The sequence below is a fragment of the Streptomyces sp. NPDC050806 genome, from assembly GCF_055586425.1.
Genome location: NZ_JBVJIF010000002.1, coordinates 1 through 56,744, shown reverse-complemented (window position 1 = coordinate 56,744; position 56,744 = coordinate 1). Strand labels below are relative to the sequence as shown.

The window sequence follows — 56,744 nt, the reverse complement described above, 5'->3', positions numbered from 1 at the left end:
CGCGACCGCCATCGGCACCAACGAGATGTGGCTCGGCGGCGATATATTTCCGAGCGGTCACACCGCGAATGCCGTGGTCACCTGGGGCGTCCTGGCGTACCTGGCGACCACCCCGCTGCGTCGCAGGATCCTTTCGGTCATCGCCGCGCTCGGCGCGCTCGGCGTCGGCATGACCACCGTCTACCTGGGCACCCACTGGGTCAGCGACGTGCTGCTGGGCTGGGCCGCCGGCCTCCTGGTGCTGCTCGCCCTCCCCTGGTGCGAGCCGGGCATGGCCTGGGCCGAGGCCCGGCTGATGGCGGTGGTCTGGCGGCTGCGTGCCCAGCTGGGCGGCGCGCCGCGGCCCGTCCCGGTGCCCGCGAGCCCGGCGGGCGTCACCTCCGGTGTCGCCGGGCGGCGTGCCGTCGGCGAGGACGGCGTCCTGGTCCGCGAGGCCGCGGTGGCCGGCGGCCGGCAGGCCCGCTCGCCGGAGGCCTGGCCGCACCACCCCGCACGGCCGCACACGGCGCGCTCGGAGCGCACTCCGGTCACCCCCTCGGGCAGCCGAAGACCGCCGCACGCCGACCGTGCCCCGCGCACCGCGCCGGTCACCACGACCGCCCGCGGCCGCTCGCAGGGCAGCTGACACGACAGACGTGCGGGGCCGGTACGCACACACCCCCGCACCCCGACGGCCCCGGCGGCTCCTTCACGGAGCCGGCCGGGGCCGTCGTCGTAGGGGGCGTGCCGGGCCGCCGGGCCCGCCGGTCAGCCCTTCCAGGAGCGGTGCACGGTGCCGTCCTTCACTTCGAAGTTCAGCCGGCCCGCGAGGTACTCCATGGTGATGATCGCGCCCGGGGGCAGCGACCTGACGGTGCTCCAGCCGTGCTCGCGGGCCCGGTCCTCGGCCCGCTGCCGGTCCAGGCCGACATAGGTCTCCACGTCGTCGTCCGGTTCTTTCGGAAGGTTCGGTACAGGCGCCATGACGCCACCGTATGCCTCATCCGGCGACCCGCGGAAGGCCGGTACTGACACACCCGGGTGTTCCCGGTGTCCGGCATTGGTCACACTTCTGTCACAGCCCGCCGGGACCGGTTTAACGCCACTTCCCGCACCCTGACGAGCGGCTCCGGTATCACTTCGGCCACGCGAAAACCCGGCCCGATTTCTTCTTGATCGTATTCTTCGAACGGGCCCGCACAACTGCCGTCGCGGGCCGGAAATCAATCGCCGCGAGGCGCCCGATTCCCCTTACCCGATACGCGTTATCGGACGTCCCGTAATCTTCCGACGGCTCACACTCCGCTCACATTTCCCGCACAACACCCCGGCCCGCGGGAGGCGTACGACGGGCCTTCGGGGGTACGCGGCAGCACTCGTGAGCACGGTGGCGGGAACGCCCGACGCACCCTCGCGCAAAGGGTGTTGCGGCGCGCATGATGAGGCGAGCCCCCGTACGTCCCGCCGTGGTGGCGGGCCCTGGTACGTCCTGACGACGAACGAGGTGGCACGAATGGGAACAGTGGCACCGGAGGCGACTGCCGGGAGGGCGGCGGCCCGTCGGCCGGGCAAGGTGGTCGTCAGCTGGCTGACGACCACGGACCACAAGAGGATCGGCCATCTCTACCTGATCACCTCGTTCGGCTTCTTCCTGGCCGGCGGGGTGCTGGCCCTGCTGATGCGGGCCGAGCTGGCCAGACCGGGGCTCCAGATCGTCGGCAACGAGGGCTTCAACCAGGCCTTCACCCTGCACGGCACGATCATGCTGCTGCTGTTCGCCACCCCGGCCTTCGCGGGCTTCGCCAACGAGATCATGCCGCTGCAGATCGGCTCGCCCGACGTGGCGTTCCCCCGGCTGAACATGCTCTCGTACTGGCTGTTCCTCTTCGGCGGCCTGATCGTGCTGGGCTCGCTGCTCACCCCGACCGGCGGCGCGGCCTTCGGCTGGACCGCCTACGCGCCGCTGAACTCCATGGTCCGCTCCCCCGGTATCGGGGCCGACATGTGGATCATGGGGCTGGCGCTGTCCGGCTTCGGCACGATCCTGGGCGCGGTGAACTTCCTGACCACGATCATCGGGATGCGGGCGCCGGGCATGACGATGTTCCGGATGCCGGTCTTCACCTGGAACGTGCTCTTCACCTCGATCCTCGTCCTGCTCGCCTTCCCCGTGCTCGCGGCGTCCCTGCTGGTGCTGGAGGCGGACCGGCGGTTCGGCTCGGTGGTGTTCGAGGCGGAGTGGGGCGGAACGCTGCTGTGGCAGCACCTCTTCTGGTTCTTCGGGCACCCCGAGGTCTACATCATCGCGCTGCCGTTCTTCGGCATCGTCACCGAGATCATCCCGGTCTTCGCACGGAAGCCGATCTTCGGCTACACGATGCTGGTCGCCGCCACCATGGCGATCACGGCGCTGTCGCTGATGGTCTGGGCGCACCACATGTTCGCCACCGGCGCGGTGCTGCTGCCGTTCTTCTCGCTGCTGTCCTTCCTGATCGCGGTGCCCACGGGCGTGAAGTTCTTCAACTGGATCGGCACGATGTGGCGGGGCTCGCTCTCCTTCGAGACGCCGATGCTGTGGGCGGTCGGCTTCCTGGTGAGCTTCCTGTTCGGCGGGCTGACCGGCGTCATCCTGGCCTCCCCGCCGCTGGACTTCCACGTCACCGACACCTACTTCGTGGTGGCCCACTTCCACTACGTCGTCTTCGGCACGGTGGTCTTCGCGACGTTCGCCGGCTTCTACTTCTGGTGGCCCAAGTTCACCGGCAGGATGCTCGACGAGCGGCTGGGGAAGATCCATTTCTGGACGCTGTTCGTCGGCTTCCACACCACGTTCCTCGTCCAGCACTGGCTGGGCGTGGAAGGCATGCCGCGCCGGTACGCCGACTACCTCGCGGCCGACGGCTTCACCGCCCTCAACACCGTCTCCTCGATCGGCGCCTTCCTGCTGGGCCTGTCGACGCTGCCGTTCCTCTACAACGTCTGGAAGACCAGCAAGTACGCGCCCAAGGTGGACCTGGACGACCCCTGGGGGTACGGCCGTTCGCTGGAGTGGGCCACCTCCTCGCCCCCGCCGCGCCACAACTTCCTCACGATGCCCCGCATCCGCTCCGAGTCCCCGGCCTTCGACCTGCACCACCCGGCGACCGTACGCAGCGCCCTCGCCGAGGAGGACGCCCGGCTCAGGCCGACGCCCGGGACAGACGCGCACTGATCTCGCGCACCCGGTCCGCGAGTTCGGCGGGCTCGCGGACCGCGAACTCGAAACCGGTCATCGCCAGGAGCACCACCAGCGCGTCCAGACTCTGCGCCCCGGTCCGCAGCAGGCAGCTGCGCGCGTCCACCTCCTCCAGGGTGCCGACCGTGGGCGATATGCGCTGTGCGGCCTCCGCGCGCGGCGCGTGCAGCAGGACGGTCGCGGACACCGCGTACGCGGCCGTGGAGACGCCCTCGGAGACATAGGCCGCCAGGTCCTCGGCGGGCGGCTCGCGGGGCGCCACCCGCGGGCCGTGCGGCGGGGTCGGGGTGATCCGGTCGGCGCGGAAGGTGCGCCAGTCCGCCCGGCCGGTGTCCCAGGCGACGAGGTACCAGCGGCGCTGGGCGCTGACCAGGCGGTGGGGTTCGACGGTGCGGCGGCTGACCGTGCCGTCGTGCGCGGCGTACGCGAAGCGCAGCTGCTGTCCGTCGCGGCAGGCGGCGGCCAGTTCGGTGAGCACGGCGGCGTCCACCCGGGGTCCTGCGCTGCTCACCAGCGGGACGGTGAAGGCGTTCAGGGCGCCGACGCGGCGCCGCAGCCGGGCCGGGAGCACCTGCTCCAGCTTGGCCAGCGCCCGGACGGAGGTCTCCTCGATGCCGGCGACGCCGCCGGCGGCCGCGGTGCGCAGTCCGACCGCGACCGCGACGGCCTCCTCGTCGTCCAGCAGCAGCGGCGGGAGCTCGGCGCCCGCACCCAGTTGGTAGCCCCCGGCGGTGCCGGGGGCCGAGTGCACGGGGTAGCCGAGCTCCCGCAGCCGTTCTATGTCACGCCGGACCGTGCGGGGCGTCACGCCCAGCCGGTCGGCGAGGTCCGCACCGGACCACTCACGGTGGGCCTGCAACAGGGACAGCAGGCGGAGCAGTCGTGCCGAGGTCTCCAACATGCGGCAGAGTCTGACAGCGGTTGCGGACAACTGTCGTCCGCAACCGCTGTCTCAGTGCTCCGCCGTCGGCGGTGTCCACGCCGCTACCAGCGGTACCAACGCGACCGACCGCCTCCCGCACTCGTCGTACGGAACAGGAAGCCGAGCAGCCACACGACGAGCACCGCAACTGCGATCCACCACAGTGCCTTGAGTGCGAAACCGGCACCGAACAGGATCAATGCGAGCAGCAGGACCAACAGGACAGGAACCATGTTTTTGCACCTCCGCCCTCCGAGTGCCCCGTTCGTCGCGGGTCAATCGGGGGCGCGTGAGGTACTCGGGGCGCAGTCGTCACGGGAGGGGTCAGGACGGCTCCTGGTCCCCCGCGACCTGGACGGAGAGATCGTTGTCGACCGTGAAGTACGGGCCGACGCGGACCTGTCCGCCCGGAGCGCCGATCGGCATCGCCGGGTACGTGAAGATCTGCTTCTTGTCCGGTACGTCGTCCAGGATCCGCGAGATGCGGACCGGCTCGGCTCCCTCACCGGTCCGCACCCACAGATCCCACCGCTCGGTACCGGACCGCCAGTGACCGGCCAGCGGACCGTGCGGCAGGACGAACGCGAAGTCCGGCCCCTCGCCCCGCAGCGGGATCGTGACCGTGTGCTCGTCGTGCCGGGCCCGGGCCTCGGCGGTCGCGCCGGCGGCCAGCGCGGCGCCGTAGAGCCGGCCCTCGACGGTGATGCCGTCGGGGGCGACCTGGATCTCGCCGGCCTCCGCGTGCGGGCCGCGCAGCCAGCTGCGCAGGGCGAGGTTGCCGTACTTGGTGGCGTACGGGATCCGGACGCCGAGCCGGCCGATGGCGGCCAGCGGGCGCCGGTCCACCAGCGACCGCAGGTCGTTGAGGCCGGGCAGCAGGCGCTGCGGGTCCTCGGCGTCCCCGAGGTCGGCGTAGACGTTCCAGCGGCCTTCGGGCAGGGCGACCGTGCTGGGCAGCACGGCGCGCAGCCGGCCCGAGCCGGTCGGCCCGAGCGGCAGCCGGATCTCGTCCGCCGGGCTGTCGCCGCCGCGCAGCCGGAGCACCAGCGCCGCGCTCCAGACCGTGCCGGCCTCCTCGCCGGCCGACTCGGGAACGGCGATGTCGAAGGTGAGACCGCCCGCGGAGTCCGCGATGCAGTCGGCGCGCAGGGCGGTCCGCCGCGGCTGCCGGGTGCCGGACCCGGTGCCGGTGGCGGGCAGTTGCATCGACGCGCTCATGCCGTCCGCACTCCTCTCAGTGCGGCGTGCGCCGCGTCCTTGGTGGCGTAGGCGCCGCTCAACAAAGCTCCTCTGGTGCGGTGGACCGTGGCGCGCAGCGCGCCCCGGCCGCCGCCGGTGGTCAGGTCGCCGAAGAGCGATTCGTACCGGCCCGCGATCCGTGCGGGATCGAAGCGGGCGGATCGCTCCAGCGCGGCCCGGCCCATGCGCTGCCGGCGCTCGTCGTCGTTGATCAGCTCCAGCAGCGCGCCCGCGACGGCGCTCTTCCTCCCGACCGGTACCAGCCGGCCGTCCACGCCGTCCTCGATGATCTCGCCGGGACCGTGCGGACAGTCGGTGGAGACCACCGGCAGCCCGCACCGCATCGCCTCCACAATCGTCATCCCGAAGGACTCCAGGCTGGAAGTGACCGCCGCGATGGACCCCTTGGCCCATTCCGGGTCGAGCGGGTTGGCCGGGCCCATCAGGTAGACGTGGTTGTACAGGCCCAGGTCGTCGATCAGGGCGCGCAGCGCGGCCTTCTCGACGCCGCCGCCGTAGATCCGCAGCCGCCAGTCCGGGCGCCGCTCGACCACCGTGGCGAAGGCCCGGATCAGCAGGTCGTACCGCTTGACCCTGGCCAGCCGACCGGCCGCGACGACCCATTTGCCGGTGCCGTCGGCGGGCTGGATGCCGGGCGCCGGGACGCTGTTGGGCACGGCCTCGATGCGCACGCCGGGCAGCCGCAGCCGCTTGCGGTAGGACCGGGCGTCCGCCTCGGTCACCGTGGTCACCGCGTCCAGCCGCGGATAGACCGCGCGCAACTGGCGGGTGAGCGCCCGGCCGTGCGTGTCGAGGGTGAGGTGCTCCTGCCCGACGCGTGCCACGCCCCGCTTGGCCTGCCGGGCGATGTGGACGTTCAGTCCGGGCCGCGTCCCCACCACGACGTCGGCCTCCAGGGACCGCAGATGGGCGGCGATACGCCGGTCGGTGAGCTCGCTGTACTGCCGGAAGCGGCCCTCGGACGACGGGAAGACCCGGGCCTCCCGCAGGAACGCCGGGTCCTCCCCGTCGTACCCGGGGCTGTCCTTGCGGAGGTCGACGAGATGCCGCAGCCTGACCCGCGCACCGGGCTCGAAGACCGGCACATCACGGTGGCGGAAGACAGACACGACCTCGACGTCGTGCTGCTCCGACAGCGTGCGGGCGAGGTTGTACGTCGTCCGGATCGTGCCGCCGATGCCGTATGCGTTGTGAATCAGGAATGAAATATGCATCCGTCCCCGTACCCCATGGTTTTCGCGCGAACGTAGCCAAGCGTCCGCCTACCAAACGGTTAGACCGAGGCTGGAGGTTTCGGGTTGACTCCTATCGCTATTTTGTTCCGGAAACGTGAGCAAATCGGTAGCTACGGACGGGAACCCCGGAGCGTTGGTTCGCATCCAGGGTGGCGAGTGCCCCCGCCCGCAGTCCGTAGCGCCGCGCGCAGGCCGGCCAGGCACCCCAGCCCTGCTGCTCCTGCACCCGCTCGGCGACCTGGATCTGCTCCTCGCGGGTGGCCAGGTCCGGCCGCGAGGCGAAGGAGAGGCCGCCGGCCGCCTCCCACGTCGACTGCGTGAACTGCAGCCCGCCGTACAGGCCGTTGCCGGTACGGGCGTTCCAGTCGCCGCCGCTCTCGCACTCGGCCAGGCACCCCCAGGGCCAGTCCTCGCGGGAGCATTCGGCGGTGCCCGGCACCCCCTGCGGCACGGTGCGCGGGGCGGCCGCCGGCGGGCCGGCCCCGGCCCCCGCCGGACCCTCGGCGGCGGCCGCCCCGGCGCCGCCGGAGAGCAGGGCCGCGAGCACCGCCAGGGTGAAGGCGGGCCGGCGGACGGCGCGGACAGCGGTGCGCGCACAGCGCGCCGTACGGGCCGGCCACGGGCGGGCCGTCGTACGAAGACTCGGGAAGAACTCCGTCGGTTCGAGCACCGCCGCAGGCTAGCGGCGGTGCGGCGGAGCGGCCGCGCGGCGCGCGCCCGGACGCGCGTGCCCCACCCGGTCGGGTGACCGGGTGGGGCACGCCGCCACCGCCGCGCCGCGGGAAGCGGGGGGACGCACGGACGGTGGCGGCGGGGTCGGATCAGACCGAGAGGTGCTGGCCGGGCATGATCGTGTGCGGATCGCCGCCGATGGCGGACCTGTTGGCCGCGTACAGCGTCCGCCAGCTCACGCCGCGGGCCGCGGCGATCGAGGCGAGCGTGTCGCCCTGCCGGACCGTGTACGAGCCGTCCTGGCCGCCCCGGGAGCGGCCCCGGTCGGCGCGGCTGTCGCGCACCGCCCGCTGCTCGCTCTGCCGGGAGGCGGAGACGTCGCCGCCGGCCGATGGCGCGCTGCCGGAGGCGTTCGCGCGGGCCGAGCACACCGGCCAGGCGCCCCACCCCTGGACCGCCTGCACCTTGGACGCGACCGCGATCTGCTGGGCGCGGCCCGCCTGGTGGGCGCTGGGGGCGTACTTGTGGCCGCCGAAGGCGCGCCAGGTGGAGGCGGTGAACTGCAGCCCGCCGGAGAAGCCGTTGCCGGTGTTGATCTGCCAGTTCCCGCCGCTTTCGCAGGCCGCGATGCGATCCCAGACGCCGCCGTCCGCGGCGCTCGCCCCAGGGGCTGCGGCCAGCAGGGCGAGCGGTGCCACCAGCGCCGCCCCGGCGAGGGCGACGGTTTCGCGACGCATGGAGCCCATTCGAAAAGGCATGGATGTCCTTTCGGAGAGCCCGGGACTCCCCCGGGCGGTGCGCCGCCGGGCACTCAGGACGCCCGTCCGCCGCTCCGCCCCGCCCGCCGAGGGTCCTGCGCGGCGCCGCTCCGCGCGTCTCGTGGGGCGCGGCGCTGCGCTGGTTCGTGCTGCCTTGCTGCGGTACTGCCGGGCTGCCGGCTTGCGGACGGCGGGCGTCCCCGGGCGGTGCTCGGTGCACACGGCCGGAGAATTTAGGGAGCCGCCGGGCACGGCCACAACCAAAGTGCTGTCGGGGCAGGCCAGTCGTGCGTTACTAAAGGTACCGACGAGTTCCGGCCACCCCCTAGATTCCCTGATTTCAGGATTTGTCGACCCGACGATCTCCGGCCCTGTGAGCCACCTCACCCCGTTCGGCTGCATGGCCCGCACACGCGATGGCGGTGAGTGACGGCTTCCGGGGCCCTGTTCACGCTGTGCGCCGATCGGTTCGATTCCGTTCACGCCCGCGCGTGACTCCTGCCACAGATCGCCCGTTGTCTTTTTACACGCCGGGATCCACCCGGCAGCCGCACACAGATCGAGGAGTCAGCCGTGCCCCGCATGCTCGACGTCAGTGACGACGTTCGCGCCGAGATCGGCGACGAGGAGGCCGACCGCCTGCTGGCCGGCGACAACGCCCCCGGCGCTTACGACTGCACCTCCTGCCGCACCCCGGGCGACAGCGAACAGGAGCGCACCAGCACCGTCCTGTTCATCGGCGAGGAGACCGCCGTGCTGGCGTTCGCCCACGCCACCTGCATCCCCTCCCAGGTGGTGTCGGTGGCCGAGGAGCAGCTCAAGGGCGCCGTACGCTCCATCACCGGCGAGCCCGGCCCCGAGGCGCAGGCCACCGTGCCGGCACCGGCGTCCCCGGCAGCCCCGGCCGCTCCCGCCGCTCCCGCCGCCGCGCGGCAGGCGACCCTGGGTGTGACCTGCGGCCTGGTCCTGGTCGAGGACGACCTGCGCCCCGCCCTGGTGGTGGAGCCCAACAGCCCGATCGCCCGGCCCGGTTCGGCCGGCCTGGACGACGACTTCCTGCCGCTGCTGATGGAGCAGGGCTTCCACCAGGTCACCGACATGGCGGCGCTGCCCGCCGGCGGCGTCGGCTGGTCCGTGCTGGTCGCCATGGGCCAGCTGCACGCGGTGCTCCAGGACAGCGGCGAGACCGGCAGCCAGAACGCCTGGTGGAAGGCGCACCAGCCGCTCCCGGTCTCCGACGGCTGGCGTGCCGCGGTCAACAAGTCGCAGACGGTGCTGGTGTATGCCGCGCCGCACGGCTCGATCGGCCAGCAGCCGCGCGAGGACCTGATGCGCGAGGCGCTGGAGAAGGCGGCGGCGCACGGCCGGCTGGTCGCCATGGCGATGCCGCTGGCCGGCACCTGAGCGGACGGCCCGGCCTCCGGGTGGCCGCCTCCCGCGCGGGGCGGCCGTCCGTCCGGCCACGTACGGATGTCCAGGGCGTCACGCGCAGGTGGTGGAAACGGTGCGCCAATGGCTCCCCCGTGCCCTCCACACTTCCGCGTATGCCCCACGATCAGCCAATTCGCCCGCAAAGCCGCATCCCGCGGGCCTTCGGGTCGTTGGCACAGACGTGCACCCATACGACCCGTCCCCCCGCGCCCCGTTCCACTCCATCCCCGGCATGCGCCCGTCGTACGAGCCCGCCGCGCACCACCTGGACCGTGGGTCGGCGACACCGATCTACGACGCGCTCTACGCCGAGTACCGCCGCTCCTTCCGGGCTCTTCCCGGGGACCGTACGGGCGAGGACGAGCTGAGCCCGGAGGTGTTGCGGCGGATCTGGCGGCGCAGCACCCCATCGGCGACCGGCCGCCGCGAGGTGCCGCTGCCGCCGCAGCACTCCCGGAGCCACACCCCGGCGGCGCTGCCCCCCGCGCCCCGCGACCACCGGCCGTACCACCACTGAGCCGCTGCCGCACCGCCCGCCCGGCCCGCCTCGCGGCGCCGTGCGAAGGAGCCCCGCCCCGGACCCCGGCGGGGGTCCTGGGCGGGGCTCCGGAAGCGGTGGCGCCTGTGGTTACTTCTTCTTGCTGCGCTTCTCGCGGACCCGCACCGAGATGTGGATCGGGGTGCCCTCGAAGCCGAACTCCTCGCGCAGCCGGCGCTCGATGAAGCGGCGGTACCCGGCCTCCAGGAAGCCGGAGGCGAAGAGCACGAAGCGCGGCGGCTTGGTGCCCGCCTGGGTGCCGAAGAGGATGCGCGGCTGCTTGCCGCCGCGCACCGGGTGCGGGTGGGAGGCCACGATCTCGCCGAGGAAGGCGTTCAGCCGCCCGGTGGGCACGCGGGTCTCCCAGCCGTCGAGCGCCGTCTCGATGGCCGGTACGAGCTTCTCCATGTGCCGGCCCGTACGCGCCGAGACGTTGACCCGCATCGCCCACGGGATCTGCACCAGGTCGCGCTCGATCTCCCGCTCCAGGTAGAAGCGGCGCTCCTCGTCGAGGTTGTCCCACTTGTTGTACGCGATGACCAGCGCGCGGCCCGCCTCGACGGCCATGGTGATGATCCGCTGGTCCTGCACGCTGATCGACTCGCTCGCGTCGATCAGCACGACCGCGACCTCGGCCTTCTCCACGGCGGCCGCCGTGCGCAGCGAGGCGTAGTAGTCGGCGCCCTCCTGGAGGTGGACGCGCTTGCGGATGCCCGCGGTGTCCACGAACTTCCAGGTCTTGCCGCCCAGCTGGATCAGCTCGTCGACCGGGTCGCGGGTGGTGCCGGCCAGCTCGTTGACGACCACCCGCTCCTCGCCGGCGACCTTGTTCAGCAGGGAGGACTTGCCGACGTTGGGGCGGCCGATGAGGGCGATGCGGCGGGGGCCGCCGACGGTGGCCCCGAAGGTCTGCTGCGGCGCCTCGGGCAGCGCCTCCAGCGCGGCGTCCAGCAGGTCGCCCGTGCCGCGGCCGTGCAGGGCCGAGACCGGGTGCGGCTCGCCGAGCCCGAGCGACCACAGCATGGCCGCGTCCGCCTCGCCGGACGGCCCGTCGACCTTGTTGGCGCACAGCACGACCGGCTTGCCGGCCCGGCGCAGCAGCTTGACGACGGCCTCGTCGGTGTCGGTGGCGCCGACCTTGGCGTCCACGACGAAGACCACGGCGTCGGCGGCCTCGATCGCGAACTCGGCCTGGGCGGCCACGGACGCGTCGATGCCGAGCACGTCCTGCTCCCAGCCGCCGGTGTCGACGACCTTGAAGCGGCGGCCGTTCCACTCCGCCTCGTAGGTGACGCGGTCGCGGGTGACGCCCGGCTTGTCCTCGACGACGGCCTCACGGCGGCCGATGAACCGGTTGACGAGGGTCGACTTGCCGACATTGGGGCGGCCGACGACGGCGAGGCGGGGCAGCGGGCCGTGTCCGGCCGCCGCGATGTCGCCCTCGACCTCGTCCAGGTCGAAGCCCTCCTGCGCGGCGAGCTCCATGAACTCCGTGTACTCGGCGTCGCCCAGCGCGCCGTGCTCGACGTGCTCGTCGCCGGTGGGGGTCTGGTCGTTCATGAAGTCCGTTCCTCGTTCTGCGTGGTCGGTGGGCCGCCGTCCCGGCGCCCACTGCTCAAGTGTCAGGGGGGATCCAGGGATTCCCCCGGCGAAACGCGCCGCCGGCCGGTCAGCGGCCGGTGAGCCGTCGTGCCCCGGTCAGGTGGGCGGTCAGGTGCTCCTGGATGCGTACGGTCGCCTCGTCCAGCGCCTTGCGCGTCCGCCGCCCGCTCCCGTCCCCTGCCTGGAAGGCGTCGCCGAAGACGACGTCGACCCGGCCCCGCAGCGGCGGCAGGGCCGGTATCACCCGGCTGCTGCGCTCCGCGCTGCCCAGGACCGCGACCGGCACGATCGGCGCCCCCGAGCGTACGGCGAAGTACGCGAGGCCGGCGCGCAGCGACGCGAAGTCGCCCTCGCCGCGGGTGCCCTCCGGGAAGATCCCGAGGACCCCGCCGCGCTCCAGGATGCCCAGCGCGTGCGTGACCGCGGTCCGGTCGGTGCTCGTCCGGTCGACCTTCACCTGCCCGATGCCGCGCAGGAAGGGGTCCAGCGGCCCGGCGAAGGCCTCCTTCTTGATCAGGAAGTGCACCGGCCGCGGCGCCGTGCCCATGAGCATGGGCCCGTCGACGTTGTGCGAGTGGTTCACCGCGAAGATCACCGGACCGGCCGCCGGAACCCGCCAGGCGCCCAGCACCCGCGGCTTCCACAGGCCGTACATCAGGCCGATCCCGATCCGCCGCCCGACCGCGGCGCCGCCGGCGCTCGGCAGGCCGCCGTCCTCGGTCACGGGGCGACCTGCCCCGCCTCCGCGGTCTCCGCCGGGCCGGCCTTCTCCGCGATCTTCGCCTCGATGAGGGTGACCACGCACTCGATGACCTGCTCCAGCGTCAGCTCGGTGGTGTCCACCTCGACCGCGTCGTCGGCCTTGGCCAGCGGCGAGGTCTTGCGGGAGGAGTCGGCGGCGTCCCGCTTGATCAGCGCCTCACGGGTGGCGGCCAGGTCCCCGGCCTCCTTGCCCTTCAGCTCGCCGCTGCGCCGGGCGGCACGCGCCTCGGGCGAAGCGGTGAGGAAGATCTTCAGGTCGGCGTCGGGCAGGACGGTCGTGCCGATGTCCCGGCCCTCGACGACGATGCCGCGCTCGGCGGAGGCGGCGATGGTCCGCTGGAGGTCCGTGATCAGGGTGCGCACCTCGGGGACGGCGCTGACGGCGCTGACCGCGGAGGTGACCTCCTTCGTACGGATCGGGCCCGCGGCGTCCTGGCCGTCGACCGTGATGGTCGGCGCGGCCGGGTCGGTACCGGAGACGATCGCGGGCTTGGCGGCAGCCGTGGCGATGGCGGTCGGGTCCTGGATGTCGACACCGTTGGACAGCATCCACCAGGTGATCGCGCGGTACTGGGCACCGGTGTCCAGGTAGCTGAGCGCCAGCTTGGCGGCGACCGCCTTGGACGTGCTGGACTTGCCCGTGCCGGAGGGGCCGTCGATGGCGACGATCACTGCTGCCGGGGCGGCGGTTTCCACGGTGACGAACACCTTTCCTTGTGCACGGGGCGGGGATGCTGGGGCCCGATGGGCCTCCGTCAAGGTTACCGGGTACACGCAGGCGCGTTTTCCCCGCACGGGCGTGGGGGGTTTGTGACGCTTCCGGGACGCCTCCCCGGGCGCCTACTGACGGATGGACCAGCCGCGCTCGCGGAGCGCCGCGGTCAGCACCGGTACCGCCGGAGGCTCGACCGTGAGCTGGATGAAGCCCGCCTGCTGGCCGGTGGCGTGCTCGATGCGGACGTCCTCGATGTTGACGCCCGCCTGCCCGGCGTCCGCGAAGATCCGCGCCAGCTCGCCCGGCTGGTCGCCGATGTGCACGGCGACGATCTCGTACGCGGCCGGCGCCGCGCCGTGCTTGCCCGGCACCCGCTCGCGGCCCGCGTTGCCGCGCCGCAGCACGTCCTCGATGCCGCCGGCGCCCGCGCCGCGCTTGGCCTCGTCGGCGGACTGCAGTGCGCGCAGCGCCTGCACCGTCTCGTCCAGGTCGGCCGCGATCTCCGACAGGACGTCCGCGACCGGTCCCGGGTTGGCGGAGAGGATGTCGATCCACATGGCGGGGTCGGAGGCGGCGATCCGGGTCACGTCCCGGATGCCCTGGCCGCACAGCCGTACGGCGGTCTCGTCGGCGCCCCGGAGGCGCGCCGCGACCAGGCTGGAGACCAGCTGGGGGGTGTGGCTGACCAGGGCCACCGCGCGGTCGTGCGCGTCGGCGTCCATGACGACCGGGACCGCCCGGCACAGCGCCACCAGCTCCAGCGCGAGGTTGAGCACCTCGGTGTCGCCGTCCCGGGTCGGCGTGAGCACCCACGGCCGGCCCTCGAAGAGGTCGGCGGTCGCGGCGAGCGGTCCGGACCGCTCCTTGCCGGCCATCGGATGCGTACCGATGTACGGCGTGAGGTCCAGCCCCAGCTCCGCCAGCTCGCGCCGCGGGCCGCCCTTGACGCTCGCCACGTCCAGGTAGGCGCGGGCCGTCCCGCGCCGCATCGCGTCCGCCAGCGCCGCCGCGACGTGCGCCGGCGGCACGGCGACGATCGCCAGGTCGACGGGGCCCTCGGGCTCCTCCACGGTGCCCGCGCCGAGCGCAGCGGCCGTACGGGCCTGCGCCTCGTCGTGGTCGGCGAGGTGCACCCGGACGCCGCGGGCGCTCAGCGCCAGCGCGGCGGACGTGCCGATCAGGCCCGTGCCGATGACGATCGCGGTCCTCACTGGGCGATGTCCTTCCGCAGCGCGCCCGCCGCGCCGAGGTAGACGTGCGCCATCTCCGTCTTGGCCAGATGGCTCTCGACGTGCGCCAGGATGCGCACCACGCGCGGCATGGCCCCGGCGATGTCCAGCTCCTGCGCGCAGATCAGCGGTACGTCGGTGATGCCGAGCTTGCGCGCGGCGACGGCGGGGAAGTCGCTGTGCAGGTCGGGCGTGGCCGTGAACCAGACGCTGATCAGGTCGTCCGGCACGAGGCTGTTCCGCTCCAGGATGGCGGTCAGCAGCTCGGCGACCTGCTCATGCATGTGCTCCGCTTCGTCCCGCTCCAGCTGGACGGCCCCTCGGACCGCACGTACCGCCACGTCCTGCTCCTCGTGTCCTCTCGTACGCGCCGCTCCCGGGCGTACGTGTCTGCCTGCCCGATCAGCGTATCGACCCCCGGGCCCGGCCGCCGAGCGCGCCCGTCCTGCGAGACGGGCGTCCCGGCGGCCGGACGGCGGTCAGCCCCGCCCGTCCCAGAGCGCGCCGAGCGCCAGCAGCTCCTCGCGGTACTCGATGCGCTCGGTCCAGGCCGCCGGCCAGGCGTCCGCGCCGAGGTGGGCGCCGGCGAAGGCGCCGGCCAGGCAGGCGAGGGAGTCGGAGTCGCCGGCGGAGCAGGCGCCGCGGCGCAGCGCCGCCACCGGGTCCTCGGGGAAGAGCAGGAAGCAGAGCAGCCCGGCGGCCAGGGCCTCCTCCGCGATCCAGCCCTCGCCGACGAGGAGGCAGGGGTCGGTCTCCGGGTCGGGGGCGCGCAGGGCGGCGTCCAGCCGGTCCAGGACGCCGCGGCACTCGTCCCAGCCGTGTGCCATGAACGCCTCGGGCGACGCGGCACCGGCGTGCTGCCACAGGTCGCCGAGCCAGTCGCCGTGGTAGGTGGTGCGGTTGCCGTGGATGTAGATCCGGAGCTTCGTGGGCAGCTCGGCGGGGTCCTCGCCCCGGGCCAGGAGCCGCACCGCCCATGCCGTGAGGTCGCTGGCCGCCAGGGCGGTGGGGTGGCCGTGGGTGAGGGCCGACTGGAGCTGGGCGGCGCCGGCCCGCTGCTGATCGGTCAGGCCGGGGGCCAGGCCGATGGGGGCGACGCGCATGTTGGCGCCGCAGCCCTTGGAGCCGGTCCGACTGGCCTCGGCCCAGGGGCGGCCGGCCTCGCTCAGCAGCCGGCAGGCGCTGAGGCAGGTGTTGCCGGGGGCGCGGTTGTTGTCCGGGGAGCGCCACCAGTCGATGTACTCCTGGCGCACCGGGGGCTCCAGCGTGGCCGCGTCGAGCGGGCCGCGCTCCATCGCCGTACGCAGGCCGCGCCCGAGGGCGAGCGTCATCTGGGTGTCGTCGGTGACGAGGGCCGGCCGGGGCAGTTCCAGCTGCCGCCAGGGCCCGTACGCGGCCTCGATCGAGCGGACGCTCTTGAACTCGGTCGGGTATCCGAGCGCGTCGCCGAGGGCGAGCCCGAGCATCGAACCGGTCGCGGGATCCTTCGCGGACATGAAAAAACCACCCCTTAGTCGTCATAGTGACGATAAGGGGTGGTCAGTGGCCGCCGCAACTGCCGGCGGCGGCCGGACGGCCGGGTGCGGCCTACAGGTCGACCTCGCGCATCAGCATGCCGACCTCGGTGTTGGTCAGCCGGCGCAGCCAGCCGGACTTCTGGTCGCCCAGCGAGATGGGCCCGAAGGAGGTCCGTACGAGCTTGTCCACCGGGAAGCCGGCCTCGGAGAGCATCCGGCGCACGATGTGCTTGCGGCCCTCGTGCAGCGTCACCTCGACGAGGTAGTTCTTGCCGGTCTGCTGCACGACCCGGAAGTGGTCGGCGCGGGCGTACCCGTCCTCCAGCTCGATGCCGTCCTTCAGCATCTTGCCGATCTCGCGCGGCAGCGGGCCCTGGATGGCGGCGAGGTAGGTCTTCTGCACGCCGTACCGCGGGTGGGTCAGGCGGTGCGCCAGCTCCCCGTGGTTGGTGAGCAGGATGATGCCCTCGGTCTCGGTGTCCAGCCGGCCGACGTGGAAGAGCCGGGTCTCCCGGTTGGTGACGTAGTCGCCCAGGCACTGGCGGCCGTCGGGGTCCTCCATGGTGGAGACGACGCCGGCCGGCTTGTTCAGCGCGAAGAAGAGGTAGGACTGGGTGGCGACGGTCAGGCCGTCCACCTTGATCTCGTCCTTCTGCGGGTCGACACGGACGCCCTGCTCCGTGACGATCTGCCCGTTCACCTCGACACGGGCCTCGTCGATCAGGTCCTCGCAGGCGCGCCGCGAGCCCATGCCCGCGCGGGCCAGCACCTTCTGGAGCCGCTCGCCCTCCTGGTCGCCGAAGGTCTTGGGAGTCTTGATCTCCGGCTTGTCGTACCGGGCGCGGTTGCGCTCCTCGATCTTCGCGTCGTACTCGCGGGGGCGGGCCGGCGTGGAACCGCGGCCGCGGGAGCCCTTGGCGCCCTTGCCCTCCTGGCTGCGGGGGCTGTTCTTCGGACCGCCCTTGGCGCCACCGCGGGCCGCCGCGCCGCGCCCCTTGCGGGGTCCGTCGCCCGGGCCGCCCGAGCCGGATCCACCGACGTCGTAGCGGCGCTCCTCGGGACGAGGCTTGCCCGCGCGCTTCTGCTTGTCGTCGCGCTGGTTGCCGGCGCCCCGGTAGTTGCCCCTACCGCCGCCGCTGCTGTTCCTGCCGCTGCTTCGCATCAATGATCCGTCTGAGAGTCGCCGCTGTCGTCTACGTCGAACGACGGCACACCTTCCCGGGAGTCGCCCTCGACCGCGTCCGCCTCGGGGAGGAACGGGGCGAGCTCGGGGAGCTCGTCCAAGCCCCGCAGGCCCATCCGCTCCAGAAAGTAGTTCGTCGTCCTGTACAGGATCGCACCTGTTTCGCCTTCCGTGCCCGCCTCCTCGACCAGACCGCGCTGGAGAAGGGTGCGCATCACGCCGTCGCAGTTGACACCGCGCACGGCCGAGACCCGGGACCGGCTGACCGGTTGACGGTACGCGACCACGGCCAGAGTCTCCAATGCGGCCTGCGTCAGCCGGGCCTGCTGGCCGTCCAGGACGAAGGCCTCCACGGCGTCGGCGTACTCCGGGCGGGTGTAGAACCGCCAGCCGCCCGCGACCAGCCGCAGGTCGAAACCGCGGCCCTGCCGGGCGTAGTCGTCCGACAGCTCACGCAGCGCGATCGTCACGTCCCGGCGGCGGCGCTGCAGCACCTTGGCGAGGTGCTCCTCGGTGGCGGGCTCGTCGACGACCATCAGGACGGCCTCCAGCGCGGGCTTCAGGTCGAGCGCCGCGACCCCGAGGGCGCCGGGCGGCGCTCCGGGGGTCTCGGGGGCCTGCCCCTCGGGGAGGTCGTACGTCTCTTCGGGGGCCTCGGGGGCCTGTGCCTCGGGGAGGGCGTACGTCTCTTCGGTGGTACCGGGGCCGCTCATGCCGTCTCCGTCTCCTTCTGGGTCTTCTCGTCGGCCGGCTGCTCCGCCGGGCGGTCGAACTCGTCCGTGACGACGGGCTCGGCGCCGTCCTCCGTACCCGCCCAGCGGACCATCAGCTCGCCCAGCGCCTCGGGCTGGTCCAGGACCACCGCGCGCTCCCGGTACAGCTCCAGGAGCGCCAGGAAGCGGGCGACCACGGTGAGGGTGTCCGGCGCGTCCTCGGTGAGCTCCTGAAAGGACGCCTCGCCGGCCGCGCGCAGCCGCGCCACCACCACCTCGGCCTGCTCGCGCACGCTGACCAGCGGGGCGTGGATGTGGTCGATGTACACCTGCGGCTTCGCCTTGGGCTGCATCGCCTTCACGGCCAGCTTGGCGAACCCCTCGGCCCCGATGCTGATGACGACCTCGGGGAGCAGCTCGGCGTGGTGCGGTTCGAGACCGACGGTACGGGGGTAGCGGCGCGCCTCGTCCGCCAGGCGGCGGCTGAAGACGTCGGCGACCTCCTTGTACGCGCGGTACTGGAGCAGCCGGGCGAAGAGCAGGTCGCGCGCCTCCAGGAGGGCGAGGTCCGCCTCGTCCTCGACCTCGGCGGCGGGCAGCAGCCGGGCGGCCTTCAGGTCCAGCAGGGTCGCCGCGACGACCAGGAACTCCGTCGTCTGGTCCAGGTCCCAGTCCGGTCCCATGGCCCGGATGTGGGCCATGAACTCGTCGGTGACCTGCGAGAGAGCGATCTCGGTGACGTCCAGCTTGTGCTTGGAGATCAGCTGCAGCAGGAGGTCGAACGGCCCCTCGAAGTTCTCCAGGTGAAGGGTGAACTTCCCGTCCCCGGCCACGGTGGCGTCCGAGGGCGCGGCGGGCCCGTCCCCTTCGGAGCCGGCGGGCCCGTCCCCCTCGGAGGCGGCGGGCTCATCCCCCTCGGGCACGCCGGGCTCATCCCCCTCGGAGGCGGCGGGCCCGCCCTCCTCGGGCACGGCGGGCCCGTCCGTTCCGGGCTCGTCCTCGGGCTCGGCCTCAGGGGCCTCGGCCGTGACCGGCTCCGGCTCGGCCTCAGGGGCCGCGGCCGCAACCGGCTCCGGCTCGGGAGCCTCGACCGTGGTGGTGGCCGCGGCCGGCTCGGCCTCGGGAGGACCGGCCGGGGCCGGCTCCGGGGGTGGGGGCGTGCCCGGGCCGTGGCCCAGGGAGCGGCGCGGGGTGCGCGGGGCGGGCGCTGAGGGGTCGTCGTGGCTCGTCGGCATCGTGGTCCATACGCTGCGGTCCCGTGCCGCGCACGGCGCCGGGCTGGTCACCGGCGGGCGGCACCCGCCGGTGCCGGAAGGCTAACCCGCCGGGGCCCGGCGGGCGCGGACCCGGCCGCCCGGGCGGCCGGAGTTCCACAGCATGGCCCTCAGGAGCCGCTCAGCGGCCCCTCAGGCGCCGCACGAGGATGCTGGCGTCCCCGCGGGACTCCAGGTCCGCCAGGACGACCGCGACGGCCTCCCGGACGATCCGGCCGCGGTCCACCGCGAGCCCGTGTTCGCCGCGCAGGACCAGGCGCGCGTGCTCCAGGTCCATCAGCTCCTCGGCGGAGACGTACACGGTGATCTTCTCGTCGTGCCGTTCCCGGCCGCTGGGACGGCGGTTCGCGCCCCGGCCGCGTCGCCGGGCGGGGCTCCCCGAGGCCGGCGCCCCCGCGGCAGCGGCCTCCTGCCGGCGGCGCTCCTTGGCGGCCTCGTCGGCCGTGTCGCGACCGCTGTGCTGCTCCGCGGGCGCCGCGGCCCCGGACGCCGCGGCAGCGGGTTCGCCCTCCGGACGGCGCTGCGCGGCGCCGCCCTGCTGCGGCGCGGCCGGGTCGGCCTCGCCGCCCGGCGCGGGCACCCGGGGCACCTCGCCGTTCGCGGGGGTACCGTTCGCCGGCCGGCGGGGCGAGGAGGACTGCAGCGCCGTCCCCCCGGTGGTGCGGAACAGCTCATCGGCGCCGGGCAGACTCACTCGGCGTGACACCGGGCGAGCACCTCCCTGGCGAGCTGACGGTAGGCGGCGGCACCCACGGAGTTGGAGGCGTACGTGGTGATCGGCTCGCCCGCGACCGTGGTCTCGGGGAAGCGGACCGTCCGGCCGATCACGGTGTGGTACACGTGATCGTCGAAGGCCTCCACCACGCGCGCCAGGACCTCGCGGCTGTGCACGGTGCGCGAGTCGTACATCGTGGCGAGGATGCCGTCCAGCTCCAGGTCGGGGTTGAGCCGCTCCTGGACCTTCTCGATCGTCTCGGTCAGCAGCGCCACACCGCGCAGCGCGAAGAACTCGCACTCCAGCGGGACGATGACCTTGTGAGCCGCCGTCAGCGCGTTGACGGTCAGCAGACCGAGCGAGGGCTGGCAGTCGATGACGATGTAGTCGTAGTCGGCCAGCAGCGGCTTCAGGGCGCGCTGGAGGGTCGACTCACGGGCCACCTCGCTGACGAGCTGCACCTCAGCGGCTGACAAATCGATATTGCTGGGGAGCAGGTCCATGTTGGGGACCGCGGTCTTCAGCAGTACCTCGTCGGCCGACATGCCCCGCTCCATGAGCAGGTTGTAGACCGTCAGGTCCAGCTCCATGGGGTTGACGCCGAGGCCGACCGAGAGGGCGCCCTGCGGGTCGAAGTCGACCAGCAGCACCCGGCGGCCGTACTCGGCCAGCGCGGCACCCAGGTTGATGGTCGAGGTCGTCTTGCCGACCCCGCCCTTCTGGTTGCACATCGCGATGATCTTCGCCGGGCCGTGCTCGGAAAGCGGCCCGGGGATCGGGAAGTAGGGAAGGGGCCGGCCGGTCGGGCCGATGCGCTCGCGGCGCTGGCGCGCGGCGTCCGGCGCGAGCGTCGCCGCGTACTCGGGGTCCGGCTCGTACTCCGCGTCCGGATCGTAGAAGTGCCCCTCGGGCAGGTCGTCGTAGTCGGCGAAACGGGCCGGGTCTGTGCCGCCCTGGTCGCCGGCCATGGCGTTCACTTGATGGCCGTCCATGCTCTGGTGGGCTGTCGTCGTCATGCTCTTCTGGGCTGCGAAGGTGTGGACAGCGACGGAGCCGACAGCCTCGTGCCCCGAGGGACCCTGGCCCCGTGCAACCGCTCCTGGTCGACCACCTCCGGGAGTAAATGTCGACTCATTCACAAGTCGTCTTACCTCCTTGGATGTGACCAGGAAACTTATCGATAGGTCAGCGTGACACCATGCCGACGGTTGGCGACTCTATGGCGTGTCGGGCGTCCGCAGCAACACAATCCACCGGACCCGGCACGATGTGTCGGCAATGGAACACCCCGATGTCAAGGGCGCGCGGCACACATCCGTGAGGTTTCGGGGGTGTGCGAAAGGGTCGAAGAGAGACGTTCGTTACGAGTTGCGGAGGGCTCGGCGGAGGCCCGCCACGGACGGTCGGGGAAATCTGTCGCAAACGCGACCGGCCGGGCCCGAAAGTCTCAAGGCCCGGCCGTGCGCGTGGTGTTGACGCGCCGTGTTGACGAATCAGCCCAGCAGCGTGCTCAGCTCGACGGACTCCAGGCCGTGCGCCTCGGCGACCTCGGCGTAGACGACCTTGCCGTCGTGGGTGTTGAGGCCCTTGGCCAGCGCGGCGTCCCGGCGGAGCGCCTCGACCCAGCCGCGGTTGGCCAGCTCGACGATGTAGGGCAGCGTCGCGTTGGTGAGCGCGTGGGTGGAGGTGTTCGGCACCGCGCCCGGCATGTTGGCGACGCAGTAGAAGACCGAGTTGTGGACCTGGAAGGTCGGCTCGGCGTGCGTGGTCGGACGCGAGTCCTCGAAGCAGCCGCCCTGGTCGATCGCGATGTCGACAAGGACACTTCCGGGCTTCATCTTGGCGACGAGCTCGTTGGTGACCAGCTTCGGGGCCTTGGCGCCCGGGATGAGGACGGCACCCACGACGAGGTCGGCCTCGACGACGGCCTTCTCCAGCTCGAAGGCGTTGGAGACGATCGTCTGCACCTTGGTGCCGAAGATCTTGTCGGCCTCGCGGAGCTTGTTGATGTCCTTGTCGAGCAGCGTGACGTGGAAGCCCAGGCCCACGGCGATCTGCACGGCGTTCCAGCCGGAGACGCCACCGCCGATGACGACGGCCTTGCCCGCGTGGACGCCGGGGACGCCGCCGGGCAGCACGCCGCGGCCGCCGGCCTGGCGCATCAGGTGGTACGCGCCGACCTGCGGGGCGATGCGGCCCGCGACCTCGGACATCGGGGCCAGCAGCGGCAGCGCGCGGTTGGCGGTCTCGACGGTCTCGTAGGCGATCGCGGTGGTGCCGGACTCCAGGAGGGCGTCCGTGCACTCGCGGGAGGCCGCCAGGTGCAGGTAGGTGAAGAGCGTCTGGTCCTTGCGGAGCCGGTGGTACTCCTCGGCGATGGGCTCCTTGACCTTCAGCAGCAGGTCGGCGGTGGCCCACACCTCGTCGGCGGTGCCGAGGATGTTCGCGCCGGCGCCGACGTACTCCTCGTTGGTGATGGAGGAGCCGAGCCCGGCGTCCTTCTCGACGAAGACCTGGTGGCCGTTGCGGACGAGCTCGTGGACACCGGCAGGCGTGATAGCCACCCGGAACTCGTTGTTCTTGACCTCGCGGGGGATGCCGACCTTCACGTCGATCACGGTCCTTGAATGAGAGCTTGCAGAGAAATATCCGCTCATACAGACGCATGACGGATGTGACCGCGAGAGCCGCGGCTCTGCCAGTCTATTGAAGGAGCTCTTGTTGTCTAGCCTTGCAAAGCAATTAGTTTTCCGTGAACCGCCACCGATTTCGTAGGTCAGGCCGGGTGATCTGCGAGGAGTCCCTCTCCCAGGCCCCTGTGCAGCCTTGCCGCCGCGGGATCGCCGAGCCGTTCGAAGGTGTCCGCAATCCGCAGCTGGAGCGCCGCCTCCAGCCGCCCGTCCGCCGCCTTCCTGGCCAGCTCCAGCGCCTCGAAGCAGGTCCGCAGCGCCTGCTCGGGCCGCCCGGCGTACTCCTGCACCCGCGCCGTCTCCCCCATCGCGCGCGCCAGCCCCACGGCGTCACCGGCCCTGCGGTACGCACCGTGTGCGGCCCGCCACTCACGCAGCGCCTCGGCCCAGCGGCCCGCCTGCGTGTGCACCGCGCCCAGCCGGCCGTGCAGCCGGGCCGCCTCGGCCGTGTGGCCGCGGGAGAGCCGCAGCTCCAGCGCCCGCCCGTACCAGTCGGCGGCCCGCTGCCAGTCCGCCAGCTCGGCGTACGTGGCGCCCAGCGACTCCAGCGCGCGGCCGGTCGCCACCGCGTCCTTCACCGCGCGGGCCGACTCCAGGGCGCCCCGGTACCGGCTCAGCGCCTTCTCCGACCGGCCGGACTGGGCGTCCAGGTCGCCGAGGTTCAGCAGCGCCGCGGCCTTCTCGCGGGCCAGGGCGCGCCGCTCGGCGACCTGCAGGACCAGGAGGTGCAGCCCGTACAGATCGGGAGCCGCCGACTCGGCGCTCTCGTGGGCGAGCAGCGCCCGTACCAGCGCGGCCATCAGCCGCCGGTCCAGGGTGTCCAGCTCACCGTCGGCGACGGCGATCCGGGCCGAGTCCAGCAGGGCCGGGCGGCGGGTGCGCAGCCAGGCCGCGGCCTCGGGGACGGACCCGAAGCGCAGCGACCGCGGCAGCCCGGAGGTCCGTTCGCGGGCCGGGGATCCGGCGGGCTCCCCCATCGCCCGGCAGGACAGCAGCTGCCGTACGGTCCGCTCCAGCATGCGGGCGCGGGAGAGCTGGATCTCGGCGGGGCGCTCGTGGGCCTGGAGCCGGGCGCGCAGCAGCGGCGCGAGGCAGCCGGGCACCCGGTACTGCGGCGGGAGGGCCGCCATCGGGTCGGGCCCGTCGGCCGAGGTGTCCTCGCCCCCGGCGGCGCCCTCCGGCGCCACGGGTCGGAGCGCTCCCATGGCCGCGAAGTCCCGCAGGGTCGATTCGGCGGCCTCCACCGAGCAGCCGGCCAGCGCGGACGCCGTGTGCGCGTCGACGAGGCCCGCCGGGGCGAGCGAGAGCAGTCGCAGTATGCGCGCTGCGGGTGCCGGCAGCCCTTCGTACGCCATCCGGAAGGCGCGGGACAGCGACCGGGGCACCGGTACCGCGTCCTCCTCGCCGGGCGGCAGCAGGAACAGCGTCCGCCGCAGGTCGGAGAGGGAGGATTTGGGGTGGGTCGCGAGCCAGCCGCCGGCCAGCACCAGGGCGGCGGGCTGGCCGCCGCAGTCCTGGACGACCTGCTCGGCGGTGCGCGGGTCGACGGTGATGCGGACGCTGCCCGCGTACCGGGTCAGGATCTCCACCCCGGCCGCGGTGTCCAGGCCCCCGAGGGTGCAGGGCCGGACGTCCGTGATGCCGGTCAGCGGTCCCTCGGAGACGCCGAGGACCAGGCAGCCCGGGGCGTCCGGCAGCAGCGGGTCGACCTGCTCGGCGCCGGCCGCGTCGTCCAGCAGGAGCAGGGCGCGCCGGTCGGCCAGCGCGCCGCGCAGCGCCTCGGTCAGCTCGTCCTCCTCCGCGCCCGCCGGCACCCGCTCGCCGAGCTGGGTGAGCAGGTCACGGGCGACGGACGCGGTGGGCACGGGCCGGCCGTCGATGGTGCTCAGCCGGCAGCGCAGCACGCCGTCCGGGTAGTCGCCGGCCAGCTGCCGGGCGAGTTCGGCGGCCAGGGCGCTGCGGCCCGAACCGGGCCGGCCGGCGATCAGCAGCACCCGGCTGCGGGCGCCCTTGCGGCCGGAGAGGGTGTCCAGTCCGGCGCGTTCGATGTCGCTGCGCAGGGCGGCCAGTTCGCGGCTGCGGCCGGCGAAGAAGGGCGCCGGCGGGGCGGCCGCCGGGGCGCCGGTCCGGCCCGCTCCTCTTCGTCCGGCCCCCGACGCCGTCACCGACCGTCCGGTGTCCACCGCCTGCTCCGCCACGGGCCACGCTCCCGTTCACTTGCGCGCGTACGAGCCGGCCGCCTGTACGGCCGGGATTTGTCGAGCGTAGTTCACGAGAGGCGTGGATCACGGCGGACATACCGCGTAAATCTGACAAAAATGGGAGACAAGATTCCGGTAAGGTCCCGGGGTGCTCCCCGGGACCTTCCGTCACTCCGGGAACGGGCCCGGCGTCACGCCTGGAACGGCCGGGCCGGCCAGGGCGCCTCGGCCGGGCGCAGCGCGTCCGGGCCGTCACCCGACTGCGCGGCCAGCAGCGACAGCACGCCGACGACCAGGCAGTTGTTGTGCAGCTCGCCCGCCAGCACGCCGCGCGCGAGGTCGGCGACCGGCACCCGCGCCAGCTCCATGTCGGCCTCTTCCTCCTCGACCTCGAAGCGCTCGCCCTCCGCCTCGGACAGGTCGCGGGCCAGGAAGATCCGCACGGCCTCGTCGCAGCCGCCGGGCGTGGTGTAGACGTCGGTCAGCACCCGCCAGTCCTCGGCCTTGACGTGCGCCTCCTCGTACAGCTCGCGCTGGGCGGCGTGCAGCGGGTTCTCGCCCGGGATGTCCAGCAGGCCGGCCGGGATCTCCCAGAGCTTGTGCCGTACCGGGTGCCGGTACTGGCGCAGCACCAGGACCCTGCCCTCGCCGTCCAGGGCCAGAACGGCCACCGAGCCGGGGTGGACCTGGTAGTCCCGCTTCACGGTGGACCCGTCCGGCATCACGACCTCGTCCGTGCGGACGCTGGTCTTGTTGCCGGTGAAGGGGGTCGCCGTCGCGGTGATCCGCCACTCCTCGGGGGTGTCCTTGATGGCCATGCGCATCCTCCCAAACAAGCAGAAACCGGGGTACGGGCCGCAAAGCCCGCACCCCGGTAACCGTATCGGTCGGCCGGTTCCCTACTTACCGGCGGCCTTGCCGGCGCTCTGACCGGTCTTGCGCTCGACGGCCGCCTTCACCAGGCCCGCGAAGAGCGGGTGCGGGCGGGTCGGGCGGGAGCGCAGCTCCGGGTGCGCCTGGGTGGCGACCAGGTAGGGGTGCACCTCGCGCGGGTACTCGACGTACTCCACCAGCTTGTTGTCCGGGGAGACGCCGGAGAACAGCAGGCCCGCCTTCTTCTCCAGCTCACCGCGGTAGGAGTTGTTGACCTCGTAGCGGTGGCGGTGGCGCTCCTCGACGTACTGCTCGTCGCCGTAGACCTCGCGGACGATGGAGCCCTCGGCGAGCTTGGCCGGGTACATGCCGAGCCGCATCGTGCCGCCCATGTCGCCCTCGCCGGCGACGATGTCCAGCTGCTCGGCCATGGTCGAGATGACCGGGTCGGCCGCCGCCGGGTCGAACTCGGTGGAGTTCGCGCCCTTGACGCCCGCCAGGCTGCGCGCCGCCTCGATGACGACGCACTGCAGGCCCAGGCAGATGCCCAGCAGCGGGACCTTGTTCTCGCGGGCGTAGGTGATGGCCTCCAGCTTGCCCTCCACGCCGCGCTCGCCGAAGCCGCCGGGGATCAGGACGGCGTCGCAGTCGCCGAGCTGCGCCTGGGCGCCGGCCGGGGTGCGGCAGTCGTCGGAGGTGACCCACTTGATCTTCACGCGGGCGCGGTTGGCGAAGCCGCCGGCCCGCATCGCCTCGGAGACCGACAGGTAGGCGTCGGGCAGGTCGATGTACTTGCCGACCAGCGCGACCTTGACCTCGTGGTCCGGGTTGTGGACGCGGTCCAGCAGGTCCTCCCACTGGGCCCAGGCCACGTCACGGAACGGCAGGTCCAGCTTGCGGACGACGTAGGCGTCCAGCCCCTCGGTGTGCAGCACCTTGGGGATGTCGTAGATCGACGGCGCGTCCTTGCAGGCCACGACGGCGGCCTCGTCCACGTCGCACATCAGCGAGATCTTGCGCTTGATGGAGACGGGCACCTCGCGGTCGGCGCGCAGCACGATCGCGTCGGGCTGGATGCCGATGTTGCGCAGCGCGGCGACGGAGTGCTGGGTCGGCTTGGTCTTCAGCTCACCGGAGGGGCCGATGTACGGAAGCAGCGAGATGTGCACGACGAAGACGTTGTCCCGGCCGACCTCGTGGCGGACCTGGCGCACGGTCTCCAGGAACGGCAGCGACTCGATGTCGCCGACCGTGCCGCCGACCTCGGTGATGACGACGTCGACGTCGTCGGTCGCCATCCGCCGGATGCGGTGCTTGATCTCGTTGGTGATGTGCGGGATGACCTGCACGGTGTCGCCCAGGTACTCGCCGCGCCGCTCCTTGGCGATCACGGTGGAGTAGACCTGGCCGGTGGTGACGTTCGCGGAGCCGTCGAGGTCGACGTCCAGGAAGCGCTCGTAGTGGCCGATGTCCAGGTCGGTCTCGGCGCCGTCGTTGGTGACGAACACCTCGCCGTGCTGGAAGGGGTTCATCGTGCCGGGGTCGACGTTGAGGTACGGGTCCAGCTTCTGCATCGTGACCCGCAGGCCCCGCGCCTTGAGGAGCGCACCCAGGCTGGAGGCGGTGAGCCCCTTGCCGAGCGAGGACGCAACGCCCCCGGTGACGAAGATGTGCTTGGTCGTCGAGCCGGCGTTGTTTACAAATGCGGTGGGCGGCATGGCCAAGAGGAAGCTCCCGTGGGTCGCGAGGTGAAAAGCGGAGCGGCGCGATCCCGGATTCCACGGGGTGCCGTCGCTGCGGTCGGGGGGTTCCGGGTCTTTCTTCCGGCCCACCGGTCCACGGGGTACCAGGCTATCAGCGACGGAGCGTGGTCGCTCCCGCCCGCGCGGGGCGGAATGGATCGCTCCCTGTATCCGGGGCCCGACGTGACGGAGGCCACCCGTTCGGCCCAGCCCCGGAAAGCGGAGGGCCGAGCGGATCTTCCGTACGCGTCGTATCCTGCTCGGGCACTCGCGCAGAGCCGTCCGGCACGGCACCGTCCCGACCCGCACACCGGACCAGCAGCTCGGCGGGGTTTTCAACGGATCAGGACGGAAGACCGACACGTCCCACGGGGGGCGTCACCCCAGTTCGAACGGGAGTTGTACGTGGCCGGGCGCATCGAGGACTACGCACTCATCGGCGACATGCAGACCGCCGCACTCGTCTGCCGGGACGGCACGGTCGACTGGCTGTGCCTCCCCCGGTTCGACTCGCCCGCGGTCTTCGCGGGCCTCCTCGGCACCGAGGAGCACGGCTTCTGGCGGCTGGGTCCGGCCGCGGAAGCGGAAGGCGATCCGGCGCCCTCCGACCGCCGCCGGTACCGCGGCGACTCGCTGATCCTGGAGTCGGAGTGGGAAACCCCCGACGGCACGGTGCGCGTGATCGACTTCATGCCGCCGCGCGAGGGCGCCCCGCAGCTGATCCGCATCGTGGAAGGCGTCAGCGGCCGGGTGCCGATGCGCTCCTCGCTGCGGATGCGCTTCTCCTACGGCTGGGTGGTGCCGTGGGTGCACCAGGTCGACGGCCGCACGGCCGCGGTCGCGGGCCCGGACTCGGTGTGGTTCGACACCACGGCCGAGACCCACGGCGAAGACCTCACGACATACTCCGACTTCGCGGTCGAGGCCGGGCAGCGGATCACGTTCACCATGAGCTGGCAGCCCTCGCACCACGAGCAGCCGCCGCTGCCCGAGCCGGAGAACGCGCTCGCCGCCACCGAGGACTTCTGGCGCGAGTGGGTCGCGCAGTGCACGTACCACGGCCCCTACCGGGACGCGGTGATCCGCTCGCTGATCACGCTGAAGGCGCTGACGTACGCGCCGACCGGCGGCATCGTCGCGGCCCCCACCACCTCCCTCCCCGAGGACATCGGCGGCTCCCGCAACTGGGACTACCGCTTCACCTGGCTCCGGGACGCCGCGATCACGCTCTCCTCGCTGCTGCGCACCGGCTACCGCGACGAGGCACGCGCCTGGCGCGAGTGGCTGCTCCGCGCGGTGGCGGGCGACCCGGAGAACCTCCAGATCATGTACGGCATCGCCGGCGAGCGGGAGCTGGGCGAGAACGAGCTGACCTGGCTGCCGGGGTACGAGGGTTCGCAGCCGGTCCGGGTCGGCAACGGCGCCGCCGGCCAGCTCCAGCTGGACGTGTACGGCGAGGTCATCGAGGCGCTGCACCTCGCCCACATGACGGGCCTGGCCCGCAACGACTACGCCTCGCTGCTCCAGCTGAAGCTGATCCGCTGGGTGGAACAGCACTGGGACGAGCCGGACGAGGGCATCTGGGAGGTGCGCGGGCCGCGCCGGCACTTCGTGCACTCCAAGGTCATGACCTGGGTCGCGGTGGACCGCACCATCAAGCTCATGGAGTCCGGGGACGTCGAGGGCCCGCTGGAGCGCTGGAAGGACCTGCGCGACACGATCCACCGGGACGTGTGCGAGAACGGCTACGACCCGGAGCGCAACACCTTCACCCAGTCCTACGGCTCCAAGGAGCTGGACGCCTCGCTGCTGCTCATCCCGCAGATGGGCTTCCTGCCGCCGGACGACAAGCGCGTCATCGGCACGATCGAGGCGATCCAGCGGGAGTTGGCCACGCCCGACGGCTTCATCATGCGCTATCCCACCTCCGCCGACGCCGGCGAGGAGAACGTGGACGGCCTGGAGGGCGACGAGGGCGCGTTCCTGGCCTGCTCGTTCTGGCTCGCCGACGACCTGGCGATGATCGGCCGGGTCGAGGAGGCCCGCAAGCTCTTCGAGAAGCTGCTCTCGCTCCGCAACGACCTGGGACTGCTGGCCGAGGAGTGGGACTCCGAGTCCGGCCGCCAGGTGGGCAACTTCCCGCAGGCGTTCAGCCACGTCCCGCTGATCGACACGGCCCTGCGCCTGACGGCCAGCGGGGCGTACGGGGGCTGAGCCCACCGCGCACGACGAACAGGGCTCCGGCCGTGTGCCGCTGCGGCACGGCCGGAGCCCTGGCCTATGGGGCCGCGCCGGTCAGAACGGCGTCAGCGTCAGGGTGAACTTGCTGGGCGCGCCGTCCTCGATGTACGAGGCGAAGCCGGCGACGTCGTCGAAGGCGAAGCCGTACGCCTTGCCGTCCTGCGTCGCTTCGTGCATCACCCTTGCGTAGTGGTTGGCGAGCTTCTGCTGGTAGAAGGCGGCGGGGTCGGTGGTGGGCTGCTCGGCGTGCGAGGTGAGGGTGGCCCGGTTGAGCGCGGCGCCGAGGATCGCGGCGACCGGGCCCGTCGTACCGTCGTTCGGCGCGGCGAGGGCGCCGTCGCAGAAGAGCACGTCCTTGGTGCTCGGCTTGTCGAAGGAGACGGAAGCGGGGCCGGTGAAGGAGAGCTTCCCGCCGGCGGTGCGCCCGGTGAACGTCCCGGCATTGGTGGTGATCTTGAGGTCCTTGGACTCGTAGGCGGCCCATGCCTCGTCGATGGCGGCGGCGAGGTAGTTCTCGTCGAACCGACCGGCACCCAGGCCGTGTCCGGGGGCGATGACCCGCTTGTCGTCGACCACGAGCCTGTCGAAGCCCTCGACGCCCGCCAGGCCGGAAAAGATCTTGTCCCGGGCGCCGTCCTTCAGCAGCCCCGCCGTCTGGTCCTTGGCGCCGGTCAGCTTGATCGCCAGCGGCACGCTGAACATGTCCACCATCGTGGTGTTGCAGTACATTCCGCCGTCGTTGTAGGTGAACTCCGCGCAGTCGTGCAGCACCCCGAAGTTGGGGTCGGAATCCACCCAGCCCGCCGGATAGGCGAGCGCGGCCTTGCCGTTGCCGTCCTCGACGGCCTTGAACTTCAGCTTGCCGCCCAGCGAGGTGTAGATCCGGCCGGACATCTTCGGCAGCGTGAGGGTGGTGGTACCGCTCCCGGCGAGCGGTATCGCGTAGTCGGTGAACCCGTCCGAGCCATTGTCGGAGACCGCGACCGGCTTCAGTTCGCCCTCGGGCGTGACACGGACCTGCTGGGTGCCGTCGTTGCCGACGATGTAGACGTATACCGATGAATTGCCGAACTCACCGGAGTTGTTGACGATCTCCAGGGGGAGGCCGGCGGCCTTGGAGCGGACCGGCGCGGGTGCTCCGATGGCCCGGCCGGCCAGGGTGAGACCGGTGCCGGCGGCGGCGCTCGCGGCGAGACCGCCGAGCAGGGCACGACGAGAAATCATGAGACGGCTCCTTGTGGGGGGAGGGGTGAGAGCGCTCTCAAATGAAGTAGGGTCACCCTGCCCACTTCTGGCGGTACCGTCAACCCACCGCGAGACGAGAGGAGTTCGAGATGCCCGTGTCCGGCGGCCGGCGGCCGACCCTGGAGGCGGTGGCCGCGCTGGCCGGCGTCTCCCGCGCCACCGTCTCCCGCGTCGTCAACGGCGGCCCCGGCGTCCGCACCGAGATCCGCGAAAAGGTCCGGCAGGCCGTCGCCGAGCTGGGGTACGTCCCCAACAGCGCGGCGCGCTCGCTCGTCACCCGGCGTACCGGAGCCGTCGCCGTGGTCATCGCCGAGCCCGAGACCCGGGTCTTCTCCGACCCGTTCTTCGCCCAGCAACTGCGCGGCATCGGCCGTGAACTGGCCGCCGCCGACACCCAGTTGCTGCTGCTGATGGTGGAGAGCGACCGGGACCACGAACGCATCGGCCGCTATCTGTCGGGCGGGCACGTCGACGGCGCGCTGATGTTCTCGCTGCACAGCGCAGACCCGCTGCCCGCGATGGCCGACGCCTCGGGGCTGCCCACGGTCTTCGGCGGCCGCCCGGACTGGACGGACGACGGCCCCGCAAGTGCCCCGCCGCTGTACGTCGACACCGACAACCGCGACGGCGGGCGGCAGGCCGTGCGCCACCTCCTCTCCCGGGGCCGGCGCCGCATCGCCGTCATCACCGGCCCGCTGGACCAGACCTCGGCCCAGGACCGGCTGGACGGCTACCGCGAGGCGCTCGGCGGACCGGACGCGCCGGACGTGGACGAGCGGCTGATCGCCGACGGCGGCTTCACCGCGGAGGGCGGCGAGCGGGCCATGGCCACGCTGCTGGACGCCGCGCCGGACCTCGACGCCGTCTTCGCCTGCTCGGACCTGATGGCCACCGGCGCCCTGCGCACGCTGCGCGCCCGCGGCCTGCGGGTCCCCGAGGACGTCGCGGTCGTCGGCTACGACGACCTCGCCCCGGCGGCCTGGGCGGACCCGCCGCTGACCACGGTCCGGCAGGACGTCCAGGAGATGGGGCGCCTGATGGCCCGCCTCCTCCTGCGCCGGCTGGCCTCCGGCGGCGAGGACCTCTCCCCCGTCGTCACCCCGGCCGAGCTGGTGGTCCGCGAATCGGGCTGACCGGCCCGGCCGCACCGCTCCGACCAGGGCTCCCGTGGCGGCGGGGACCGGCAGCTCCGGGTAGCGTTCGACGCCATGGGGTCGGAAGTGATGAGCGAAGCCGAGATCACGGTACGCAGGGCGCTGGAGCTGCCCACGCTGCGGCGCGGGCTGCCCGAGGTGATCACGGGTGAGGACGGGCTGGACCGCGCGGTGCGCTGGGTGCACGCCGGCGAGGTCCCCAACATCGCCTCGCTGCTCAAGGGCGGCGAGCTGCTGCTGACCACCGGCCTCGGCCTGGGCGCCCGCCCCTCCGAGCAGCGGGCCTTCGTCCGCAAGCTCGCGGACCGCGGGATCGCCGCGCTCGTGGTGGAGCTGGGCGCCCGTTTCGAGTCGCTGCCCACCGCACTGGTCGAGAGCGCCCGCGCCTGCGGCCTGCCGCTGATCCAGCTGCACCGCGAGGTGCCGTACGTCTCGGTCACCGAGGAGATCCACACCGAGATCGTCAACAGCCACTACACGCTGATGCGCCGCGCCGACGAGGTGCTGCGCCGCTGTACGGACGTCCTGCTGCGCGGCGGCGGTGCCTCCGAGGTACTGCGTCTGCTGGCCGCCTTCACCGGCAACCCGCTCTGCCTGGAGGCCCCGGACGGCAGCCCGCTGTACGCCGCCGGCCCCGACGACGGCGGCGCTGCCGACGCCGACCCGCTCCAGGCGTGGGAGGGGCTGCGCGAGAAGGGCCTGCGGGTGGACGTGCCCGGCGGCGGCCACGGCCCCGACGCCGTACGGGCCCGGCTCGTCCTGCTGCCCGTCAACGCGGCCCTCGCGCCCGTCCACCGCATCGCCGCCGAACGCGCCGCCGACCTGCTCGCCGTCGTCATGCTCCAGTCCCGCCAGGAGGAGGGGCTGGCGGCGCGGGGCCGCGGCGACTTCCTCGCCGACCTCGCCGAAGGCCGGATCTCCGCGGCCGAAGCGCCGGGCCAGGCCCGGCTGCTGGGCTTCCGGCCGGGGGAAGCGGCACTGCTCCCCGTGGTCATGCGGCTGCCGTCCGGGCTGCCCACGGCGGCCGGCTGGGCGCTCCTCGCCCAGGCGCTGCGCGAGGAGCTGGCCGCGCTCGGCGCGCCCGTCCTGCTCGGCGTGCGGCCCGTGGACGGGCGGGTGCCGCTGGTGGCCGGGGTGCGCGAGGGGCAGGACCGGGACGGCGTGGCCGACCGGATCGCGGACGCCCTGCGGGCCGGCGTCGTACGGGCCGGCCTGGACCGGCCCGCGGCACAGCGCCCCGTCGTCGTGGTCGGCGTGCCCGGCGACTGGGCCGCGACCGGGCCCGGCCTGCGACACGCCGCCGAGGCCGCCGCCGCGGCCCAGGGGCTGCCGCCGCGGGCCTGGTACGACGCCCGCCGCCTGGACATCGAGCTGCTGCTGTGGCGGATGCGCGAGCACGGCGAGGAGGGCATGCTCACCGACTTCGTGGAGCGGGCGATCGGCCCGCTGCTGGCCCACGACCGCACCGCCCGCCAGCCGCTGCTGCCGACGCTGGAGGCGTACCTCGCCAGCGCGGGCCGAAAGGCCGAGACCTCCCGCGACCTGAACGTCAACCGGCAGACCCTCTACGACCGGCTCGCCCGGATCTCCCAGCTGCTCGGCACCGACCTGGACGACCCGCAGACGGTACTGGGACTGCGGCTGGCCCTGCACGCCCGGCGCCACACGGAACGCGGTTAGCGGGACGCGGGCGGCGGCCGGGTCCCGAGAGCTGCCCCGCGGCCGGCCCCTGGGGGCCGACCCCCAGCCGGACCCCGGCGGCTGCCCCGCGGCCGGTCCCCCGCGCCCGTCAGTCCCGGCTCTGGTGCAGTTCGTCGTAGACGCTCAGGACCTGCGCGACCGTGTCGTCCTCGGTCGGCCAGTCGGCGGCCTGGACTCGGCCCGCGGCGGCGAGGGCCGCCCGGCGGACCGGGTCGTCGAGCAGTTCCACGACCGTGCGGGAGAGCGTCGGGGCGTCGCCGTACGGGACCAGTTCGGCGGCCCGGCCGACCAGTTCGCGGGTGCCGCCGGCGTCCGTGGCGACCAGCGGGACACCGGCGCGCAGCGCCTCCTGGGCCAGTACCGAGCGGGCCTCCCAGCGCGCCGTGGCCAGCACCAGGTCGGCAGCGGCCAGCAGCCCCGGTACGTCCTCGCGGCGCCCGAGCAGCAGCACCGGCAGCTGCTCCGCGTCGATCCGCTGCTGGAGCGCGGGCCGGAGCGGCCCCTCGCCCGCGACGACGACCAGCGGCTGCGGGTCCGGCCCGCACCAGCCGTGCGCGGCGTCCAGCAGCATCTCGTGGCCCTGGTGCGCGTCCAGCCGGCCGACGGTGACCAGCAGGGGCCGCCCCAGCGCGCCCAGTTCAGCGCGCCGCTTCTCGCGCCTGCCCAGCTCCCGCGCGTACTCCTCGTCGGTGCGCGGGCGGGGGCCGGCCGGCGGTGCCAGCCGCGCGTCCCGGGCGCCCCGCTCGCGGGCCCGGCCGACCAGTTCGGCGCAGGAGCCCAGCACCACCGCCGAGGCCCGCGCCACCCGGCGTTCCAGCAGGCGCGTCACCCGGGCCCTGGCGCCCTCGCTGTGCACCTTGGTGTGCCAGGTGACCACGAGGGGGACGCGCCGGCCGCGCAGCGCGAGGGAGGCCCGCAGCCCGGCGTGCAGGCCGTGCGCGTGCACCACGTCGGCGTCCGCGCAGGCGGCACGGAGCGCGGCGATGCTCCCGGGGTCCGTGCGTGGCGGGATCCGTTCGAAGCGGGCGCCCACTCCGGAGAAGTCGTACGTGTCCTCGGCGTCGGGCGCGGCACAGACCGTCACCCGCACCCCGCGCGCGACGAGCCCCGCCGACAGCGTGTGCACATGGGCGGCGCTGCCGGCGCTGCCGCGGCCCAGCACCTGGACGGTGCGCAGCGAGGGCGCGGGCGGCGGGGCGGATGTGCTGCTCACGAGTGCGGGGGCTCCTGGGTCGGCGTGCGGTGGTGGGGCGGGCGGGAGCGCCGCGCCCAGAATGCCAGTCCGTGCCGTCCGTGCGGCACTGATGACAAGCCGTTGTGGTGCGACGGCGCGTACGCGGTCCGCCCGGACCACCCACATGGGGGACAAACCCCACTGCGTACGGTCGTTCCGGACGGGGCGCGCCGGCCGGGTCTGCGGACTCGCTCCGGCTATCCGGCGAGGACGCCCGCCGCTGCGGCGCGGCTGACGGCGTCGCCCGAGGCCGCGGCGGCGGTCAGCGCGGCGGCGTGGACGAGCAGGCCCGTCCGGCCGTTGGCCGCCACGATCGCGAGGCCGAGCGCGGCGCCCAGGGCGTGCGCCCCCGTGTCGCCGAGCATGGTGCGTTCGCCGAGATCGGCGGAGAGCAGCGCCGCCGCCGCGCCCACCGGGGCGGTGGCGAGCACGCCGCCGGTCCCGTGGCGCACCAGTCCGGGGGCGCCGATCGCGAGGACCGCGCCGGCGGCCCGGCCGGGGCGCACGTCCACCAGGTTCACCAGGTGGGCCGAGCCCGCGATCACCACGCCGGCCAGGAACCCGTCGCCCGGGCGGTCCTTGAGGAGCGCGCCCGCCGCGAGGCCGGCGGCGCCGATGCCGAACAGCTTGACCGCCCCACTGGTGACCTCGCCCCGCCGCAGTGCGGACAGGTGCGCGCGGAAGCCGCGCCGGGGGTCGCCCGCGCCGGCCACGTCGTCGTACGCGCCGCAGCCGCCGGCCGCCAGGACGGCCAGCGTGCCCGCCGTACGGGTCCGGCCGGACAGCCCCGGTGCGGCGGCGAAGGCGGCCGCCGTGCCCAGGGCGGCAGCCGGCCCGCCGAACAGGTCGACGGCGCGGCCCGCGTGGTTCTTGCGCTGCCACCGCGTGCTGCCGCCCGGCGGCCGTCGCCGCAGCCCTTCGTACGCGGCGCGGGCCGCCCCGGCCGCCGCCAGCAGTCCCGCGACGCGGGCCACCGCGCCGCTCCGGCTCACCGGCCGGACCTCGCCGTCTCCAGCAGTTCCTCGGCGTGCGCGCGGGCCGTCTCGGAGTCCTCCTGGCCGGCCAGCATGCGGGAGAGTTCGCGGATGCGGTCCTCGCCCTCCAGGACGGTGACGCCGCTTCGGGTGACCGAGCCGTCGTTGGTCTTCTCGACCAGCAGCTGGCGGTCGGCGAACGCGGCGACCTGCGGGAGGTGGGTGACGACCACGACCTGCGCGGAGCGGGCGAGCCTGGCCAGCCGGCGGCCGACCTCGACCGCCGCCTTGCCGCCGACCCCCGCGTCCACCTCGTCGAAGAGGTAGGTCGGTACGGGGTCGGAGCCGGCGAAGACCACCTCGATGCCGAGCATCACCCGGGAGAGCTCACCGCCGGAGGCGCCCTTGGCGATGGGGCGGGGCTGGGCGCCGGGGTGCGGGGCGAGGAACAGCTCCACCTCGTCGGCGCCGGCCGGCCCGTAGGCGACGTTCCGCCCGCCGACCTCCACGCCGTCCGCGTCCTCGGCGACCTCGGTCTGCCGGATCTCCACGCTCACCCGGGCGTGCGGCATGGCCAGTTCGGCCAGCTCGGTGGTGACGGCCGCGGCGAACCGCTCGGCCGACGCGGTGCGGGCATCGGTCAGCGCCTGTGCCAGCTCGCCCAGTTCGGCGCGGAGCGCGTCGCGTTCGGCGGTCAGCTCGCCGATCCGGTCGTCGTCGCCCTCCAGCTCGGCGAGGCGCCCGGCGCTCTCCTCCGACCAGGCGAGCACGGCCGCGATGTCCTCGCCGTACTTGCGGGTGAGGCCGGTCAGCGCGGCCCTGCGCTCCTCGACGGCGGCCAGCCGCAGCGGATCGGCGTCCAGCCCGTCGGCGTAACTGGCCAGCTCGCCCGCCACGTCGGAGAGCAGGATGCCGATCTCGCCGAGCCGGTCGGTGAGCCCGGCCAGCGCCTGGTCGTGGCTGCGGACCGCCTCCAGCGCGCGGTGCGCCCCGGCGACCAGGGTGGTGGCGTCGACGCCCTCGGGGTCCGCCGGGTCGCCCGCGAGCGCCCCGTGCGCCGCGCTCGCGGCGGCGGCCAGGGCCTCGGCGTGGCCGAGCCGCTCGGCCTCGGCTCCCAGTTCGGTGTCCTCGCCCGCCTGGGGCTCGACGGCGGCGATCTCCTCCAGGCCGAAGCGGAGCAGGTCCGCCTCCTGGGCACGGTCGCGTGCCCGGGTGGTCAGCTCGTCCAGCTCGGCGGCCACGTCGCGGAGCCTGCGGTAGGCGGCGGTGTACTTCTCCAGGGGGACGGAGACGGCGTCCCCGGCGTAACGGTCCAGCGCCTGGCGCTGCCGGGCCGGCCGCAGCAGGCCCTGCTGGTCGGTCTGGCCGTGCACGGCGACGAGGTCGTCCGCCAGCTCACCGAGCAGCCCGACCGGTACGGAGCGTCCCCCGACGTGTGCCCGTGATCGGCCCTCGGCGGAGACGGTACGGCTGATGAGCAGCGCCCCGTCGTCCAGCTCCGCGCCGGCCTCCTCGGCACGGACCGCCGCCGGCGCGTCCGGGGCGACCGTGATCCGACCCTCCACGACGGCCGATTTGGCGCCGACACGTACCAGGGCGGGGTCGGCGCGCCCGCCGAGCAGCAGGCCGAGACTGGTCACGACCATGGTCTTGCCCGCGCCCGTCTCGCCCGTCACCGCCGTGAAGCCCGGGGACAGCTCGATGACGGCATCGTCGATGACGCCCAGGGACCGGATCCGCATCTCCTCCAACACGGGTACGACCATACGAGGTCCGGGGGCCGCCCCGCGACGGCCTCCCCCGCGTCATCGCTGCGCACAGGGCCGGAACCGGCGCAGAACGGTCGGGAAAACCCACCCCGGACATGGGTGCGCACGCCATCGCCCGGGCCGGACGGCAACGCCAGGCTGACGGGAGCAGGCATACGGGGCACATGAGTACGACCGCTTCCCCGTAGGCGTGCACCGGGTGCACGGGAACGCGCCCACGACCGTACGGAGCGGTTTTCGGAGGGCGGGGAGAGGAACGACGGCGGCCGGCGGGGACGGCGTGTCGCGCGCGGACCGGCGGGCGGTCGAGGAGAGCGGCATCGACGCGGCGCTTCCGTACCTGCCCGGCCACCGCGGCCGCCTGAGGAAGGGGAGAGCGGCGCCCGGCACCGGAACCGGCCGCTCCGTCGCCGGGCAGGGGGCCTGGGGCGGAGCGGCCGGGAAGTGATCAGTGCGGCGCGCCGCGCCAGCCCGCCACCGGGAGGGCGAACTTGGCGACCAGCCGGTCGGTGAAGGAGGCGTGGTGGAGGCGGGCCAGGCGGACCGGGACCGCGCCACGGCGGACCTCGACGCGGGCGCCCGCGGGGAGTTCGACCGAGCGGCTGCCGTCGCACCACAGGACGCCGTGCGGGGTCTTGGGCTGGACCTCCACCGCCAGTACGGACTCCGGGGAGGTGACGAGCGGCTTGGCGAACAGGGCGTGCGCGCTGATCGGCACCATCAGCAGCGCCTCGACCTCCGGCCAGACCACCGGGCCGCCCGCCGAGAACGCATAGGCGGTCGAACCGGTCGGGGTCGCGCAGACCACGCCGTCGCAGCCGAAGCGGGACACCGGGCGGCCGTCGACCTCGGTGACGACCTCCAGCATCCGTTCCCGCGCGGCCTTCTCCACCGACGCCTCGTTCAGCGCCCAGTCGGTGTGCACCACGGTGCCGTTGTTGCGGACCAGCACGTCGAGGGTCATCCGCTCCTCGACCTCGTAGGAGCGGGTCACCACCCGGTCCACGACCTTGTCCAGGTCGTCCCGCTCGGCCTCGGCGAGGAAACCGACCCGGCCGAGGTTGACGCCGAGCATCGGGACGCCGGACGTCCGGGCGAAGTCGGCGCCGCGCAGCAGCGTCCCGTCCCCGCCCAGCACCACCAGCAGTTCGCAGCCCTCGGCCGCGCACTGTTCGGTGGCCACCTGCTCGACGGAGTCCGGCAGCGGCAGGTCGGCGGCCTCGGCCGCCAGCACCCGCACGCCGATGCCGCAGCGCAGCAGCCCCTGGACGACCAGTTCGGCGCTGCGTACGGCGGCGGCCCGGCCGGTGTGGGCGAGCAGGAAGACGGTACGGGTCCCGCCGGCGAGCGGCACGGGAGCGGGCACGGAGACCGTGCCGGTCCGCGGGTCCTGCGGTGCTTCGGATGTTCCAGATGTGGTCAACTCGGCCCCTCCGCCACTGCACGGTCGACATCCGCCGGGTCCAGGGCAGGCGCACCGGCGCGCAGCCACAGAAAGTACTCGACATTGCCGGAAGGTCCAGGCAGGGGGCTCGCGGTGACGCCCAGCACACCGAGTCCGAGCTCCGCAGCGCGCTCCCCCACCGCGCGTACCGCCTCGGCCCGCAGCGCCGCGCTGCGCACCACGCCGCCGCTGCCCAGCCGCTCCTTGCCGACCTCGAACTGCGGCTTGACCATCAGCACCAGGTCGGCGTCGGGCGCCGAGCAGCGGACGAGGGCCGGCAGCACCAGGCCCAGCGGGATGAAGGAGAGGTCGCCCACGACGATGTCGGCGGGCACGTCGTCGATCTGCTCCGGCGTCAGCTCGCGGACGTTGGTGCGGTCCTTGACGGTGACCCGCTCGTCGCTCTGCAGCGACCAGGCGAGCTGTCCGTACCCGACGTCCACGGCGACGACGTGGCCCGCGCCCGCGCGCAGCAGGACGTCGGTGAAGCCGCCGGTGGAGGCGCCCGCGTCCAGCGCCCGGCGGCCCTCGACCCGCAGCCCCCTGGGCATGAAGGCCGCCAGCGCGCCGGCGAGTTTGTGGCCGCCGCGCGAGACGTAGTCCGGGTCGCTCTCGTCCGCGCGGACGACCAGCGCGGCGCTGGTCTCCACCTGGGTGGCGGCCTTGCTCGCCGGCTGCCCGCCGACCGTCACCCGGCCAGCGGCGATCAGCTGGCTCGCGTGCTCGCGGGAGCGGGCCATCTTGCGGCGCACCAGCTCCGCGTCGAGTCGGCGTCGTGCCACACCTGCCACCTGGGGTTCAGCTCCTGTTGTCGTTCCGTGCCGCGGGGCGGGGCCCCGGCTGCTGGTCCAAGGAGGCCAGCGTGTCGCGGAGCCCCCGGTGGACATCCTCGTACACCGGGAGGTGGCCGCCGACGGCGAGGTGGTCGACGTCTCCCAGCCGGGTCAGCCGGTCGTCCACCTCGGCGTGCCCGGTCGGCGTGACCGGTACACCCAGCGGCTGCGGCCCCGCGGCCCGCTCCGGCGGCGAACCGGCTCCGCCGGGCTCGTCGGAGTGACCGATGGCATTGGTGTCGGAGGGGGCACCCTCGTCGGCGGCGCCGGGCTCGTCGGGGTGGTCGTGCTCGGCGGAGAGGTCGTACTCGTCGGAGAGGTCACCCTCGTCGGCGTGACCGGACTCACCGGAGAAGTCCGGCTCGGCGGAGAGATCCGGCTCGGCGGAGTGGCCGGGGCCGGGCGGCTCGGCAGGATCCGGCCCGTCGGGAACCGGCGCGGCTTCGGGGTGCGGTTCCGGCCGGTCGGCGCCGGAAGTCGGCTCGTGCATGCCCCCGACGCTACCGCGAACCGGCCGGCCACCGGCGGACGAGCCTGCCCGAACCGGCGTATCGTCCCTGTCGATGGCTTCCCTCGAACAGTGCCGCGCCGCCCTGGACCGGCTGGCACACAACATGTCGACGACGGCGGACGGCTCGGTACGCGGTGCCGCCGCGCTGGACCGCTCGCTGAGCTGCCGCATCACCGACCTCGACGTCACCTTCGTGGGACGGCTCGCGGACGGCACCCTCCGGGACGTCACCGCCGTACCGGGCACGCCGCGGGAGAAGGCGCAGATCAGACTCACCATGACCGGCGACGACCTGGTCGCCCTGGTCGACGGCGAGCTGCACTTCGCGCGGGCCTGGGGCAGCGGCCGGGTGAAGCTGGAGGCCGGCGTCCGCGACCTGCTGCGCCTCCGGACGCTGCTGTAGCGCGCGAGCACGCGCCGACGGGCCACCGCCGCGGGACGCCACCTCAGGACGCCCCCGCTGCGGGAGGCCCTCGCCTCAGGAGGCCGCCGACGCCTTCTCGCCGGTCTGCGCCCGCTCCGCCGCCCGCGCCTTACGGGGCGTACGCGCCGCCGGGACGATCAGCGGGGTGCCGGTCTCCGGGTCGTCGATGATCTGGCACTTGAGCCGGAAGACCCGCTCGATCAGGTCGGCGGTGACCACCTCGGCCGGTGCGCCCTCCGCGACGACCTCGCCGTCGCGCATGGCGATGATGTGGCTGGCGTAGCGCGCCGCGTGGTTGAGGTCGTGCAGGACGGCGACGAGCGTGCGGCCCTGCTCCTCGTGCAGCTGGGCGCAGAGGTCCAGCACCTCGATCTGGTGCTGGATGTCGAGGTAGGTGGTGGGCTCGTCCAGGAGCAGCAGCGGGGTCTGCTGGGCGAGGGCCATGGCGATCCAGACGCGCTGGCGCTGGCCGCCGGACAGCTCGTCGACGTACCGCTCCCCCAGCTCGCCGACGCCGGTGGCGTCCATGGACTCCTGGACGATCCGCTCGTCCTCCTCGGACCACTGGCGCAGCAGTCCCTGGTGCGGGTAGCGGCCGCGGGAGACCAGGTCGGCGACGGTGATGCCGTCGGGGGCTATCGAGGACTGCGGCAGCAGGCCGAGGGTGCGGGCGACCTTCTTGGCGGGCTGCGAGGAGATCGCCGAGCCGTCCAGCAGGACCGACCCGGCCTGCGGCTTGAGCATCCGGGACAGCGCGCGCAGCAGGGTGGACTTGCCGCAGGCGTTGGGGCCGACGATGACCGTGAAGGAATTGTCCGGGATGTCGACCGAGAGGTTCTCGGCGATGACCCGCTGGTCGTAGGCGAGGGTGACGTTCTGCGCCGCGAGACGGCTCACTTCGGCTCTCCTGGGGGTGGTACGGCCGGTCGGATGCGGGGTGGTGGCGGTCGGGCGGGTCATACCCGGCCCGCCTTGCGCTCGTTGGCCAGCAGCCACAGCAGGTAGCCGCCGCCGAGCACGCCGGTGACGACGCCGACCGGGACCTGGTCGGCACCGAAGACCCGCTGCGAGGCGAGGTCGGCGAGGACCAGCAGCAGGGAGCCCATGAGCGCGGCGGGCAGCAGGTTGGGGCCGGTGGTGCGGGTGAGCCGGCGGGCGAGCTGGGGCGCGGTGAGCGCGACGAAGGCGATGGGTCCGGCGGCGGCGGTGGCGGACGCGGTCAGGACGACGGCGGCCAGCAGCGCGAGGATGCGAACCCGGCCGGTGCTGACGCCGAGCGCGGCGGCCGAGTCGTCGCCCATCTCCAGCATGGCCAGCGGCCGGGCGCAGAGCAGGATCACGGGGATCAGGATCACGCAGACCGCGGCCAGCGGCCAGACCTGGTCCCAGTCGCGGCCGCTGAGGGAGCCGGTCATCCAGGTGGTGGCGCGGGTCGCCTCGACGATGTTCGCCTTGGTCATCAGGTACAGGACGACGGCGTAGAGCATGGCGGCGGCGCCGATGCCGACGAGGACGAAGCGGTAGCCGTGCACGCCGCGCTTCCAGGCGAGCAGGAAGATCGCGATGCCGGTGACGACACCGCCGGCCACCGCGCCCATCGCGATGGCGACGGTGGAGCCCTGGACGTACACGATGACGAGCAGGGCGCCGACGGAGGAGCCCTGCGCGAAGCCGAGCACGTCGGGGCTGCCGAGCGGGTTGCGGGTGACGGTCTGGAAGACCGCGCCGGACAGTCCGAAGGACGCGCCGACCAGCAGCGCGACCAGGACCCTGGGCAGCCGCAGGTCGTTGACGATCAGCTCCTGCCCCGGATTGCCCCCGCCCCCGAGGGTGGTGAGGACGTCGCCGAAGGACATCGGGAAGTCGCCGGTGCCGATGAGGAGCACACCGGCGGCGAGCGCCACGGCGAGCAGCAGCACGCCCGTGAGTACCGCCCTGAAGTGCAGCCGCACCGACAGCCCGCCTGCGGTGCGCAGCGCCTTCACGGCCGGGCGCGCGGAGGTCTTGGTGGTGGGAGTGCTCACAGCTGTGCCATCTTCCGTCGCCGTACGAGATGGATGAAGACCGGGCCGCCGATGACGGCCGTGACGATGCCGACCTGGATTTCGCCGGGGCGGGCCGCGATCCGGCCGAGGATGTCGGCGCCGAGCAGCAGCACCGGCGAGAGGACCGCGGAGTACGGCAGGATCCAGCGCATGTCGGGCCCTGTGATGGCGCGTACGGCGTGCGGGACCATCAGGCCGACGTAGACGATCGGGCCGCAGGCCGCGGTGGCCGCGCCGCACAGCAGGGTCACGGCGGCCATGGCGGCGACGCGGGTGCGGGTGAGCTTGGCACCGAGGGCGCGGGCCTGGTCGTCGCCGAGCGCGACGGCGTTCAGCGGCCGGGCGACGAGGAGGGCGAGCACCACGCCGGCCGCGATGAAGGGGGCGATCTTCTCGACGGTGGGCATGGTGGCGGCGGCCAGCGAGCCGACCGTCCAGAAGCGCATCTTGTCCAGCGACGCGGTGTTCATGAGGTTGACCGCGTTGAGGTAGCCGGTGAGGACGGCGGTGAGCGCGGTACCGGCGAGCGCGAGCCGTACGGGCGTGGCGCTCCGGGTGCCGCCGAGGATGTAGACCGCGGCGGAGACGACGGCGGCGCCCACGAAGGCGAACCACACGTAGGCCGTGAGGGAGGTGACGCCGAAGAAGGTGATGCCGGTGACGACGGCTGCGGAGGCGCCCGCGTTGATGCCGAGGACGCCGGGGTCGGCGAGCGGGTTGCGGGTGAGGGCCTGCATGACCGCGCCGGCCAGGCCGAGCGCGGCGCCGGCGAGCAGCCCGAGGACGGTGCGCGGCAGCCGCACGTCGCGGATGATCACGTCGGTGTCGGTGCCGGAATACTGCGTGATGCCGTGCCAGACGTCCGCCAGGGGTATCTGTTTGGACCCGACGGCGATGCCGAGGACGGCGATGGCTCCGAGGACGCAGAGCGCGACGAGGAGTCCCGCGGAGCGGGTGGCCTGCCGTCGTCGGGGCACCACGGGAGCGGCGGTTGCTTCAGGGGGGCTGTCGACCAACACGCGGTTTAGGTTAGCCTAACCTCGCTGCCCCCTCATCAGGCGTCCCCAGAGAGAAGTGCGTCCCTATGAGCATCACCCCCAGACCTTCCCTGTCCCGACGCGGCCTGCTGGCCGCCGGCGGGGCCGTCGGCGTCGGCGCGCTGCTCGCCGCGTGTGGCAACGAGAAGGCCTCGGGACCGGCCGGCGGCGGAAGCGAGGGCGGGCCCTGGAGCTTCACCGACGACCGGAAGAAGAAGGTCTCGCTGAAGACTGTGCCACAGCGCATCGTCGCTTTCACGGGTACCGCCGCGGCGCTGGTCGATTTTGGTATCGATGACCAGATCGTCGGCGTCTTCGGCCCCACCAAGCTCAAGAACGGCAAGGCCGACCCGCAGGCCGGCGACCTGGACATCTCCAAGGTCACCATCATCGGCAACGCCTACGGCCAGTTCAACGTCGAGAAGTACGCCGGGCTCGGCCCGGACCTGCTCGTGACGAACATGTACGAGCCGGGTGCCCTGTGGTTCGTGCCGGAGGAGAGCAAGGACAAGGTCCTCAAGCTCGCCAAGAGCGTCGCGATCACCGCCTCCCGCACCCCGCTGGACAAGATCATCGAGCGGTACGCCGAGCTGGCGGAGTCCCTGGGCGCCGACCTGAAGGCCAAGAAGGTCACCGACGCCAAGACCCGCTTCGAGAAGGCCTCGGCACGGCTGCGCGCCGCCGCCAAGTCCAACCCGGTCAAGGTGCTGGCCTGCTCCGGCAGCCCCGACCTCTTCTACGCGTCCAACCCGGGCATCAACGCCGACCTCATGTACTTCAAGTCCCTCGGCGTGGACCTGATCGTGCCCGACAAGCTCGACAAGGGCGGCTACTTCGAGTCGCTGAGCTGGGAGAACGCCGACAAGTACAAGGCGGACGTGCTCCTCCTGGACAACCGCACCGCCACCCTCCAGCCCAAGGACCTGGCCGCCAAGCCGGCCTGGGCGAAGCTGCCGGCCGTCAAGGCGGACCAGATCACCCCCTGGTCCAGCGAGCCCCGCTTCTCGTACGCGGGCGCGGCGCCGCTCGTCGAGAGCCTCGCCAAGGCCGTCGAGGACGCCAAGAAGGTCAACTGACGTACCGGGGCCCGGCGCCGCTCCGCCGGGCCCCGCTCACTCCACCCAGAGGAGGTTTCTCCCGCATGACGACGACCGCAGCCCCCACCACCGCTCCGTTCCGCTTCTTCGACCTGACCGTCGTGCGCACCCGCCGGCTCGGTCCCTCGATGGTCCGGATCACCTTCGGCGGCGCGCGTCTCACGGAACTGCTGACCGGCGGCCGCGACCAGCGGGTGAAACTGTTCTTCCCCCAGCCCCACCAGACCGTCCCGGTCTTCGACGACCAGGGCGACGGCTGGTACGCCGCCTGGCGCGTGCAGGACCCGGCCGAGCGCAGCATCATGCGCACGTACACGATCCGGGCGCAGCGCCGGCTGCCCGAGCCGGAGCTGGACGTGGACTTCGCGCTGCACGGCGCGGAGGAGGGCACCTCCGGCCCGGCCGGCAGCTGGGCGGCGTCGGCCCGTCCCGGCGACCGGGTCAGCGTCCTGGGCCCGGTGGTCGAGGACAACGGCGGCGTCGACTTCCGCCCGCCGCAGGGCACCGACTGGATCCTGCTCAGCGGCGACGAGACGGCCCTGCCCGCCATCGCGAACATCCTGGGCTGGCTGACCCCGGGCACCAAGGCCAAGGTCTGGATCGAGGTGGCGCACGCGGCGGACCGCCAGGAGCTGCCCTCCTTCGCCGACGCCGACATCACCTGGCTGGTGCGCGAGGACTCCGCCACCGACCGTACGGACCGCGTGGTCGACGCGATCCGCGACGCCGAGCTGCCCGAGGGCACGCCGTACGCGTGGATCGCGGGCGAGTCCGGCACGGTCAAGGCGCTCCGCCGGCACCTGGTCAAGGAGCGCGGCTTCGACCGCAGGGCCGTGAAATTCACCGGCTACTGGCGGCGCGGAGCCAGCGAGGAGCAGTTGCTCGCCGAGTTCAACGCCGCCGCTGCCGCCGCCGCGAAGGGCTGACGGCCGAGAGCCCGCCTGCTTCCCGGCAGGCGGGCTCTTCGCATGTCCGCTACAGGCCGGCGCGGGCCAGCGCCTTTCCGGCGTCGGCGGTGCACCGGCCGGCCCCGGCCGCCGTCCAGGCGGCCGCGCACAGCGCCCGCAGCCCGTCCAGAGGGGAGCCATCGCCATCGAGTACGAGAACGTCCTCGGTCACCGAGGCGACCCAGTCACCGCAGCGGAAGCCGCCGTCCGCCGGCGTCACCTCCGGCTGCGGCCCGAGGATGCCGCGCAGATCGGCGTCCACGTACGTGGGACGGTGCTGCGGCGGCGCGGCGAGCAGCTCGGCGGCCGTGGTCACGCCGGTGAGCACCAGCAGCGAGTCCACCTCGCCGTTGAACGCGCCCTCGATGTCGGTGTCCAGCCGGTCGCCGACCACCAGCGGCCGCTTCGCCCCCGTACGCAGCACCGTCTCGCGGTGCATGGGGGGCTGCGGCTTGCCCGCGACCTGCGGGCTGCCGCCGGTGGCGATCCTGACGACCTCCACCAGCGCGCCGTTGCCGGGGGCGATGCCGCGCTCCTTCGGGATCGTCAGATCCGTGTTGGACGCGAACCACGGCACGCCGCGGCCGACCGCGTACGCCGCCTCCGCCAGCTGCTCCCAGTTCTGCTTCGGGTCGTACCCCTGCACCACGGCGGCGGGCTCGTCGTCGGCCGACTCCACGGGTTCCAGGCCCCGTTCGCGCAGCGCGACCTTCAGGCCCTCGCCGCCGATCGCGAGCACCTTCGCCCCCGCGGGCACCTGACCGGCGATCAGCCGGGCGACCGCCTGCGCGGAGGTGACGACGTCGCCGGCGCCGGTCGGCAGGCCGTACCCGGACAGCTGCGCCGCGACCGTGTCGGGGGTGCGCGCGGCGTTGTTGGTCACATACGCCAGGTGCATCCCGCCGTCCCGCGCCGTGGTCAGCGACTCCACGGCGTGCGGGATGGCCGACCCGCCCGCGTACACGACGCCGTCCAGGTCCAGCAGCGCCGTGTCGTACGCCTCGCTCAGCGCCCGCGCGCTGCCCTCGGGCCGGGTGCGAACCCGCTCGTCCATGCCGTCCAGCTCCTTCACCGTCCATACCGCGCGCAAAAGGCATTTTCCCGCCGCATTGCGCTTCTCCCCCGATCATCCCGCACCGCACCGACCGGCATAGCATTTGGCAATGACCAGCACCGACGGCCTGAGCCTGCACACCTTTCGCGGACTGCGCTACGCACCCCACCGGGTGAGCAGTCTCACCGCGGTCACCTCGCCCCCGTACGACGTGGTGGTCCGGCCCGACGGGGTCCGGCATCTGGAGACCGCCGATCCGTACAACATCGTCCGGTTGATCCTGCCGCACGCCATCGACCCGGCGACCCGGCACCGCAAGGCCGCGGACACGCTCGCCCGCTGGCGTGCGGAGGGGGTCCTGACGCCCGATCCGCAGCCGGCGCTGTACGTGTACGAGCAGCGCAAGGAGGACGTGCTCCAGCGGGGCATCATCGGGGCGCTGGCGCTGGACGGCCCGGTGCTGCCGCACGAGGGCGTGATCCCCGAGGTCGTCGAGGACCGGGCCGCGCTGATGCGTGCGGCGGCCGCAAACTTCGAGCCGCTTTTGCTGTCGTACCGCGGCGAGGGCACCGCGAGCGGTGCCACAGGGGTGATCGAGCGTGCCACGCAGCGGCCGCCGCTGCTGGCCACCACCACCGAGGACGGCTTCGCGCACCGGCTGTGGGCGGTGACCGACCCGGCCGAGCTGGCGGCGGTGCACACGGACCTGTCGGCCCGGCAGGCGCTGATCGCCGACGGGCATCACCGCTGGGCGACGTACCAGCGGCTCGCCGAGGAGCACGGCGGCGTACCCGGCTCGCCGTGGTCCAGCGGCCTGGTGCTGCTGGTCGACACCGCCCGCTATCCCTTGCGGGTACGGGCGATTCACCGGGTGCTGCCGCATCTGCCCCTGGAGCGGGCGGTCGCGGAGCTGAACGGATCGTTCCGCGTGCGCGAGGTGCCCGGCCCGCTTCCGGAGGCGCTGGCGGCGCTGGCGGAAGCGGAAGGCAGCGCGTTCCTGCTCGCCTCCGGCCCGGACGCCTTCCGGCTGCTGGACCGGCCCGATCCGGAGTTGCTGGAGCGGGCGGTGCGGAGGGACCGGCCGGAGGCGTGGCGGCGGCTGGATGCCACCGTTCTGCACTCCGTCCTGCTGGACGAGGTGTGGCGGATTCCGGACCACCCGGACGGCATCCGCTACATCCACGACACCGAGGCGGCGCTCGCCCAGGCGGCCAAGCACGGCGGCACGGCGGTCCTGATGCGGGCCGTGGACGAGGAGACGGTCCGTCAGCTGGCCGCGCAGGGCGTGACGATGCCGCGGAAGTCGACCTCGTTCGGCCCGAAGCCGGCGACCGGGCTGGTGCTGCGCACGCTCGACGACGACGCCTGAGACGCCCCTCCCGACCACTTCGCCACAGCTCACGCGCACCTCCCTGAGGTACCCCCTGACCACGGCACATTCTGGTTAGGTTAGGCTTACCTCACCAAGTCGACGGGACGGGGGGCTTCCCCACCCGTCCAGCGCGGGCGACGCCCGTACCAGGGAGGACACGTTCATGACTTTCCTCGCGCAGCACGCCGAGGACCCGTCGCAGGCCCTTGCCTCCGTCCCCACCGAGGCCAAGGACCACCTGCTCAACGACGCCACGGTTCAGTACTACCGCGACGCAGTACGGGACGGAGTCGACCGCGTGGCCGCCAAACTCGCGGCCACTGACCGTCCCTTCACCGGCATGACCGCGGACCGGCTCGGCCCCTCCGTCCGAGGGATCGACCTGGAGACCCCGCTCGGCGACGCGACGGCGGCCCTGGACGAGCTGGAGGACATCTACCTCCGCGACGCCGTCTACTTCCACCACCCGCGCTACCTCGCCCACCTCAACTGCCCGGTGGTCATCCCCGCCGTGGTCGGCGAGGCCGTGCTCTCCGCCGTCAACTCCTCCCTGGACACCTGGGACCAGAGCGCCGGCGGCACCCTCATCGAGCAGCGCCTCATCGAGTGGACCGCGGGCCGCATCGGCTTCGGCGACAGCTCCGACGGCGTCTTCACCAGCGGCGGCACCCAGTCCAACCTGCAGGCCATGCTGCTGGCCCGGGACGAGGCCCGCCTCATCGCCCGCGAGCAGCACCCGCACCTGGACGACACCGAGATCCGCACCCGGCTGCGCATCCTCACCTCCGAGGTCAGCCACTTCAGCATCGAGAAGGCCGCCACCCTCCTGGGCCTCACCCCCGAGGCGGTCATCGCGATCCCGGTCGACGACACGAAGCGGATGCGCACCGACGCCCTGGAGAAGGAGCTGACGCGCTGCGCCGAGGAGGGCCTCATCCCGATGGCCGTCGTCGCCACCGCCGGCACCACCGACTTCGGCTCCATCGACCCGCTCCCCGAGGTCGCCGCGCTCTGCGCCCGCGAGGGCGTCTGGATGCACGTCGACGCCGCGTACGGCTGCGGACTGCTGATATCCCGGCGCCGCTCCTACCTCGACGGCATCGAGAACGCCGACTCGGTCACCGTCGACTACCACAAGTCCTTCTTCCAGCCGGTCAGCTCCAGCGCCGTGATCGTCCGCGACCGCGCCACCCTGCGGCACGTCACCTACCACGCCGACTACCTCAACCCGGAGCGGATGGCGCGGAAGCGCATCCCCAACCAGGTCGACAAGTCGCTCCAGACCACCCGCCGCTTCGACGCGCTCAAGCTCTGGATGACGCTCCGCATCATGGGCGCCGACCAGCTCGGCGCGCTCTTCGACGACGTCGTGGACCGCGCCGACGACGGCTGGAAGCTCCTCGACACCGACGACCGCTACGAGGTCGTCACCCGGCCGCAGCTGTCCACCCTGGTCTTCCGCTACCTCCCCGAGGGCGACGCCGACCCCGAGACCGCCGACCGCGTCAACCTCTACGCCCGCGAGGCGCTCGCCGCCTCCGGCGAGGCGGTCATCGCCTCCACCGTCGTGGACGGCCGTCACTACCTGAAGTTCACCCTGCTCAACCCCGAGACGACCCTTGGCGACATCGCCACGGTCCTCGACCTGATCGCCGAGCACGCCGGCTCCCGCCTCGCCCGCGAGGCCACGCCGGAACTCACCAGCGCTCACTGACCGTCCCCACCGGAGACCCCCGTGCCTTCCAACGCCCCGCACGCCCCGACCGAACACGACTTCATCGCCATCGGCCTCGGGCCCTTCAACCTCGGTCTGGCCTGCCTGACCGAGCCCCTCGCCGAACTGAACGGCCTCTTCCTGGAGTCCAAGCCCGACTTCGAGTGGCACTCGGGGATGTTCCTCGAAGGCGCCCACCTCCAGACGCCGTTCATGGCCGACCTGGTCACCCTCGCCGACCCCACCTCCGAGTTCTCCTTCCTGAACTACCTGAAGGAGTCCGGCCGACTGTACTCCTTCTACATACGCGAGAACTTCTATCCGCTGCGCGAGGAGTACAACGACTACTGCCGCTGGGCCGCCGCCAAACTGACCAGCGTCCGCTTCAGCTACACGGTCACCTCCGTCGAGTACGACGAGAGCGCCGAGGTCTACCTCGTCCACGGCACCGACGTGATCACCGGCGAGCAGCGCACCGACCGCGCCCGCCGCCTCGTGCTGGGCACCGGCACCCCGCCGTACCTCCCCGAGTCCTGCCAGGACCTCGGCGGCGACCTCACCCACAACTCGCGCTACCTGCCGAACAAGGAAGCACTCCAGGCCAAGGACTCCATCACCCTGGTCGGCAGCGGCCAGAGCGCCGCGGAGATCTACTACGACCTGCTCTCCGAGATCGACGTCCACGGCTACAGGCTCAACTGGGTCACCCGCTCCCCGCGCTTCTTCCCGCTGGAGTACACCAAGCTCACGCTGGAGATGACCTCCCCCGAGTACGTGGACTACTTCCACTCGCTCCCCGAGGCCACCCGCTACCGCCTGGAGTCGCAGCAGAAGGGCCTCTTCAAGGGCATCGACTCGGAACTGATCGACGCGATCTTCGACCTGCTCTACCAGAAGAACCTCAAGGGCCCGGTCACCACCCGGCTCTTCACCAACACCGCGCTGAACGACGCCTCCTACGACGAGGCCGCCGGCACCTACACCCTCGGCCTGCGCCACGAGGAGCAGGAGAAGGACTTCTCCCTGGAGACCCAGGGCCTGGTCCTCGCCACCGGCTACCGCTACGCCATCCCCGACTTCCTGACCGGGGTCAAGGACCGCATCCGCCTGGACGGCCAGGGCCGCTTCGACGTCGCCCGCAACTACAGCATCGACCACAGCGGACAGGGCGTCTTCCTGCAGAACGCCGGCGTGCACACGCACAGCATCACCTCGCCCGACCTGGGCATGGGTCCCTACCGCAACGCGTACATCATTGCGGAGATGCTCGGCCGCCAGCCCTACGCGGTCGAGAAGACCATCGCGTTCCAGGAATTCGGAGCACCGGAAGGCATCGTCCGATGAGCAACACGAACAGCGGCACCACCGCCGGCACCCTCTTCACCCGTACCGACCCCGCGCTCGGCGACTTCGCCGTACGCCCGCTCGACCTCACACAGGACATCGAGCTGCTGCACGGCTGGGTCACCCACCCCAAAGCCTCCTTCTGGATGATGCAGGACGCCTCCCTCGCCGACGTGGAGCGGGAGTACAGGTCCATCACGGCGAACGAGCACCACGACGCGTACATCGGCCTGCACAACGGCCGTCCCGCCTTCCTCATGGAGCGCTACAACCCGGCCCACGTCGAGCTGGTCGGCCTCTACGAGCCGCAGGCCGGCGACGTCGGCATGCACTTCCTCACCGCGCCGAGCGACACCCCCGTGCACGGCTTCACCCGAGCCGTCATCACCACCGTCATGGCGATGCTCTTCGACGACCCGGCGACCGCCCGCGTCGTCGTCGAGCCCGACGTGAACAACGAGGCCGTCCACGCCCTCAACGAAGCCGTCGGCTTCGAGATCGTCCGGAAGATCGCCAAGCCGGAGAAGGACGCCTACCTCAGCACCTGCACCCGCGAGCAGTACCTTGCGGCGATAGGAGTGACCACCCGATGAACGCCGCCACCGACCCCCGCGACGCCGTCCAGCACCTCACCCCCGAGCTGTGGGACCGGGCGGGCCGCCTCCTCATCCGCAAGGCCCTCGCGGAGTTCACCCACGAACGGCTGCTCACCCCCCGCCCGCTGCTGGACGGCCGCTACTCCGTCCGCAGCGACGACGGCACCGTGGAGTACCGCTTCGACGCCCAGGTCCTCTCCCTCGACCACTGGCAGATCGACGCCGACTCGATCACCCGCCACCGCGAGGACACCGACCTGCCCCTCGACGCCGTCGAGTTCTTCATCGAGCTGCGCGACGCCCTAGGCCTCAGCGACGAGATCCTCCCGGTCTACCTGGAGGAGATCAGCTCCACCCTCGCCGGCACCGCGTACAAGCTCACCAAGGAACACGTCCCCGCCGACGAGCTCGCCAAGTCCGGCTTCCAGGACATCGAGACCGGCATGACCGAGGGCCACCCCTGCTTCGTGGCCAACAACGGCCGCCTCGGCTTCGGCATCCACGAGTACCGCGCGTACGCCCCGGAGACCGCGGCCCCCGTCCGGCTCCTCTGGCTCGCGGCCCGCCGCGACCGCGCCACCTTCACCTCCGGCGCCGGCCTGGACTACGACTCCCTCATGCGCGCCGAGCTGGGCGAGGCGACGCTGGCCCGCTTCGCGGAGACCATGTCGGCCCAGGGCCTGGACCTCGCCGAGTACCACCTCCTCCCCGTCCACCCCTGGCAGTGGTGGAACAAGCTCGCCGTCACCTTCGCCGCCGAGGTCGCCCAGCAGCGCCTGGTGTGCCTCGGCGAGGGCGAGGACGAGTACCTCGCGCAGCAGTCCATCCGGACCTTCTTCAACAACAGCAACCCCGAGCGGCACTACGTCAAGACGGCGCTCTCGGTCCTCAACATGGGCTTCATGCGCGGCCTCTCCGCCGCGTACATGGAGGCCACGCCCGCCATCAACGACTGGCTGGCCGGCCTCATCGAGAGCGACCCGGTCCTCAGCGGCACCGGCCTCTCGATCATCCGCGAGCGCGCCGCCATCGGCTACCACCACCGCCAGTACGAGGAGGCCACCACCAAGGGCTCCGCGTACCGCAAGATGCTCGCCGCGCTGTGGCGCGAGAGCCCGGTGCCGTCCCTGGCCCCCGGCCAGCGCCTCGCCACCATGGCCTCGCTGCTGCACACCGACCGCGACGGCGCCTCCTTCGTGGGCGCGCTGATCCGCGAGTCCGGCCTCAGCGCCGTCGAGTGGCTGCGCAAGTACCTCAACGCGTACTTCACGCCCCTCCTGCACAGCTTCTACGCCTACGACCTGGTGTTCATGCCGCACGGCGAGAACGTCATCCTGGTCATCGAGAACGGCGTCGTGCAGCGCGCGATCTACAAGGACATCGCCGAGGAGATCGCGGTGATGGACCCGGACGCGGTCCTCCCGCCGACCGTCGAGCGCATCCGCGCCGAGGTGCCCGAGGACAAGAAGCTGCTGTCGATCTTCACCGACGTCTTCGACTGCTTCTTCCGCTTCCTCAACGGCATCCTCGTCACCGAGGGCGTCCTCGACGAGGACACCTTCTGGCGCACGGTCGCCGAGTGCGTGACCGAGTACCAGGCGGCGACGCCCCAGCTCGCTGACAAGTTCGCGCAGTACGACATGTTCGCCGAGGAGTTCGCGCTCTCCTGCCTGAACCGTCTCCAGCTGCGCAACAACAAGGAGATGGTCAACCTCCAGGACCCGGCGGGCGCCCTCCAGCTCATCGGCAACCTGAAGAACCCGATCGCCGGCTTCGCCCCGGGCACCGCCCCGGGCGACGCTGTGGAGACGACCGCGGTGGCGTGACACCGCGGTACGGCCGGGCGCCCGCTGACAGCGTCCGGCCGAACCTGCCGCCCGCCCCGACGGTCCGGGGCGGGCGGCACGGAACACGAAGAGGGCGGGAACCCGATGGGTTCCCGCCCTCTTCCTTTTCCTGCTTCAGCCCTTACTTACCGGCCTCCGGCGTGCCGGACTCGCCGGCGGACCCACCCGCGTCGGAGAACGTCGGCACGACGGGAGCGACGGGCTTGGCCTCGGCTTCCTCGGCGTCGTCCTCGTCCTCGTCCTTGGCGTCGGCCCGGTCGTCGGCGTCGGTCTCGACCTTGGCCTCGTCCTCGTCCTCGACCTGGTCGTCAGTCTTGTCCTCGTCCGCGGTCCGGGCCTGGACGTCGACGTCGACCTCGTCAGGCTCGTCGGCGTCGGCCACGGCATCGCCCACGGTCTCGGCGCCGGCCTCGTCCCGGTCCTGCTCCTGCTCCGGCTCCTCGTCGTCCTCGGACAGCGCGTCCGTGAACTCGACGCCGTCCAGCTCGGCCAGCCGGTCCGAAGCGTCCGTCGTACCGCCCTGGTCGGCCTCCAGCGCCTTGGCGAACCACTCGCGTGCCTCGTCGTCGCGGCCGACCGCCAGCAGCGCGTCGGCGTACGCGTAGCGCAGCCGCGCGGTCCACGGGTGCACGGCGTTGGACGCGAGCTCGGAGCTCTGCAGCGTCACGACGGCAGCGTCCGCCTGGCCCATGTCCTGGCGGGCACCCGCCGCGACGAGCCGCATCTCGACCTGCCCAGCCTTGTCCAGCCGCTGCACCTCGGGCTCGCCGGCCATGGCGAGAGCCTTCTCCGGGCGGCCCATGCCGCGCTCGCAGTCGGCCATCACAGGCCACAGCTCCGCGCTGCCCGTCATACGGCGTGCCGCACGGAACTCCGCCAGCGCCTCGCTGTACTTCCCGAAGCCGTACGCGGCGAAGCCGGCCGCCTCACGGACGGCGGCGACGCGAGACGCGAGCCGCAGGGCCACGCGCGAGTAGCCGTACGCCTTCTCGGGGTCCTCGTCCAGCAGCTTCGCCACCATCACGAGGTTCCGCGCGACGTCCTCGGCGAGCGTCTTCGGCAGGCTCAGCAGCTCCTGCCGCACGTCCTTGTCGATCTCGTCGCCGGTGACATCGTCGGGAATCGGCAGCCGCTTGATCGGCTCCCGGTCACGGCGGTCGTCCCGCCGGTCGTCACGGCGGTCGTCGCGGCGGAACCCACCTCGGTCGCCGCCACGGTCGTCACGCCGGAAGCCACCACGGTCGTCCCGACCCCGGCCGCCGCCCTGCCCGTACGGCCGACGCCCACCCCGGTCGCCGCCTCGGTCATCGCGCCGGAAGCCGCCACGGTCGCCGTCCCGGCGGTCATCGCGCCGGTCGTCCCGGCGGAAGCCGCCACGGTCGTTGCCACGGTCGTCATCCCGACGCGGGCCACGGGGACGGTCATCACGACGGAAGTCGCCCCGGTCATCACGTCGGTCGCTGCCGCGGTCGTCGTCGCGACGCGGGCCGCGCGGACGGTCGTCCCGGCGGAAGTCCCGACGGTCGTCGTCACGGCGGGGGCCACGGGGACGGTCGTCACGACGGAAGTCACCACGGTCGTCGCGGCGGAAGTCGCGACGCTCGCCACCGCGGTCGTCACGGCGGTCGTCGCGGCGGAAGTCGCGACGCTCGCCACCGCGGTCGTCACGGCGGTCGTCTCGCCGGTCCCCGCCACGGTCATCGCGACGGAAGCCACCGCGGTCGCCGCCACGGTCATCACGGCGGAACCCGCCGCGGTCATTGCCACGGTCGTCATCCCGGCGGGGACCGCGGGGACGGTCGTCACGACGGAAGTCACCGCGGTCGCCATCGCGCCGGTCGTCGCGGCGGAAGCCGCCACGGTCGTTGCCGCGGTCGTCGTCCCGACGCGGGCCGCGCGGACGGTCATCACGACGGAACCCACCGCGGTCGTCCTCACGACGCGGACCGCGAGGGCGGTCATCACGACGGAAGTCACCACGGTCGCCATCGCGACGGTCGTCGCGGCGGAAGCCACCGCGCTCACCGCCGCGGTCATCACGACGGAACCCACCGCGGTCGCCGCCACGGTCGTCGCGCCGGAAACCGCCACGGTCACCGTCCCGACGCTCATCGCGCCGGTCGTCACGGCGGAAGCCACCACGGTCGCCACCGCGGTCATCACGACGGAAACCGCCACGGTCGTTGCCGCGGTCATCGTCACGGCGCGGGCCGCGGGGACGGTCGTCACGGCGGAAACCGCCGCCCGCACCGCCGCGGTCATCACGACGGAAACCGCCGCGCTCGCCGCCACGGTCGTCGCGACGCGGGCCGCGCGGGCGGTCCCCACCGCGGTCCCCACCGCGATCGTCACGTCGGTCATCGCGGCGGAAGCCGCCACCGTCGCGCCGCTCACCACCATCGCGCCAGCGCGGCCGGCGCTCCGATCGGTCGTCGGGAGAGTTGGTGGACATCGACGTGACTCCTGTCTTCGGTACTGCTCATCATTCTCACGCACCGATCACTACGGCGCGCTTCGGCAAAAAACAAAAAGACCCCTGGTCCCAGCATGTCGCTGGGACCAGGGGTCCTGAAAGATTGTTCGGCGGCGTCCTACTCTCCCACAGGGTCCCCCCTGCAGTACCATCGGCGCTGAAAGGCTTAGCTTCCGGGTTCGAAATGTAACCGGGCGTTTCCCTAACGCTATGGCCACCGAAACCCTATCGGGTTCGAGCGAACAAGCACACTCTTCAGTTAAGTAATGAAGCATGAAACTTGCCACCCCGCGGAGCGGGAAATTGGCTGGTGCTCCGACGCTGCGACTGTTCGCAACCCGGGAACCACACAGTGGACGCGAGCAACTGAGGACAAGCCCTCGGCCTATTAGTACCAGTCAACTCCACCCGTTACCGGGCTTCCATATCTGGCCTATCAACC

50 protein-coding genes and 1 rRNA gene (1 of these 51 running past the window's edge) are annotated in these 56,744 nt (G+C 72.8%); 15 read left to right on the top strand and 36 right to left on the bottom strand.

The annotated features are described in order from the left end of the window. Window positions 1–625, top strand: partial view of a phosphatase PAP2 family protein gene (locus ACZ6WH_RS05735; RefSeq protein ID WP_469726357.1) — the 3' portion only. Its footprint begins 401 nt before the window's first position; the window shows 625 of its 1,026 coding nt (coding positions 402–1,026); its start codon lies beyond the left edge, outside the window; its stop codon occupies window positions 623–625. 122 nt (window positions 626–747) lie between these two features. On the opposite strand, the gene ACZ6WH_RS05730 is transcribed toward ACZ6WH_RS05735, so the two are convergent. Beyond that, on the bottom strand, window positions 748–963 hold the full coding sequence (locus ACZ6WH_RS05730; protein ID WP_469726355.1) for an I78 family peptidase inhibitor: 216 nt from the start codon (window positions 961–963) through the stop codon (window positions 748–750). 529 nt (window positions 964–1,492) lie between these two features. Here ACZ6WH_RS05730 and ctaD point away from each other — a divergent pair. Further along, window positions 1,493–3,190 (top strand): aa3-type cytochrome oxidase subunit I, encoded by a 1,698-nt coding sequence (gene ctaD, locus ACZ6WH_RS05725; RefSeq protein WP_432852415.1) that lies wholly within the window; start codon window positions 1,493–1,495, stop codon window positions 3,188–3,190. On the opposite strand, the gene ACZ6WH_RS05720 is transcribed toward ctaD, so the two are convergent. The 6 genes from ACZ6WH_RS05720 to ACZ6WH_RS05695 form a co-directional block, all read right to left on the bottom strand. Further along, window positions 3,159–4,115: a helix-turn-helix transcriptional regulator gene (locus ACZ6WH_RS05720; protein ID WP_469726353.1), complete on the bottom strand. Its 957-nt coding sequence runs from the start codon at window positions 4,113–4,115 to the stop codon at window positions 3,159–3,161. The genes ctaD and ACZ6WH_RS05720 overlap by 32 nt on opposite strands. A gap of 83 nt (window positions 4,116–4,198) precedes the next feature. Continuing rightward, the gene (locus tag ACZ6WH_RS05715) at window positions 4,199–4,369 is read right to left on the bottom strand and encodes a hydrophobic protein (RefSeq protein ID WP_432852421.1); all 171 of its coding nucleotides are present in this window, start codon (window positions 4,367–4,369) and stop codon (window positions 4,199–4,201) included. A gap of 91 nt (window positions 4,370–4,460) precedes the next feature. Beyond that, window positions 4,461–5,354, bottom strand: coding sequence for a hypothetical protein (locus ACZ6WH_RS05710; RefSeq protein WP_432852424.1), 894 nt, complete (start codon window positions 5,352–5,354; stop codon window positions 4,461–4,463). Beyond that, window positions 5,351–6,610 (bottom strand): glycosyltransferase family 4 protein, encoded by a 1,260-nt coding sequence (locus tag ACZ6WH_RS05705; protein ID WP_469726352.1) that lies wholly within the window; start codon window positions 6,608–6,610, stop codon window positions 5,351–5,353. Before ACZ6WH_RS05705 ends, ACZ6WH_RS05710 begins: the two co-directional genes overlap by 4 nt. 97 nt (window positions 6,611–6,707) lie before the next feature. After that, on the bottom strand, window positions 6,708–7,301 hold the full coding sequence (locus ACZ6WH_RS05700) for a transglycosylase family protein (RefSeq protein WP_469726350.1): 594 nt from the start codon (window positions 7,299–7,301) through the stop codon (window positions 6,708–6,710). Between the two features lie 151 nt (window positions 7,302–7,452). Then, complete coding sequence (locus tag ACZ6WH_RS05695) at window positions 7,453–8,040, bottom strand: LysM peptidoglycan-binding domain-containing protein (RefSeq protein ID WP_432852432.1); 588 nt, start codon at window positions 8,038–8,040, stop codon at window positions 7,453–7,455. 594 nt (window positions 8,041–8,634) lie between these two features. Between ACZ6WH_RS05695 and ACZ6WH_RS05690 the strand changes: the two genes are divergently transcribed. Both ACZ6WH_RS05690 and ACZ6WH_RS05685 read left to right on the top strand, forming a co-directional pair. Then, entirely contained in the window at window positions 8,635–9,465 is an 831-nt protein-coding gene (locus ACZ6WH_RS05690) for a hypothetical protein (RefSeq protein ID WP_469726348.1), read from the top strand. 259 nt (window positions 9,466–9,724) lie between these two features. Then, window positions 9,725–10,009: a hypothetical protein gene (locus tag ACZ6WH_RS05685; protein ID WP_432852438.1), complete on the top strand. Its 285-nt coding sequence runs from the start codon at window positions 9,725–9,727 to the stop codon at window positions 10,007–10,009. A 111-nt stretch (window positions 10,010–10,120) separates the two neighbouring features. On the opposite strand, the gene der is transcribed toward ACZ6WH_RS05685, so the two are convergent. The 15 genes from der to ACZ6WH_RS05610 all read right to left on the bottom strand — a co-directional run bounded on the left by der (window position 10,121) and on the right by ACZ6WH_RS05610 (window position 27,222). Then, the gene (der, locus tag ACZ6WH_RS05680; RefSeq protein WP_432852441.1) at window positions 10,121–11,590 is read right to left on the bottom strand and encodes a ribosome biogenesis GTPase Der; all 1,470 of its coding nucleotides are present in this window, start codon (window positions 11,588–11,590) and stop codon (window positions 10,121–10,123) included. 109 nt (window positions 11,591–11,699) lie between these two features. Beyond that, complete coding sequence (locus tag ACZ6WH_RS05675) at window positions 11,700–12,287, bottom strand: lysophospholipid acyltransferase family protein (RefSeq protein ID WP_432864212.1); 588 nt, start codon at window positions 12,285–12,287, stop codon at window positions 11,700–11,702. Between the two features lie 65 nt (window positions 12,288–12,352). Next, window positions 12,353–13,102, bottom strand: coding sequence for a (d)CMP kinase (gene cmk / locus ACZ6WH_RS05670; protein ID WP_432852443.1), 750 nt, complete (start codon window positions 13,100–13,102; stop codon window positions 12,353–12,355). A gap of 132 nt (window positions 13,103–13,234) precedes the next feature. Next, entirely contained in the window at window positions 13,235–14,320 is a 1,086-nt protein-coding gene (locus ACZ6WH_RS05665) for a prephenate dehydrogenase (RefSeq protein WP_432852446.1), read from the bottom strand. Further along, the gene (gene aroH, locus ACZ6WH_RS05660) at window positions 14,317–14,679 is read right to left on the bottom strand and encodes a chorismate mutase (RefSeq protein ID WP_361563263.1); all 363 of its coding nucleotides are present in this window, start codon (window positions 14,677–14,679) and stop codon (window positions 14,317–14,319) included. Before aroH ends, ACZ6WH_RS05665 begins: the two co-directional genes overlap by 4 nt. A 138-nt stretch (window positions 14,680–14,817) precedes the next feature. Continuing rightward, complete coding sequence (locus ACZ6WH_RS05655) at window positions 14,818–15,834, bottom strand: ADP-ribosylglycohydrolase family protein (protein ID WP_469726346.1); 1,017 nt, start codon at window positions 15,832–15,834, stop codon at window positions 14,818–14,820. 91 nt (window positions 15,835–15,925) lie between these two features. After that, a complete protein-coding gene (locus tag ACZ6WH_RS05650; protein WP_469726345.1) occupies window positions 15,926–17,017 on the bottom strand; it encodes a pseudouridine synthase in 1,092 nt (363 codons plus the stop codon). Next, window positions 17,017–17,751, bottom strand: coding sequence for an SMC-Scp complex subunit ScpB (gene scpB / locus ACZ6WH_RS05645; protein ID WP_469726343.1), 735 nt, complete (start codon window positions 17,749–17,751; stop codon window positions 17,017–17,019). The genes ACZ6WH_RS05650 and scpB overlap by 1 nt, the downstream gene beginning before the upstream one ends. Beyond that, on the bottom strand, window positions 17,748–18,986 hold the full coding sequence (locus ACZ6WH_RS05640; protein ID WP_469726341.1) for a segregation and condensation protein A: 1,239 nt from the start codon (window positions 18,984–18,986) through the stop codon (window positions 17,748–17,750). The genes scpB and ACZ6WH_RS05640 overlap by 4 nt, the downstream gene beginning before the upstream one ends. A 160-nt stretch (window positions 18,987–19,146) precedes the next feature. Continuing rightward, complete coding sequence (locus ACZ6WH_RS05635) at window positions 19,147–19,719, bottom strand: hypothetical protein (RefSeq protein WP_469727179.1); 573 nt, start codon at window positions 19,717–19,719, stop codon at window positions 19,147–19,149. Then, window positions 19,716–20,732 carry a ParA family protein gene (locus ACZ6WH_RS05630; protein WP_399706418.1) on the bottom strand — a complete coding sequence of 339 codons (1,017 nt, stop codon included), beginning with the start codon at window positions 20,730–20,732 and terminating at the stop codon, window positions 19,716–19,718. Before ACZ6WH_RS05630 ends, ACZ6WH_RS05635 begins: the two co-directional genes overlap by 4 nt. A 501-nt stretch (window positions 20,733–21,233) precedes the next feature. Further along, window positions 21,234–22,349, bottom strand: coding sequence for an alanine dehydrogenase (gene ald / locus ACZ6WH_RS05625; RefSeq protein WP_361563597.1), 1,116 nt, complete (start codon window positions 22,347–22,349; stop codon window positions 21,234–21,236). Between the two features lie 167 nt (window positions 22,350–22,516). Then, a complete protein-coding gene (locus ACZ6WH_RS05620) occupies window positions 22,517–24,628 on the bottom strand; it encodes a tetratricopeptide repeat protein (protein ID WP_469726339.1) in 2,112 nt (703 codons plus the stop codon). 194 nt (window positions 24,629–24,822) lie between these two features. Next, window positions 24,823–25,449 carry an NUDIX domain-containing protein gene (locus ACZ6WH_RS05615; protein WP_469726337.1) on the bottom strand — a complete coding sequence of 209 codons (627 nt, stop codon included), beginning with the start codon at window positions 25,447–25,449 and terminating at the stop codon, window positions 24,823–24,825. Window positions 25,450–25,530: 81 nt separating this feature from the next. Beyond that, entirely contained in the window at window positions 25,531–27,222 is a 1,692-nt protein-coding gene (locus ACZ6WH_RS05610; RefSeq protein WP_432852467.1) for a CTP synthase, read from the bottom strand. A 423-nt stretch (window positions 27,223–27,645) separates the two neighbouring features. Here ACZ6WH_RS05610 and ACZ6WH_RS05605 point away from each other — a divergent pair, with 423 nt between their 5' ends. Further along, entirely contained in the window at window positions 27,646–29,460 is a 1,815-nt protein-coding gene (locus tag ACZ6WH_RS05605) for a glycoside hydrolase family 15 protein (RefSeq protein WP_469726335.1), read from the top strand. Window positions 29,461–29,541: 81 nt separating this feature from the next. On the opposite strand, the gene ACZ6WH_RS05600 is transcribed toward ACZ6WH_RS05605, so the two are convergent. After that, on the bottom strand, window positions 29,542–30,711 hold the full coding sequence (locus ACZ6WH_RS05600) for a beta-1,3-glucanase family protein (protein WP_469726334.1): 1,170 nt from the start codon (window positions 30,709–30,711) through the stop codon (window positions 29,542–29,544). A 110-nt stretch (window positions 30,712–30,821) separates the two neighbouring features. Here ACZ6WH_RS05600 and ACZ6WH_RS05595 point away from each other — a divergent pair, with 110 nt between their 5' ends. Then, window positions 30,822–31,865 (top strand): LacI family DNA-binding transcriptional regulator, encoded by a 1,044-nt coding sequence (locus ACZ6WH_RS05595; RefSeq protein WP_469726333.1) that lies wholly within the window; start codon window positions 30,822–30,824, stop codon window positions 31,863–31,865. Between the two features lie 75 nt (window positions 31,866–31,940). Further along, window positions 31,941–33,566, top strand: coding sequence for a PucR family transcriptional regulator (locus ACZ6WH_RS05590; RefSeq protein WP_469726331.1), 1,626 nt, complete (start codon window positions 31,941–31,943; stop codon window positions 33,564–33,566). Window positions 33,567–33,675: 109 nt separating this feature from the next. Here the strand turns inward: ACZ6WH_RS05590 and ACZ6WH_RS05585 are convergent, their stop codons facing one another. The 6 genes from ACZ6WH_RS05585 to ACZ6WH_RS05560 form a co-directional block, all read right to left on the bottom strand. Then, the gene (locus ACZ6WH_RS05585) at window positions 33,676–34,800 is read right to left on the bottom strand and encodes a glycosyltransferase family 4 protein (RefSeq protein ID WP_469726329.1); all 1,125 of its coding nucleotides are present in this window, start codon (window positions 34,798–34,800) and stop codon (window positions 33,676–33,678) included. 218 nt (window positions 34,801–35,018) lie between these two features. Further along, complete coding sequence (locus tag ACZ6WH_RS05580) at window positions 35,019–35,813, bottom strand: hypothetical protein (protein ID WP_469726327.1); 795 nt, start codon at window positions 35,811–35,813, stop codon at window positions 35,019–35,021. Next, window positions 35,810–37,561: a DNA repair protein RecN gene (recN, locus tag ACZ6WH_RS05575; protein ID WP_469726325.1), complete on the bottom strand. Its 1,752-nt coding sequence runs from the start codon at window positions 37,559–37,561 to the stop codon at window positions 35,810–35,812. Before recN ends, ACZ6WH_RS05580 begins: the two co-directional genes overlap by 4 nt. A 451-nt stretch (window positions 37,562–38,012) precedes the next feature. After that, a complete protein-coding gene (locus tag ACZ6WH_RS05570) occupies window positions 38,013–38,930 on the bottom strand; it encodes an NAD kinase (protein ID WP_361563191.1) in 918 nt (305 codons plus the stop codon). A 53-nt stretch (window positions 38,931–38,983) separates the two neighbouring features. Next, on the bottom strand, window positions 38,984–39,799 hold the full coding sequence (locus ACZ6WH_RS05565) for a TlyA family RNA methyltransferase (protein WP_469726324.1): 816 nt from the start codon (window positions 39,797–39,799) through the stop codon (window positions 38,984–38,986). A gap of 7 nt (window positions 39,800–39,806) precedes the next feature. After that, window positions 39,807–40,331, bottom strand: coding sequence for a hypothetical protein (locus tag ACZ6WH_RS05560; protein WP_469726322.1), 525 nt, complete (start codon window positions 40,329–40,331; stop codon window positions 39,807–39,809). Between the two features lie 73 nt (window positions 40,332–40,404). Between ACZ6WH_RS05560 and ACZ6WH_RS05555 the strand changes: the two genes are divergently transcribed. Further along, entirely contained in the window at window positions 40,405–40,755 is a 351-nt protein-coding gene (locus tag ACZ6WH_RS05555) for a sterol-binding protein (protein WP_469726320.1), read from the top strand. A gap of 75 nt (window positions 40,756–40,830) precedes the next feature. On the opposite strand, the gene ACZ6WH_RS05550 is transcribed toward ACZ6WH_RS05555, so the two are convergent. From ACZ6WH_RS05550 to ACZ6WH_RS05540, 3 genes are read right to left on the bottom strand one after another with little or no spacing between them, the layout of a single operon-like run. Continuing rightward, window positions 40,831–41,736 carry an ABC transporter ATP-binding protein gene (locus tag ACZ6WH_RS05550; protein ID WP_469726318.1) on the bottom strand — a complete coding sequence of 302 codons (906 nt, stop codon included), beginning with the start codon at window positions 41,734–41,736 and terminating at the stop codon, window positions 40,831–40,833. Continuing rightward, window positions 41,733–42,800, bottom strand: coding sequence for a FecCD family ABC transporter permease (locus tag ACZ6WH_RS05545; protein ID WP_432852500.1), 1,068 nt, complete (start codon window positions 42,798–42,800; stop codon window positions 41,733–41,735). Before ACZ6WH_RS05545 ends, ACZ6WH_RS05550 begins: the two co-directional genes overlap by 4 nt. Then, the gene (locus ACZ6WH_RS05540; protein WP_432852503.1) at window positions 42,797–43,840 is read right to left on the bottom strand and encodes a FecCD family ABC transporter permease; all 1,044 of its coding nucleotides are present in this window, start codon (window positions 43,838–43,840) and stop codon (window positions 42,797–42,799) included. The genes ACZ6WH_RS05545 and ACZ6WH_RS05540 overlap by 4 nt, the downstream gene beginning before the upstream one ends. A gap of 65 nt (window positions 43,841–43,905) precedes the next feature. Between ACZ6WH_RS05540 and ACZ6WH_RS05535 the strand changes: the two genes are divergently transcribed. Both ACZ6WH_RS05535 and ACZ6WH_RS05530 read left to right on the top strand, forming a co-directional pair. Then, a complete protein-coding gene (locus ACZ6WH_RS05535) occupies window positions 43,906–44,934 on the top strand; it encodes an ABC transporter substrate-binding protein (protein WP_432852506.1) in 1,029 nt (342 codons plus the stop codon). 65 nt (window positions 44,935–44,999) lie between these two features. Next, entirely contained in the window at window positions 45,000–45,881 is an 882-nt protein-coding gene (locus ACZ6WH_RS05530; RefSeq protein WP_469726316.1) for a siderophore-interacting protein, read from the top strand. 49 nt (window positions 45,882–45,930) lie between these two features. Here the strand turns inward: ACZ6WH_RS05530 and ACZ6WH_RS05525 are convergent, their stop codons facing one another. Beyond that, the gene (locus ACZ6WH_RS05525; protein WP_469726314.1) at window positions 45,931–46,956 is read right to left on the bottom strand and encodes an HAD-IIA family hydrolase; all 1,026 of its coding nucleotides are present in this window, start codon (window positions 46,954–46,956) and stop codon (window positions 45,931–45,933) included. A 109-nt stretch (window positions 46,957–47,065) separates the two neighbouring features. Between ACZ6WH_RS05525 and ACZ6WH_RS05520 the strand changes: the two genes are divergently transcribed. From ACZ6WH_RS05520 to ACZ6WH_RS05500, 5 genes are all read left to right on the top strand, one after another. Beyond that, window positions 47,066–48,325, top strand: coding sequence for a DUF1015 family protein (locus ACZ6WH_RS05520; RefSeq protein ID WP_469726312.1), 1,260 nt, complete (start codon window positions 47,066–47,068; stop codon window positions 48,323–48,325). 166 nt (window positions 48,326–48,491) lie between these two features. Continuing rightward, entirely contained in the window at window positions 48,492–50,042 is a 1,551-nt protein-coding gene (locus ACZ6WH_RS05515) for a pyridoxal phosphate-dependent decarboxylase family protein (protein ID WP_432852516.1), read from the top strand. 21 nt (window positions 50,043–50,063) lie between these two features. Continuing rightward, window positions 50,064–51,386, top strand: a complete 1,323-nt coding sequence (locus ACZ6WH_RS05510; protein WP_469726310.1) for a lysine N(6)-hydroxylase/L-ornithine N(5)-oxygenase family protein — start codon at window positions 50,064–50,066, stop codon at window positions 51,384–51,386. After that, a complete protein-coding gene (locus ACZ6WH_RS05505) occupies window positions 51,383–51,979 on the top strand; it encodes a GNAT family N-acetyltransferase (RefSeq protein WP_469726308.1) in 597 nt (198 codons plus the stop codon). The genes ACZ6WH_RS05510 and ACZ6WH_RS05505 overlap by 4 nt, the downstream gene beginning before the upstream one ends. Next, window positions 51,976–53,808 carry an IucA/IucC family protein gene (locus tag ACZ6WH_RS05500; RefSeq protein ID WP_469726306.1) on the top strand — a complete coding sequence of 611 codons (1,833 nt, stop codon included), beginning with the start codon at window positions 51,976–51,978 and terminating at the stop codon, window positions 53,806–53,808. The genes ACZ6WH_RS05505 and ACZ6WH_RS05500 overlap by 4 nt, the downstream gene beginning before the upstream one ends. 142 nt (window positions 53,809–53,950) lie before the next feature. Here the strand turns inward: ACZ6WH_RS05500 and ACZ6WH_RS05495 are convergent, their stop codons facing one another. From ACZ6WH_RS05495 to rrf, 3 genes are all read right to left on the bottom strand, one after another. Next, on the bottom strand, window positions 53,951–54,913 hold the full coding sequence (locus ACZ6WH_RS05495) for a tetratricopeptide repeat protein (protein ID WP_469726304.1): 963 nt from the start codon (window positions 54,911–54,913) through the stop codon (window positions 53,951–53,953). Next, complete coding sequence (locus ACZ6WH_RS05490; RefSeq protein ID WP_469726302.1) at window positions 54,895–56,229, bottom strand: hypothetical protein; 1,335 nt, start codon at window positions 56,227–56,229, stop codon at window positions 54,895–54,897. Before ACZ6WH_RS05490 ends, ACZ6WH_RS05495 begins: the two co-directional genes overlap by 19 nt. A 178-nt stretch (window positions 56,230–56,407) precedes the next feature. Continuing rightward, a 5S ribosomal RNA gene (rrf, locus tag ACZ6WH_RS05485) occupies window positions 56,408–56,524 on the bottom strand. Window positions 56,525–56,744 lie beyond the last annotated feature (220 nt).

Coding starts and splice junctions, on each gene's coding strand:
- ACZ6WH_RS05730 (WP_469726355.1), bottom strand. CDS start 963: ATGGCGCCTGTACCGAACCTTCCGAAAGAACCGGACGACGACGTGGAG.
- ctaD (WP_432852415.1), top strand. CDS start 1,493: ATGGGAACAGTGGCACCGGAGGCGACTGCCGGGAGGGCGGCGGCCCGT.
- ACZ6WH_RS05720 (WP_469726353.1), bottom strand. CDS start 4,115: ATGTTGGAGACCTCGGCACGACTGCTCCGCCTGCTGTCCCTGTTGCAG.
- ACZ6WH_RS05715 (WP_432852421.1), bottom strand. CDS start 4,369: ATGGTTCCTGTCCTGTTGGTCCTGCTGCTCGCATTGATCCTGTTCGGT.
- ACZ6WH_RS05710 (WP_432852424.1), bottom strand. CDS start 5,354: ATGAGCGCGTCGATGCAACTGCCCGCCACCGGCACCGGGTCCGGCACC.
- ACZ6WH_RS05705 (WP_469726352.1), bottom strand. CDS start 6,610: ATGCATATTTCATTCCTGATTCACAACGCATACGGCATCGGCGGCACG.
- ACZ6WH_RS05695 (WP_432852432.1), bottom strand. CDS start 8,040: ATGCGTCGCGAAACCGTCGCCCTCGCCGGGGCGGCGCTGGTGGCACCG.
- ACZ6WH_RS05685 (WP_432852438.1), top strand. CDS start 9,725: ATGCGCCCGTCGTACGAGCCCGCCGCGCACCACCTGGACCGTGGGTCG.
- der (WP_432852441.1), bottom strand. CDS start 11,590: ATGAACGACCAGACCCCCACCGGCGACGAGCACGTCGAGCACGGCGCG.
- ACZ6WH_RS05675 (WP_432864212.1), bottom strand. CDS start 12,287: ATGTACGGCCTGTGGAAGCCGCGGGTGCTGGGCGCCTGGCGGGTTCCG.
- ACZ6WH_RS05655 (WP_469726346.1), bottom strand. CDS start 15,834: ATGTCCGCGAAGGATCCCGCGACCGGTTCGATGCTCGGGCTCGCCCTC.
- ACZ6WH_RS05650 (WP_469726345.1), bottom strand. CDS start 17,017: ATGCGAAGCAGCGGCAGGAACAGCAGCGGCGGCGGTAGGGGCAACTAC.
- scpB (WP_469726343.1), bottom strand. CDS start 17,751: ATGAGCGGCCCCGGTACCACCGAAGAGACGTACGCCCTCCCCGAGGCA.
- ACZ6WH_RS05640 (WP_469726341.1), bottom strand. CDS start 18,986: ATGCCGACGAGCCACGACGACCCCTCAGCGCCCGCCCCGCGCACCCCG.
- ACZ6WH_RS05630 (WP_399706418.1), bottom strand. CDS start 20,732: ATGGACGGCCATCAAGTGAACGCCATGGCCGGCGACCAGGGCGGCACA.
- ACZ6WH_RS05615 (WP_469726337.1), bottom strand. CDS start 25,449: ATGGCCATCAAGGACACCCCCGAGGAGTGGCGGATCACCGCGACGGCG.
- ACZ6WH_RS05610 (WP_432852467.1), bottom strand. CDS start 27,222: ATGCCGCCCACCGCATTTGTAAACAACGCCGGCTCGACGACCAAGCAC.
- ACZ6WH_RS05600 (WP_469726334.1), bottom strand. CDS start 30,711: ATGATTTCTCGTCGTGCCCTGCTCGGCGGTCTCGCCGCGAGCGCCGCC.
- ACZ6WH_RS05595 (WP_469726333.1), top strand. CDS start 30,822: ATGCCCGTGTCCGGCGGCCGGCGGCCGACCCTGGAGGCGGTGGCCGCG.
- ACZ6WH_RS05590 (WP_469726331.1), top strand. CDS start 31,941: ATGGGGTCGGAAGTGATGAGCGAAGCCGAGATCACGGTACGCAGGGCG.
- recN (WP_469726325.1), bottom strand. CDS start 37,561: ATGGTCGTACCCGTGTTGGAGGAGATGCGGATCCGGTCCCTGGGCGTC.
- ACZ6WH_RS05560 (WP_469726322.1), bottom strand. CDS start 40,331: ATGCACGAGCCGACTTCCGGCGCCGACCGGCCGGAACCGCACCCCGAA.
- ACZ6WH_RS05555 (WP_469726320.1), top strand. CDS start 40,405: ATGGCTTCCCTCGAACAGTGCCGCGCCGCCCTGGACCGGCTGGCACAC.
- ACZ6WH_RS05550 (WP_469726318.1), bottom strand. CDS start 41,736: ATGACCCGCCCGACCGCCACCACCCCGCATCCGACCGGCCGTACCACC.
- ACZ6WH_RS05535 (WP_432852506.1), top strand. CDS start 43,906: ATGAGCATCACCCCCAGACCTTCCCTGTCCCGACGCGGCCTGCTGGCC.
- ACZ6WH_RS05530 (WP_469726316.1), top strand. CDS start 45,000: ATGACGACGACCGCAGCCCCCACCACCGCTCCGTTCCGCTTCTTCGAC.
- ACZ6WH_RS05525 (WP_469726314.1), bottom strand. CDS start 46,956: ATGGACGAGCGGGTTCGCACCCGGCCCGAGGGCAGCGCGCGGGCGCTG.
- ACZ6WH_RS05520 (WP_469726312.1), top strand. CDS start 47,066: ATGACCAGCACCGACGGCCTGAGCCTGCACACCTTTCGCGGACTGCGC.
- ACZ6WH_RS05515 (WP_432852516.1), top strand. CDS start 48,492: ATGACTTTCCTCGCGCAGCACGCCGAGGACCCGTCGCAGGCCCTTGCC.
- ACZ6WH_RS05505 (WP_469726308.1), top strand. CDS start 51,383: ATGAGCAACACGAACAGCGGCACCACCGCCGGCACCCTCTTCACCCGT.
- ACZ6WH_RS05500 (WP_469726306.1), top strand. CDS start 51,976: ATGAACGCCGCCACCGACCCCCGCGACGCCGTCCAGCACCTCACCCCC.
- ACZ6WH_RS05490 (WP_469726302.1), bottom strand. CDS start 56,229: ATGGTGGTGAGCGGCGCGACGGTGGCGGCTTCCGCCGCGATGACCGAC.